The sequence below is a fragment of the Rickettsia peacockii str. Rustic genome, assembly GCF_000021525.1.
In the GTDB taxonomy this organism is placed as follows: domain Bacteria; phylum Pseudomonadota; class Alphaproteobacteria; order Rickettsiales; family Rickettsiaceae; genus Rickettsia; species Rickettsia rickettsii.
In genome coordinates this window covers 519,043-576,431 of the sequence record NC_012730.1, presented here as the reverse complement: position 1 = coordinate 576,431, position 57,389 = coordinate 519,043, and the positions used below count along the sequence as shown (strand labels likewise).

Genomic DNA, 57,389 nt, shown 5'->3' with positions numbered 1-57,389 from the left:
TAGCAATATCCGGTATACTTAGTCCGCTGTATTTGCTAAATTTTATTATAGCGAGTTCCCTCTTGGTTAAAATTACCTGAGAATATTTAAAAACATGAGCTTTTATCATAGTGATTACCTATAAATTGTTAGTTTTAAAAATATAAAATTGTTAAATAAAAAATCAATATTATAATATTAAGAAATCATATTTAGGGTAAAATAATGAGTTTAAAATCCGCTTGGCTAGATACGCCTCTTGGTTCTATGCTGGCAATTAGTGATACAGAGAGACTTTATTTGCTCGATTTTGTTGAAAGTAAAGGATTAGAGTATAAAATTAAAAGACTTAAGATTAACACAAAATCGGCTATTACTGAAGATCGCACTAGACCGATTATATCAATTGAAGAGGAGCTTAAATCTTACTTTAGCGGTACTTTGCAAAAATTTAATACTCCGATATATCTTTTAGGAAGCGAATTTCAAAAATTAGTATGGCAAGAGCTAATGAATGTACCTTATGGTGAAACAAGAAGTTACTTTACCCAAGCTAAATTAATAGGTATGGAAAGATCTTGTAGAGCCGTTGCAAATGCTAATGGAGCAAATAAATTTGTTATAATTATTCCGTGTCACCGCATCATCAATAATAACGGTAAGCTTGGCGGTTATGGTTCAGGGCTAGATCGCAAAAAATGGCTTATCGAGCATGAGAGACAGAAGTATTAAATAAAAAATCAATGCCTGAATTTCGGTTACAGGAGTTTTAAAAAGTTCATATAATATAATTATAAATTTATATTATAGGATAAATTAATATGTTTAATAAGCTTCAAAGACAAGAATATTATCAGGCATTAATTAATAAAGATGACAGATATGAAAATATCTTTTTTGTAGCGGTTAAAATAACAAGAGTATTTCTGACTTGTCCTGCACGGGAACCTAAACTTGAAAATTGTGAATTTTATAAAACTGCTAAGGAAGCTTGGCATGCTTCATATAGACCTGGTCAGCGTTGCAAGCTTCTTTCAATCCTTGGCTAAGCTTCAGGTTTAGTTTGTACTCTTGTTAATGCTATTGAGTTTAATCCTGCTAAAAGATGGAAAGATAGTGATTGTGATGAGCTATCAGTAGATGCTTCTACAGCACGTTGCCAATTTAAAAAACGTTTTGGTATGACGTTTGTAGAATATGCGAGAGCAAGGCGTATGGGTATTGCGATGAAGCAAATGCGCATGGGTGAATCGGTCATGAATACACAAATTGATATGGGTTATGAGTCAAGTAGCGGTTTGCGAGATGCTGTCTCTAAAATAATGGGAGGACCGCCGACAAAATTTAACCGGCATTTAAATATTTTAAAAGCGGCTTGGCTAGATACGCCTCTTGTTTCTATGCTGGCAATTAGTGATGAAAAATTGCTTTATTTGCTAGAGTTTGTTGATAGAAGAGGTTTGGAGTGTGAACTTGAGAGGCTAAGGATTAAGATAGAATCTGCTATTATTTCTGGAAGCACTGAACCGATTTGAATGATTGAAGAGGATCTTCAATTGTACTTATAACGGTACTTTACAAAAATTTAATACGCCTATATAGCTTTTAGGAAGCCCATTTCAAAAAATGGTTTGGCAAGAATTAATGAATATACCTTACGGTGAAACACGAAGCTATTTAAATCAGGCTAAAGTTTTGGGCAAACCTAATTCTTATAGAGCTGTTGCAAATGCTAATGGTATGAATCAGTTAGCAATCATTGTTCCTTGTCATCGTATTTATTAATAGCAATGGCAAACTTGGAGGCTATGGCAGGGGATTACATCGTAAAAAATGGCTTATTGAACATGAGAGAAAATTTACAACAAATTAGAAATATTTTACTTGAGAATGCTACTATTCCTGTAGAACGTAGAAATGCTATTCTTGAAAACTAGAGAAGGAGAGTATGGAGAGCATTACCGATTTATTGGTGTTACCGTGCCGACTTTACGTACAATAGCTAAAAGTTATTTATAATTTGGATATGGAGGATTTAAGCCGACTTATTACTTCAGAATTTAATGAAGAGAAATTTTTAGCATTAGCTATTTTGATTATGCAATATCAGACAGCACAAGATAAAGAGTTTTTGTATAATTTTTATTTAAACAATATAAAACACGTAAATAATTGGAATTTAGTGGATGCATCAGCTCATCATATAATCGGAGCTTATTTATGGGATAAAGAAAAGGATTATCTCTTTACACTAACAAAATCGGAAATTCTATGGGAAAGACGAATAGCTATAGTTGCTACTTGGTATTTTATCAAAAATAATACATTAGATACGACTTTTGAAATAGCAAAATTACTCTTAAACGATAAACATGATTTAATGTATAAAGCAGTAGGTTGGATGCTACGTGAAGCAGGAAAAAAAGATGAAAAACAATTAATAGATTTTTTGGATCGCTATACTTTACAAATGCCAAGAATCGCAGTTCGTTATGCTATAGAGAGATTACCACAAGAAGTGTACAAAAAATATCTTTTAAAAAACTAGATTTATATTTAATCTATGTTAATATTTCATATGTTAATATTTCATTTTAATTTATTAAGGGTATGATTATGCTAAAAACATTACTAATTAGTTTTATAACTTTAATTGGTGCAGTAAACTATGCTGATAACCAAACAGCTCAAAATCCTAATTCTACAAATTCTTCTTCTGATCAGCCCGATGATTTACCTGCAGAGGCAGCCGTTCACTTTGCACAGCCTTGGGCAAGACCTACAACAAATGTGCAAGGTAAAGTTAGCAATTCTGCTATGTATTTTACATTAATAAATAGTAGAAGTAAGAGTTATAATTTAGTGAATATATCTTCAGATAAGATAAGTGGAATAGAAATTCATCAAACAATTAATGATCAAGGGGTTAGTAAAATGGTAAAAGTGGATTATCCATTTTTAATTGCCGGTAATATTAATGTTGATTTTAAGCCCGGTGACATGCATATTATGCTTTATGACCCAAAAGTAGATTTAAATGTAGGAGATGAGTTTAAAATAACCTTTTTCTTTGATGACAATACACGAAAAATAGTGAATGTTAAAGTCGCAAATGACAATCCGTATAATAAAACGGGGAATTGAAGGTTATTGTTGCATGGTGCACTCTTCTATGTCATGCCCACAAAGGCAGGAATCCAGTACAACCTATAAAAAACTTGTTTTTTTAGGTTTAATGTGTAATTTTTATATCAATATTAAGGTTATTTTTTCTGGATTTCGGCTTTTAGCTAAGAATGACATAGGACCACTATACACATGACCCTAGAAATTACCGGAAGTGAGTTAATTAAATCTAAACTTATAGATGCTCCTGAACGTTCAGGGGTTTATCGAATGTTTGACGTTAACAAGCAAGTTCTCTATGTCGGTAAAGCTAAAAATTTAAAGAAACGCCTTACTAATTACATTAAAAGCAATTTAGATAATAAGACGCTTCGGATGATTGCAAATACTTGTTTTTTAGAGTATAGCATCACTAATTCCGAAGTTGAAGCACTACTTTTAGAAGCACAGTTAATCAAGAAATTTCAGCCGAAATTTAATATTCTTCTTAAGGACTGCAAGTCTTTTCCTTTCATTAAGTTACGTTTAGATCATGATTTCCCACAATTACTAAAATATCGAGGTAAAACTCTAAGTGACGGGAAGTTTTTTGGTCCTTTTGCCTCGAGTGCGGAAGTTAATACTACTTTGACCGAACTACAAAAAATTTTTAAATTACGTTCCTGCACGGATAATTACTTTAATTCACGTACTCGCCCTTGCTTACAATATGAAATAAAACGTTGTTATGCTCCTTGCGTCGGTAAAATAAACAAGGAAGACTATAGAGACTTAGTAACTCAGGTTAAAGATTTCTTACAAGGTCGCACTAAAGAACTCCAAGAGAACCTATCTAGAAAGATGGAAGAGCTAAGTAGTCAGATGCGTTTTGAAGAGGCGGCAGAAATTAGAGATCGCATTAAAGCACTTAGTTATGTGCAGCTTAAGGCAGGGGTTTCAGATGTCGTTAAAGACGCAGATATAATCGCTATTGTGGAAAAGAACGGGCATTATTGCGTGGAAGTGTTTTTATATAGGGCAGGGCAAGCATGCGGTAATATTCCTTATTTTCCTACTTCTACCGAAAATAGTACCAAAGAAGAAGTATTAGAATATTTTTTATTACAATTTTACCAAAAACAACACGTGCCTGCGGCAATTATAATTAATCATGAAATTAATGATAAAGAGAATGTGATAGAGGCGATTAAGAAAATCAACAATATACTTCAGCTTAATATTACAGTACCTAATAAAGGCGGTAAGGCTAAATTAGTTCAAAATGCTGAGACAAATGCTTTATTTTCTCTAGAGCAGTATTTGAAGAAATTTGCAAAAAATCAAGAGATTATGTTTGAAATTAAAGAGCTATTTGGTCTTTCTGAAATTCCTGAAAGAATTGAGATTTATGATAATAGCCATATTCAAGGTAAGTTTGCGGTTGGAGTGATGGTAGTTGCTGGTAAAGTCGGTTTTGATAAAAAAGAATATCGGGTCTTTAATGTCCATGCTCCCTCTCTAGTATGTCATTCCCGTGAAAGCGGGGATCCAAAAAGGTTAATGGATTCCTGCTTTCGCGGGAATGGCATCAAGAACTGCGGGGGTGACATAAAAGGTGACGATTATGAGATGCTCCGGCAAGTCCTAACAAGGCGGCTTACAAGGTTAAGGCAAGAGCCGCATAAATTGCCAAGCTTAATGATTATAGATGGCGGCAAAGGGCATTTAGGCGTCGTTAAAGAGGTGATGGATAAATTTGAAATGAATATTCCTTTTGTTTGTATGTCAAAAGGAGTAGATAGAAATACCGGTTTTGAACAGTTCCATGTGATAGGTAAGGAAGTATTTACTCTAGATAAGAATTTGCCGGTTATGAAATATTTACAAATCTTGCGAGATGAGGCACATAATTTTGCCATAAAGAATCATAGACTAGGTAGATCACGTGCTATAAAAATATCACGCCTTGACGATATAGAGGGCGTAGGTGAAACTCGAAAAAAAGCATTACTGCATTATTTCGGTTCGTATAAAGCAGTATGCGACGCAACCATATATGAGCTTGCTAAAGTAAATGGTATTAACAAGTTACTTGCTGAGATGATTTTTAATGTTTTGCACAGAAAAAACTAATATTATAACTCATGTCATTCCCGCGGAGGCGGGAATCCAGTCACTAAAAAGTCTAGACATACTAAATTTAAAAAATTAAAAGCTTGATTTTCCTACTTGTCACTGAATTCCCGCTTCCGCAGGAATGACATCGAGCAGGTTTCTGGATTCATGCAATAAGGCTAGCTTTTTATATCCTCAATAGGATCTTTAAGTTCTTGGTATGCTTTGCCTATTAATTTAGGTTCATCATTCTGAGATAAATCATTAATATTAAATTTAGTTAAGTCAGGATGTAGAAGTCAAGATTTGATCTTACAGACACTATAAATTTTGCACCTGATTGTCAGTTACATTTTGACTGTCAGAGACGTATTCAAGATACAAGATTTCATTATTCTTTTCAACAGCTAATTTTCTACTATCCTTAAAAGTTTGCATAGGAGTTTTTCCATAACAATATTTTCCTGAATGTGGTCGCTCATTATTGAAATGCTCTAACCAAATATCAAGATCTAATTGTAAATCATCAAGATCTGTATAAATCTTTTTCCGCATAGCTGTATCAAAGAATTCTTGTTTCATGGTTTTATTAAAACGCTCACACATACCATTTGTTTGGGGAGAATATGCCTTAGTTGTAGTATGCTCTATACCTTCGATACTTAGAAACAACTCAAAAGCATGATGCTCTATATTCCCCTTATATTCTGACCCACGATCTGTAAGAATACGAAGTATTGGTATCCCTTGGGTCTCGTACCATGGTAACACGCGGTCATTAAGCATATCAGCAGCAGTTAAAGCTGTTTTATCAGTATATAGTTTAGCATCAGCTACCCTAGTATAGCTATCAATAAATACCTGAGAATAAACCTTACCTATACCTTTGAAATTACCTACATAATACGTATCCTGACATCCTAGATAACCTGGATGCTGCGTCTCAGTTTCTCCATGAGCTTCTCTTTCATTACGACGCTCCTCTAGCACTTGTAATTGAGATTCAGTAAGAACAATACCATCCTGAGCCATCTTTGCTTCTAATGCTTTAAGCCTTTTACTGATATTGTTTAAATCATTACGTAACCAAATTGATCGCACTCCTCCAGGCGATACAAGTATACCGCTCTTCTTAAGCTCATTTGATACTCTTAGCTGACCATATGCTGGATATTCTATTGCCATATCCATTACTGCTTTCTCTATCGCTGGATCAACTCTATTCGCTATTATTGGCTTTCTTCGACTAATTTCATATAATGCCTCTTCGCCACCAGTTTCATACAGTGCTTTAAATCTGTAATAACTATCTCTACTATAGCCCATCGCTTTACATGCTGATGATATGCTACCAAGACTCTTAGCTAGTTCTAGTAACCCTATTTTTGGCTTTATTATTTTTTGATTTAAGTTCATTTTTCATCTCCATTTAATAATTAATTTATTTTACTAAATGTAAGATATAATCTCAACTATTACAAATCAATTGAGCTACCAAGATATCTTAATCGGGCTAACAACATCGCAGTCGTAGACTGCATGGCACTCCCCAAAAAATAATAAAAAAATTCTGTAAATCAAAATTTTTTCTCTTCCTTACTTCGTCAATTGCTATGCAATTTTCTTGCAATGACGGAGACAGAACATAAGGCAGAAAATTAAGATAGGTTTTTATCCTAACTTGTGAAGTATAAATAGAAACACTACAAAAATTTAACGGTGAGAATTGAGAAGCTTTTTTATTGCTTTTCTTTGTTTTGAGTCTTTATGCTATTTCTTTCTTTTATAATTTTCAGTTTAGTTTTAAATGGAGCAACAAATAAAGTAGTATAGTATTCTACGTCAGAAGCATGTAAAGTTCTATTAGCATCCACCGCTATCCAATCTAAAACTCTTTTCCCTTTGCAATCTTTAATTTTTGATCCGCTCCATATTCTAATAAAATACGAGTAGGTTCAACATTAAGATATGATGATGCATAATAAGGGAAGTCATTCCGGTTTTAGAATTTTGAACATTAGGATTAACACCTAACTTAAGCAAAAGTTTTATTAAATCAAGATTATTTCTTTCTGCGGCTAGCATCATTCCGGTAATACCGTCTTCATATCTTAAATTAGGACTCATTCCCTGATTAATTAAAAGTTCGGCAATTTCCGGCTTCATAAATCCTATATTTATATGGATTAAATTCATAGGTGCACCACACTTTAATAAAAAATCGGCAATTTTTATATTATTATTCGATATAGCATAATCTAAAGGAGTCCAGCCCAAGTATGGTTGATTTACTCCATATCCCTCATCTAATATTTTTTTACTTCATCAATATTATCTGCTTTAATAGCATGTGCTATCGGTGTAATTGGATTTTCGACTTTTTGATCATACTCAACACCATTCACATATATCTTTTTTAAACTCAAGTTTACATTCCATAACATGAATAGAAGCAATAATAAAAATAATTATAAACTTTAAAATTACTTGAATTGTAATAGTTGAGATTATATCTTACATTTAGTAAAATAAATTAATTATTAAATGGAGATGAAAAATGAACTTAAATCAAAAAATAATAAAGCCAAAAATAGGGTTACTAGAACTAGCTAAGAGTCTTGGTAGCATATCATCAGCATGTAAAGCGATGGGCTATAGTAGAGATAGTTATTACAGATTTAAAGCACTGTATGAAACTGGTGGCGAAGAGGCATTATATGAAATTAGTCGAAGAAAGCCAATAATAGCGAATAGAGTTGATCCAGCGATAGAGAAAGCAGTAATGGATATGGCAATAGAATATCCAGCATATGGTCAGCTAAGAGTATCAAATGAGCTTAAGAAGAGCGGTATACTTGTATCGCCTGGAGGAGTGCGATCAATTTGGTTACGTAATGATTTAAACAATATCAGTAAAAGGCTTAAAGCATTAGAAGCAAAGATGGCTCAGGATGGTATTGTTCTTACTGAATCTCAATTACAAGTGCTAGAGGAGCGTCGTAATGAAAGAGAAGCTCATGGAGAAACTGAGACGCAGCATCCAGGTTATCTAGGATGTCAGGATACGTATTATGTAGGTAATTTCAAAGGTATAGGTAAGGTTTATTCTCAGGTATTTATTGATAGCTATACTAGGGTAGCTGATGCTAAACTATATACTGATAAAACAGCTTTAACTGCTGCTGATATGCTTAATGACCGCGTGTTACCATGGTACGAGACCCAAGGGATACCAATACTTCGTATTCTTACAGATCGTGGGTCAGAATATAAGGGGAATATAGAGCATCATGCTTTTGAGTTGTTTCTAAGTATCGAAGGTATAGAGCATACTACAACTAAGGCATATTCTCCCCAAACAAATGGTATGTGTGAGCGTTTTAATAAAACCATGAAACAAGAATTCTTTGATACAGCTATGCGGAAAAAGATTTATACAGATCTTGATGATTTACAATTAGATCTTGATATTTGGTTAGAGCATTTCAATAATGAGCGACCACATTCAGGAAAATATTGTTATGGAAAAACTCCTATGCAAACTTTTAAGGATAGTAGAAAATTAGCTGTTGAAAAGAATAATGAAATCTTGTATCTTGAATACGTCTCTGACAGTCAAAATGTAACTGACAATCAGGTGCAAAATTTATAGTGTCTGTAAGATCAAATCTTGACTTCTACAATTTTATCTTTTAAACTTACGATAGCCAAGCTTATATCGTCGTTAAGCTGTTTTATTTCTTCTACAGAAGCTTCAATTTTCTTAATTGCAGCTTTAATATTCTTAATATCAGTTTTTATCCGGTCAATTTCTTCTGAAGATTTATTTTTTAGCTTAATTAAATCCCGTTTTTGCTCATAGCAAGAATTGTATTTTGCGGTTTTAAAAAGTGCATGAATTTTTTCAAAAAAACCCAAATTTAATAATTTTATTTCACAATCAATTTCAAGTATTTTAGAGCTTTTATAATCAAGCTCTAATTCTAACTCATTTTACTCTTCTTTTTTTCTGCATATATCACTCCTAAATCCTCTTCCTTAATTAACTCTCTTTTCTTTTTATTAAATTCAATAACTGATGCAATATTTTCATAAACTTCATGAATTTCACTGTATAAATTGTTAAAACCAGCACACGCTTCTTTCCATTCATTATTAATTTTCATCTATAGAATTACAATATTCAGGTTTAAAATGTGCAGGGGCTTTATCTTTACATTTATTATTAACTAGCAGATTAAGATATTGCAACATTGTATGTTTTTCATCATTCTTATCATCGTTTTCTTCTTCATCTTTATATTTCCAAAACTTATTTGAAAATCTCTTTTTATTTCCATGATTAACGAGCACCGCAACAAATATACCCCTATCTTTCTCTTTTTCCTCTTTCAATAAAAGTTATTTAAAATAACTTAAATCTTTATGATATAGCTTATCTATTTTACTATATAACGATATTTCTTTAGATATATTTTCAACGGCATTGTTATTAGATGATGCAACAACCATACAGTAAGTTTGTAATGCCGGTTTTAAAGAATTAACATGATAATCAAAATTTGGTGTATGTAAGGAAGATTTTTTATTTTGAAACCCCTCCTTAGGATCTTCTAAAGTTGTTAAATATGAAGCACGATCTACATAGATATTTGCTATAAGATCAAAAAGTATAGTGGTTTTCCTGTACCAGGTGGACCATTAACAGCAAAAAGCTTTCCTGAAAAGAGGGTAATACCAAATTAATCGCAACAGCTTGCAGTACCGCAAGAGAGTGACTCGGCGATGAACACCAACGCGTCGGTTGCATCATAAATGGAGATAACAGTTCTTGTAGACTTTCTTGATGCTTTAAAACATCTATGGAATCCGGCTTATCTTCTTTACCGAGATATTTGGCAATTGCTGATTCCGAGTCAAATTTTTCTATATTACTTCGTACAAAATCTAATGGTCTTAGAAAAAAACTATTAAACCTTTCTAAGGAAGGAGCGGTAAAATTATAAATTACCGGTTTATCTTTTTTCTTTTTATGCGAGGTAACTCTTCTTAAGCATATTTCAGAGCGGCTAAATAAATATTTTTTGTCAATTTCTAACTTCTGCACTACAAGATCAATCATAAGATTAATCAGTTTTAAATCTAGAGTTTTAACTCAAGAATCTTGCTTTTTATCCTTAAAATATATTCTCTCACTTTCTGAAAATACTTCCTCTATTAGGCTGTTATTATTATCTACAAAATTTGGTAAATCTTTTAATTCTTTTTCTTGGAACTCATCTCTCATGATTCTACCGAGAGCATAAGCAGCAGTAGAGATAACCATCAATCCTTCAATATATTTACCGTTTTCATCTATAGTTAAACCAGCAATAGGTATTTGTCGGTTGCTCTTGCTTATCTTGATGGTTATTATAATCATTTAAGAACTCTTGATCTAATTTAGTTATAGTTTGGATTTTCTTTAAAATATCAAGTGCAGCTTCCGACCATTTTAAATAACCGAGATAAATATGCCAATGAACTGCTACTTCGTTTTTCTCAAGATCAATACCGAGTTTTGTTTTATCCACAAACTAAGCATCTTTTAAGAACAAAGTGTTTCTTTCTTATCCAGTTTGCAACTAAAACTGCCTTTTTTATCGGTATGTTCTCTAATAATGTCAAAATATCTATTTAAATTTTCGTTTTTATTAGGAGTTAGTACTTCAATAATCTTCCATACACCGAGGATAGATTTGATTTGTTCATCAGATTGATTGTACATCAACAGAAGTGTACACTTAAAATAGAAATATCCTAAGTATGAAACTAGAAGAAGTAAACAACTTTTTAATGTTACTATTTATAGCATATAAAGATGTGTATAATTAACACAATTATCACCAAATTATTAATGATTTAATAAAATTTAGTATTTTATAAATTCATTTAATATATTTCCTTAACCCAAATAGGGTATTATAAAAAATAATAAGGAAATTATTAAATGTATAGTGTCTAGCATTTGGTCTTATTGGAATCCTATAAACTGGTCACCAAGCATACAATTAGCTACCTTAAGTTATATATTGTCTTGTTTAATTGATTGGAATGATGCATATCCATGAAGATGCACAAATAATAAATAATGACCAGGAATGGCTTAAAAGCAATCAAACTTATACCTTTTATAATACCCAATTTCTATCTTCTCCGTTATATGGAACTTGCAAAAGAGATACCTATATGCCTAAAAAGATTAAAAATATTTCATCAATTTGATGATGAGAATTATATACCCAAGCGTTAGCCTCTCATAAGCTCATAAATAACTTTTCTAATTTATTGAAGCATTTTAAACTAACTCCTCTTATAGATTCTACTGATTTTAATCCTAACTATTTTATGGTATGGAGTTAGGCAAAAAATTTAGGGAATATTCCTAAATATTTTGGTCACAAGCTAAAGCGTGTTTGTAATAATATAGAAGAAGCAGAAAATTATTGGGAGAGTTATGAACCGGAGGCATTCTCTCATTTTTCTACCTTTCATGAGTTTATAAATACAATAACACATTGTAATGATGCATTATTAGGTTGTAGAGATATTAGATCAAATATATATTACAATGAACTATAATTAATTCAGATGAATACAACTTTCTTCTTTAGCAAATAAAGCAATGAATGCCTATATAGTCAAATGCACATTTAAACCGCTTCAACGCACATAGCCATATACCCATACCGCCACCGATACATAAAGTAACTAAGCCTTTTTTAGCTTTAGCTCTGCGTAAGCCGTGTATCAGAGTAATAAGTACACGTCCGCCGCTTGCCCCCCGATCGGATGACCGATGGCTATTGCTCTACCGTTAACATTAACCTTCTCCATATCCCATTTCATTTCACGATTTACATAAATACTTTGAGCGGCAAACGCCTCATTAACCTCGATAACTTCCAAATCATTAACGCTCCAACCTGCTTTACTTAAAGCTTTTTTGGATGCAGGAACAGGGGCAGTACCCATAATACTTGGATCAACACCGGCTGAAGCATAAGAAACAATACGAGCTAGCGGCGTTAAATTATGCTTTTTCAAAGCTTCTTCGGAAACTACCATAAGACATGCCGCACCGTCATTAATAGAGGAAGCATTACCCGCTGTAACTACACCGTTTTTATCAAAAGCAGGACGTAATTTACTCAGAATTTCAAGGCTGATATCAGGTCTTACTGTTTCATCATGATCAAACAAACTAGTAGTTTTTTTAATCGTTACTTCGATAGGTAAGATTTCATCTTTAAAAACTCTTGCTAGCTGTGCTTTAGCTGCTTTCTTGTGAGAGCTTAAGGCAAACTCGTCCTGCTGTTGTCTGCTAATATTAAACTGTTTCGAGATATTTTCGGCTGTAATACCCATAAATACTCCTGAAAATACATCGGTTAATCTGTCATACTGCATTAGATCAACCATTTTAATATCGCCGAATTTAGCTCCTGCTATAGCTACCGTGCATACCGAGCGACATATTCTCCTGCCCACCTGCTATAACTATTTCATTATCACCCGTCATAATTGAATTTGCTGCAAGTACTACGCTTTTAAGACCTGAGCCGCATACTTTATTAATCGTATAGCCCGGCACTTCTTTCGGTATTCCCGCATAAATCAGAGTTTGCCTCGCCGGATTCTGCCCGCTACCGCCGGTTATTACCTGTCCAAGGATTACCTCACCTACTAAAGCTGGATCGATTTTGCTGTTTTGCAGTATATCCTTTATTAAATGAGCAGCAAGCATAGGTGCAGCCGTTGTACTAAGGCTACCTATAAACGAGCCGAAAGCAGTCCTTTTCGCATAAGTTATATAAACCGGTTTTGTCATAATGTGTACTCCTTAAACAATTTATCTAGTTTATCATTTATTAAATAACTAATATGTCCGCCTGCTACATCTATAAGCTTAGAGTTTTTTAATAATTTTTGCAAAGGTAAAATGAAAAATTTAGGTACTATTCATCTTCTGCTGCTACTATATATATACAGTACAATGAATTAAACTCGGATCAATAATAAAATTATTCGATTTTCCATTTAAGATTTATAAACATATTTTCATCTAATATATTTTGTATAATTTGATTATAAACCTCCTTAGATATACTATTACCTGACATAAGCCAATTCTCTATTCTCAATGCTAATTCTTGCTCCTTATCGGAAGTTATAGAGAAAAATTTTTTTAATTTAGCATTGAAATAATCAGGGAATAAAAGAAAAAATAAAATTTGAATATGAATTTTAGGAATTATCGGTAAATTGTCTATGCCACTATCTAGTTTTAAATATCGATGCAACATTCTTATATAGAAAAAATGAGAAAAATCCCACGGGCAGTTAAGTAAAGTCAGAGTTTTGATAAATTTAGGCATAAGTACGTTTGTAGCTATCGCAAGGTTACCGCCGATACAATGACCTATTAAATTAATGTCTTTAATTTTCAAATTATCTATTACTTCGATTATTTTATGCACATAGTCGTCTAGTAAATATTTAGGTTCCTTAATCTCTAGCCAATCTATTAAATAAACTTCACCGTAGCTTCTCAAATTTTCAATAAAACTTTTGTCACGAGCTAAAAAAAATATTTCCAGTGAGTTGAAGATAGAGAGGATGATTAGGAAAGTTTTGATGTCATCCTGACTTCTTTCTATGTCATTCCCGACTTCCCCTTTGTCATTCTCACGAAAGCGGGAATCCATTTTTAATTTATTTTTACTGAAACCTCTGGACAAACCACGGGATAACGCCGAGTAATACAACACCCTATAATGCTCTGTTTGCATTACTATTTTACCTGATTTTAAATATTAATTACCTAAATTATGTGTCTTTGTATAATTATTATAAAGGTCAAAATATTCCTGTAGTTTATTACTATCTAGCATTGAGAGTATCTAGTAATTCTTGACAAAAGGCTAAATATATTGTATAAGTTCAGCACCTTCAGAATGTAATAACAAGTATATAGGCTCTAAAGTTTTAGGGGAAATATCTTTTCATAAAATCTTGAAGTGCTTAAGTTTTTTTTTTGTCCTTAGGGATTTATAATGCTAAGTACCTCATCACGATCGTTTAAAAACAAATTCAGAGCGGCATTTTGGCCTGTGCATAATTACGAACTCGGAAAGTTTATTCCTATGAGTACCTTAATGTTTTGTATTTTATTTAATCAAAATGTTTTACGAATCTTAAAAGATAGTATTTTAATCTCCGAGATTAGTGCAGAAATAGCAGGTTTTGCTAAAGTTTATTGCGTTACGCCTGCCGCTGCTTTATTCGTGATTATTTATGCTAAAATGATTAATTATCTTACTTTTGAAAAGATCTTTTATTATTTAAGTGCATTTTTTATCAGCTTTTTTGTTTTATTCACTTTTGTAATCTATCCTAATATTCATATTTTTCATGTACATCCCGATAATCTAGCTGACTGGATGGAACGTTATCCTCATTTTAAGTGGTACATCTCATTAGTAGGTAATTGGGGTTATATAGTATATTATAGTCTTGCCGAGCTTTGGCCTAATATTTTTTACATATTATTATTTTGGCAGTTTGCTAATGAACTTACTACTACCGAAGAAGCAAAAAGATTTTATACTCTCTTTTCGCTATTTGGCAACTCTTCTTTAATATTAGTCGGCTTTTTAATGATGAATCTATCATCGGAAGATACTATTATTAAGAAGTTTATGAGTATTTCGGATAGTAAAATCACTTTAGTTCAAGTATCCACGACAATTGTGGCAATTGTTGCTATTATTTGTTGTTTGTTAGTTAGATTTATTAGCAAGAACGTTTTTACTAATCCGTTATTTTATGCTAAAGCAAAAAGCGGTCGCTCAACTTCAGAACGTATGGGGCTAATTAAAAGCTTTAAATATATTGCGAAATCAAAATATTTATGGCTACTTTTAATTTGTTCGGCAGCTTTCGGATTTGCTATTAACTTAGTCGAAGCCGTATGGAAAGCAAAAATTAAGGAATTATATCCGACTGTAAATACCTATGCTGAATTTAACAGTCTGTATATACTTTGGACAGGCGTGGCAATAATGGTTATGACCATCATCGGTAATAACATTATGCGTATGCACAACTGGTTTGTAGCAGCAGTTATTTCACCGGTTATAATAATGGTGACCGGCATTTTGTTCTTTGTACTTATCGTATTTGACCAACAAATTTTATCATTATTTGATGGAGCAATTTTAATGTCACCTCTTGCTCTTGCCGTTTCAATCGGTGGTATTCAAAATATTTTAGCTAAAGGTACTAAATATTCTATATGGGATACTTCAAGAGAAATGTTATATATCCCTCTTGATGAGGAGCTTAAAACTAAAGGCAAAGCTGCGGTTGACGTGATAAGTGCAAAAGTCGGCAAATCCTCTAGCGGTCTTGTGCAATCTATTATTTTTACTTTAGTTCCAACCGCTACTTTTACCTTAATCTCACCAATTCTAATGGTGGTATTTACTTTTGTATGCTTAGCGTGGATTTATGCAGTAAGAAAAATATATTTTGAATATCAAAAAATAGCATAAAATAAATTATTGTCATCCCGCGACTTGACCACGGGATCTAAGAATACAAGTCTGTGACCAAGATACCGTGGTCAAGCCACGGTATGACACCGAACGCGTTTTTTGATCCACGCGGGTAATGCCCTTTTTAGCTAGGAACCTTACAGCATAAAACTATCGATGTTACTATGAATCAATCTCTCCTAAAGCTTTAGTCTCTATATTATCTAAGAAAATCTCAAAATCCTTTAAGATATCGTCTTTACTTTGAGAAGAAGGCGGTTTAAATGAAGTTAGGGTAACTTTTTCACTCTTTATAAAATTATGAGGCTGAGGTTAATCCTTAAGTTTAATAGTAACAACTTCGCCTGCTAGAGAGTTCGGATATCTGTTCTTATTAATTGAATCTAGATGCGTAATTTCTAGGTTTTTTGGAGTATTATCTTCCTTGTTCTTACTACGGAATGAAAAAATTCTAGATGATGGCATTTGATTTACATTTTATTTAAAAACCGCTATTTATTGTAGGGCAATAATTTATATTTAACAAGCAGGATGGTTAATTGTCATAAACTTTTCTATCATTCTAGTAACGGAACATTCTAGCTCAATATCTAATTTTGAATAATCAGAAAAGTTAAACCATTTAAGTTCATTCGATTCGTTATTTTTTATAAAATTATCATTATTTACTGTTTTTAGTAAAAATCGTACATCATAGTGATAATGAGCAGGCTCCTTATGAGTTCGCGGAATATAATGGGTGTCTATATCAAAAATCTCCTTATTTATCGTTTTGATTTCATTAATTCCGGATTCTTCTATAGCTTCTTTAACCGCTACATTTAATATATTACTATCTCCATCACAATGACGCCTGGTTGAAGCCACTTATCAAGCTTTTTATGGTGCATCAATAAAAATTTAGTTTTATCATTATTAAGTAAAAAAGCCGAAGCAGTGAAATGTCCTATTTGTAAATCTCAGCTAAAAGGGTTTTCATATTCATTTAAAAATTCAAGCATTTTTGTTTTTGTAACAATTTCTTCAGGATATGTACTACTGTAATTTTGTAGTTTAATATGTAATTCATTCATAATGATAATTTTTTATGTATAGAGCTTTGATATTTAACTCAAATTTCTCTGCTAAGTCAAATGACAATAATTGCATAAAATTATATTGTCCATGTTTCATGGTAATTATCATTGACAATTAGTTAATGTTTAGTTATATATCGCATAACTAAAATTTAATATTAACTAATTAGGTTTATTTTTATGCTTAACAAAATAGTCGAATTATTTAGAAGTGATGATACCAACCCCTTGGTATAGTAAGCTTGCAGTAGTAAGAGCATGTGCTGTTGGAATTTATGTGATAGCAGGTGATTTACTTAAATCTCCGGCTTTTATTCTCAAATGTGGTGCCGATATAGTAGCAACAATGGGAGCAATGCTAGCATATGAGCATTATACAGACGCAACTTCGCAAGAAAGTCCGATGATAGGAAATGAAGCACAAGCTGCAATATAATAATAAAATATTTTTAACGAATTTAGAGGACACACCGACTCTAAATTCGTATTCATTGACCATTCAAACCGTTTTTTAGTCTAATTTTGACTTGTTTTAAAGAACGAGGAGTTGCGTCCGTAACTTCAATTTCAATATTTTCTGAAATATCTATTCTAGTACCGATAGCCGGAACACTACTGACTCTAGTCAATACTAATCCACCTATCGTATCAAACTCATCATAATCATTTTGTAGCTTTTCTCCTATTATTTCTTCCAGCACTTCTACTTCAACACGTGCATTTGAAATAATTGTTGAGTTATTAATAACCTTGAAATTATCGCTATCTAATTGCTGATCATGCTCATCATCTATTCGTCCTACTATTTCTTCTATAAGATCTTCAATAGTAACTAAACCGTCAGTACCGCCATACTCATCAACAACTATTGCAATATGTGTTCTCTCACGACGCATTTTTGCTAGCAAATCTAATAATTTCATAGAAGGAGCTGCAATTATATGCTTACGTATAAGCTTTTTTAAACGACCGTTTTGCTTTGTAGCCAATGCTTTAAATAAATCCTTGATATGAATGAACCCTACTACATTATCCAAAGTACCGTCATATATAAGAGTTCGTGTATGTGGGACTTCTAACTTAATAGACTCACTTAATTCTTCTAGATTCGTAGTTAATTTTATTGCCGCAATATCGGAACGCGGTACCATTATATCTTCAATAGTTTTATCTTCTAGCTCCAATAAATTAGCTAAAATATTACGCTCGTCTAAAGTCATTTTTTGGCTATTAATTTTAAGGCGTTTTATGACACCAAAAAAATTATCGGGCGTTTTTGTTTTTCTAAAAAAATTTTTTATCGGAGAGAATAATTTTCGTACAGTAAAAATTAACTTATTATTTTGATTTTTTTTACTAGAATCTTCTTTTTTTGAAGATTTTAACATAAATTTTTTTATTTAGTTAATAAGGGGGGAAAATACCGAAATATGATAATATTTCAATTTCTAGATTTTCCATAATATTTGCTTCTGTGTCATTTTGATGATCAAAACCAATTAAGTGTAAAATACTATGTATTAAAAGATGAATAAAATGATTCTCAAAAGTTTTGTGCTGCTCGCACGATTCATTATATATTACCTCATAACAAAATGCTATATCACCTAAATGCATATAATCAGAGTCACCTAAAAATTCAAGTTTAGAATATAAATCCTGCCAATTTAATTCGTTGCTTGGAAAAGAAAGAACGTTAGTAGCTTTTTCTATATTACGAAATTGTTTGTTTAAGGTCAATATTTCTGCAGCATTTGTTAGTAAAATTGATAATTCAAATTGTTTTATTTTACTAAAATTATCAAACCGCAATAAAATATTTTGAGTTATTTTTTTGATTAAACTCTTATTTATCTGCTTATGCTCACGCCATTTGTTGTAGTTTCTTACAATTTCTACGTTTATCATTGTACCAAATATTGAATAAATAGTCGTTATAGACTTAGCTGTAACTTAAGAGCATATTTTAAAAGCTGTATATCTTCATTAGAGATAACGTTAATTTTAGATTTTAATCTTAATTTGCTTACTGTCATTATTCGATCAGTCATGGCTTTACCTTTTGTGCTACCTATCATTACGTAGGCTTCACAAGGATAGCATTGATCGATGTTACTAGTTAAAGGTATTACTTGCACACGATTTAATGAAACATTTGAGTCATTATTGCCGGTCTTACCTTAGCGACTTCCCACCTAACAAAGGATTAAAGTCGACCACCATACCTCAGCTCTTTTCATAAAAATCGCGTTCTATTAACCCTTCTACCCACTCATTGGCCTTCTCCTCAGCTTTTGTATCTTGAGCCATGGCTTTGTAAGCGGCTCCAAGCTTCCCATTAATTACATAATATTTTACAAGTTGCTCAATAAATTTGCTAATTTTACGTTCACCTATTACAGAATAAAGCCTATAATAAACCGCTTCATCTATAGTAATTGTCAATTTCTTCTGCATAAAATACTCGTATACACGTGTGTTACACGTATGATATCATATATATAAATTAATCAACATAAGGATTATTTACTTTAGTAAACAAAGATAATAGCTATGAAAACTGACCACACAGGCAATAAGCATGATATTTTAAGACACCAGTTTTTGTTGGTAATTCTCTTTTAATTTTTGAAAATCCTCATCGGCATGGTATGAAGAACGGGTTAGCGGGTTTGCCGAAACCATCAAGAATCCTTTTGTTTTTGCTACTCGCTCTAGATATTTAAACTCTTCCGGCGTAACATATTTTGCGACCTCAGCATGATTTTTGGTAGGCTGCAGATACTGCCCGATAGTTAGGAAATCAACCTTTGCTTCTCTTAAATCATCTATAACCTGTACTACTTCATTTATTTCTTCCCCAAGTCCTACCATCATACCGGATTTTGTAAAAATTTCAGGAGATAATTTTTTAATATTATGAAGTAAGCTTAAAGAATTATAATATCTAGCCCCCGGTCTAATCGTTTTGTATAAAGACGGTACTGTTTCGACATTATGGTTAAAAACGTCAGGTTTTGCGTTTGCTATTATTTCAGCTGCTCCTTCTTTTCTTAAAAAATCGGGTGTTAGAATCTCAATAGTAGTATTTGGCGATGATTTTCGGATTTCGCTAATACACTCCGCAAAATGTGACGCTCCGCCATCCTCAAGATCATCACGATCGACGGAAGTAATTACTACATGCTTAAGATTTAGCTTTTGTACCGCCTCCGCTAACCTTTGCGGTTCATACGGATCAAGTAAATCCGGTCTACCCGTTTTAACGTTACAAAACCTACAAGCTCTAGTACAAACCGAACCTAAAATCATCACAGTTGTATGTTTTTTTGACCAGCACTCACCAATATTAGGACAAGCAGCTTCCTCGCACACAGTATTTAATCTCAGATTCTTTATTAAATCTTTTGTATTATAGTACTCTGTAGAATTAGGAGCTTTTACTTTTATCCAATCAGGTCGTTTATTTAAATTAGCCATAAAACGGAAATAATTCAATTAATTTTGTCACTTCATTTAATACTTTCTGCTCAAGAGCGCTATTATCTTCATTATTTTTTAAGCCGTCTAAAATATCTGCTACCATATGACCGACTAATACAAAATCCTTTTCTTTAAAGCCTCTAGTAGTACATGCGGGAGTACCAAGGCGAATACCTGAAGTGATAAAAGGCGAAGTTTCATCAAACGGGATAGCATTCTTATTACACGTAATCCCTGCTCTATCCAAAGAATTTGCGGCAAGCTTACCCGTGATTCCGTCTTTACGCAAATCCACTAAAACAATATGATTATCGGTACCACCTGTTAATATATCATATCCTCTTTCTTGCAAGCTACTTGCTAAAGCTTTAGCGTTACTTATTACCTGCTGAATATAACTTTTATATTCAGGCTGCAAATTTTCTAAAAAAGCTACGGCTTTTGCAGCTATTATATGCATTAACGGACCACCTTGTAGTCCTGGAAATAATGCAGAATTTATTTTGTGACCTATCTCTTCATCTTTAGATAAAATTAAACCGCCTCTTGGACCTCTAAGTGTTTTATGAGTAGTAGAGGTAACAGCGTGAGCATAAGGAATAGGGCTTTGATGCTCACCTGTGGCAACAAGTCCTGCAATATGAGCAATATCTGCCATAAAGTAAGCTCCTACTTTATCCACGATTTCTCTAAATTTTGCAAAATCAATATTACGAGGATAAGCAGAAAAACCGGCTATAAGTAATTTTGGTTTATGCAAATCCGCTAAGCGTTCAATCTCATCATAATCGATTAAATAAGTCTCTTTATTTACGCTATAAGAAACGGCGTTAAACCATTTACCAGACATATTAGGAGCTGCACCGTGCGTTAGATGCCCGCCGCTATCTAAGGACATACCAAGAACCGTATCACCCGGCTGTAATAAAGCAAGATATACAGCCTGATTTGCTTGTGATCCTGAATGAGGTTGGACATTTGCATATTTGCAGTTAAAGAGTTTTTTTACTCGTTCTATAGCTAAATTTTCAGCTTTATCTACTTCCTCGCAACCGTTATAGAATCGCTTACTTGGGTATCCTTCGGCATATTTGTTAGTCAGAAGCGCCCCTTGAGCTTCAAGCACAGCAGGACTTACGAAATTTTCTGATGCAATAAGCTCGATTACGTTACTTTGACGTAGCTTTTCATGCTTTATTATTTCATTAATCTCTTTATCCGTTTCGTGTAAATTATTATTAAAAATATTCATTCATCCTCATATTTTTTTGGTTTTGTTGTGTGGATATCTAATCATCATTGCGAGGAAAAATTGAAAATTTTGATGAAGCAATCTCATACCAAAATCCTGAGATTGCCACGCAGCCTACGGCTGCTCGCAATGACGGTTATTTATAAAATTAATCGCAATCTCAAGCCCCCGTCCATCTATTGAATGAGCAAGAGACGTTAATTTATGTCCGCTATGCTCTATATGCAGCTTAGATAAATAGTTTGAAGCATTATACATCTCGCTAACACCGACCACCTCATCTAATTCCCCATGAATCAAGCATATAGGAGTAAGCTTATTATTAACTTCCATAGGTGGAATTAATGCACCCGAAAAACCTATAGTACAGAAAAACGGCTCTTTTTGAACTAGCGTTAAATATAATCCTATCATCGTACCTTGAGAAAAGCCAATAATGATAGTATCTTTGTTGGTTAGATTTAACTCGTCCTGCTTTTGCTTTATTATATCTTCAACCTTAGAAATATTATTTGCAATTAGCTTTGCCATAATATGCGGGCTGCGGTCTTGCAAACTAAACCATTGTCTACCATAAGGCATCATATCATAAGCCTCGATACCATGCGGGGAAATAAAATGACAATTGGGTAAATAATTTTTGATATAAGGCACAAGTCCTATTAAATCATGTCCGTCCGAGCCGACACCGTGCAGTAATACTACTAGCTTCTTCGGCGGCTGCTCTTTACTTTCTACTTCGGGGTATTCTAAATATTTGCTCATGTTTTTATATGTTTATGTACTTAAAATATTAAGGTTGAGTAGTAGTGAAGGTCAATTTCAAAAAGAGCAAGGAGTCTGCAAGGCGAGGAGCAGAGCGTATACTGAATACGTGAACACCGCAGAACTTACTAGACGAATACGCCAATTTTTAAAATTCACCGAGTATACGCTTTCAACATCTTCTCAAGTTCTCCACTTTGATATAACTCTCTAGCAATATCACACCCGCCGACTAATTCTCCGTTAATGTATAATTGTGGGAATGTCGGCCAGTCGCTAAATTTTTTTAAATCTTCACGTAATTCAGCATCAAAAAGTACATTAATATCACGAAATTCTACACCTAATTTATTCAAAATAGCTACTACGGTTCCTGAAAATCCGCATGCAGGCGACTTTTTAATACCTTTCATGAACAATACTACTTTATTATTTTTTATCTCATTTTCTATAAATTTAAAATTTTTATTTTCTAGCATTTTAAGACTCAATAATCTATCTTCTAAAATACACTTTCTATAGCAATATATGCAAGCACAAATAGTTAATAAAATTTTTGAGATTTTTAGCAAGAATAATCCAAATCCGAAAACCGAATTAATATATAAGAATGATTTTACCTTATTAGTAGCGGTAATATTATCTGCTCAAGCCACCGATATATCAGTAAATTTAGCAACTAAATCTTTATTTAAAACTTATGATACACCAGAAAAAATTTTAGCACTCGGCGAAGAAGGACTTAAAAAATATATAAAATCTATAGGACTATTTAACAGCAAAGCAAAAAATATTATCGCATTATGTAAAATATTGATAAGCAATTATCAAGCTTCAGTACCGAATGATTTTAAGGCATTAATTAAACTACCGGGCGTTGGCAGAAAAACTGCTAATGTTGTACTAAATTGCTTATTCGGCATGCCTACAATGGCAGTTGATACGCATGTCTTTAGAGTAGCCAACAGAATCGGGCTTGCTAAAGGCGGTACTCCTGAAATAGTAGAAAAAGAGCTACTGCAGATTATCGATAAAAAATGGCTAACGCATGCCCATCACTGGCTAATTCTGCACGGCAGATATATATGCAAAGCTAGAAAACCCGATTGCGACATCTGCCCTATTAAAGAGTATTGCGATTATTATTTTAACCTTAAATAAGAGTTATAGTAAATCTTATAAATTACCAATTATTTCTGAATAATATTCATGTTCTATAGAATTAGGTTTAGGATCAAGTGTTGCTAATGTTTCTAAATGACAAGTAACGAACGGTGCACCTTTTACCTTGCCCCCTGCATAGATACGGATGTTTGCAAAACCACGCGAATTCTCCTTCCATTTGTGCACTAGTTAATTCATGTAATATATTACCGTTTTTATCATAAAGACTAAATAAAGTTTTGTCATTATCCTCAATAAGTTTTATAGGGGTTTGTTTATTATCTAAATTTTCTTGCTGATGTCCTATATATATTTTATCTAAAACTCCTTTTTTCTCATATTCTTTAAGAATTATTTGTGTCATTTCTTTTACCGGTACAGTAATCATATATTCTTTTTTATTAGAATAAATATCTTTGGCACAGGCGGCAATAAAACTATGAAGTTTAACTGCAAGATTTTTATGTTTTATAATAAAAGGTTTTTCTTGATATATTGGAAGTCTTGCTATACCAGAATGCGAAATAAAGCTTGCATTTTGAGAAGTCAGCATGGTTATAAACATCTCTATAGATGAAGTATCACGCGAGTCATATTTTATTGGAAACAAAGGCTACATAATACATCGGTTAAGCCTTGATCATGATAATCTAAGCTAGCGGAAAAGGCATACTTCCCCTTAAAAATTTTTATCACCAGATCATTACCTTGATAAGAACTTTGAAAGCTACTCTGCTTACCCAAAAAATTTTGCCAAGCAGACATATTCGCTCCGTTGACTTTTACCATATAAAAATGTAAATCATCTTCCTGTTTATAATGATGAATTTCTGAATTTACTTTTTGTATTTGTGTCTCTTGTAACTTTTTAAAAATACCCTGTAAATCAGAATATTTTATCTATTTTACTGAAATTATACTTAGGACCAAGCCGTAAAGCTCACCCATATTGCATTTCGATTCCATCCGGGGTTTTATCTTCTTTACATACAGCTTTTATAAATTGACTTAACTGTTCTTCATCTTTAGTAAAATTATTTTCTTTAAATCTCTTTAAGAATTTTTTTAATAAAGCCTCTTTTCTACGATCTGTCATATTAACATCAATATGATTAGTAATATTTATGCCTGTTTTTAATCTTAAATTCAAAATATCTTCCATATATCTATAGAAGGTATAAATTTCTATAGTTTGGGGCTTAAAAGATGAATTATCATTTAATTGCAAAATAAAATCATTTACTTCTTTCCAATGTTCATAAGTTGATATATCAAGAGCGATAATTTTATCCTTTACTATATAAGGATTTTGAAGAAAATTAAAAATCTCTTGTAAGCTTATTCCCTCTAAATTTGTACAATCTAAGACACCGTCTTTCATAAAAGATAGTGCTTCTTTCAATTGATCATTGATTTTTCTTTCATTTTATAAATCTTTTAAATATTAATTCTTAAAGAAATACTAAAAATTAATATTTTATCAACAAAATATCTTATGTGATTATAAAGATACGGCTAAGTGATGTGTACAAATACTTTAAATTTTAATATATTTTCAAGTTGACAATTTTTTGCTTACTTCATAATATCTAGGCTCAATTTGATAAAGGTAAAATTTATGCGTTCAGCACTTATAACTTCTATATTAGTAGCTGTAGCTTTCTTAACAAGTGCTTGTAATACAATGCAAGGTGCAGGTCAAGATATGCAGGCAGCCGGTAAAAAACTTAAAGATTCGGCAGAAAGCAATAAGCCTCAAAAAGGTTGCGGCTGTCCTCACAGCTCAGCTAACTAAATATACTGTTTTTTATAATGGGTCGTCTGCCGATTCTTCATTTACTCGGAGTATATATCGCAGACGACTTTTTATTTTTCTGCCTTATCGATTTCTGCTTTTAGCTTTTCTATTTCTTCTTTTGAAAGTTTAGTATATTTAATTATTGTTTCTAGAGGCTCTTGATCAATTAGCATTTCTTTTGCTATTTCAATATTTCTTCTAGCTTCGCCTTCAGCTCTTCCTTCCTCTTTCATCTTTTTAAAAGCACTAGTTTCAATTCTAAGCAACTCTAAACGATTTTCATATTCCTCTCTTTCTGCATCATTTAAATTTATTACCTCAAGCACGGTTAATGCTTTTTTCAATACATCATTATCCAATTCTTTCGGTAAATTATCTTTATTTAATAAATCATTACGTGTTAAAAATGCTAGCCATATATCTAAAGCATTTTTAACTTTCTTGACAACATCAGATAACCTCCTCCTTAGGATGCTTAGCAAATTTATTAATCTCTATAGTATGTAACTCTATATCTTTAAAATATACTAAACCACTTTTTATTTCCTTTAACTGAAAGGAATTATGATATTCATCTGTATCTGTAATACTGGTAAAGTTAAGTATGTGTATCCCTATTGTTTTATTTAATGCCACATAATCTGATCCCTCTTTCAGTTGCTCCGTATACATTTTCGCCCAGTAATACAAAGCTCTTTTATCGTAATCCACTTCATCGGTTACTTGGATTGCGATTTATACCTTTTACTGCTTTTACTTTTGGCTTTTATATCAAGTATAGATAGTTGATCGGCTTTAAAATTCTTTGGATTATACGGATTAAGTAATGTTACTTCTACAATCTGATCTTGCTCACTTACTATCGAATTAATAAGCGATATCAATAAATCTTTATTCTCTTCTACTCCGAAGATTTTTTTAAATGCTAAATCTACTCTCGGATTAACTTTTGACATATTATTATGTTACTGAATGTGATTTTCTCTTTATTTTAGCACATTCTGAGGTAAATATTCTACTATAAATTTATATTAAATCTTTTGCTTATTCACCAATCTATATATCTCTTTTTTACTATAAACATCTTTGAATTTGTCATAAACAAGTTCGGTAGTAGTTTTGCTACTTAAGTTTTTACTTAAGCAAAGTTCTATAAATTTTTCTAAATTTTTGTGTTGGTTTTGTTCCTGTATATTTCCTGAAATCAACAATACTATCTCACCTTTTAAAATATTATTTTGATAGAACTCTATTATTTCATCTATATCCCCTGTTTTTATTTCTTGATACAGTTTAGTTAACTCACGAGCTACACATATTTCTCGGTTTCCTAGTATTTCCTTAGCTACCGATAAAGTATTTATCAAACGAGGAGCCGTTTCAAAAAAAATCAAAGTAGCCTTAAGATTTACTAGTTCAGAAAAAATCTTTTTCTTACTTTCTATAGTTTTAGGTAAAAACCCGTGAAATAAAAATCGATCAGTAGGAAGAGCCGATAAAGTTAGAGCAGTAACCGGTGCAGATACTCCCGGTACTACGTCTATATGACAATTAAGATTGCATATACCTCTAACTAACTTATAGCCGGGATCGGAAATTAAAGGAGTCCCTGCATCAGAAATTAAGCTTATTATATTGCCCGATTTTATTAAACTTATGATATTTTCTCTATCTTTCTCGTCACTATGATCATTATAAATTTGTAATTTTGTATGAATATCATGTTTTGCTAGCAATTTTTGTGATATTCTAGTATCCTCGCATAAGATAATATCCGAATTTTTTAAAGTCGATATAGCACGAAGCGTTATATCTTCAAAATTACCAATCGGTGTTGAAACAATATATAATCCCGGTTTGGAAAGATATCTAATCATAGTTTTTTAATTTTAAGTAACATTATGGCTAGTATAAAACATAAACTACGAATCGTTCTATCATTTTTTTGCTTGATATATTTAACGTCCTGTCAAACTCCTAAAGAAGAACCTATAAGTTTTCCTAAAAAAGAACAAACAGAAATTGAGATTGCAATTTTAATGCCAAATCAGGGTCCTGATAGTATTGTCGGGAAACAATATAAAGATTTAATTAAAATGGGACTTAACGACGGAATCAAATCTTACATACATGTTACTTCTTACGATGGTTCAGACGAAAAAAACGTTTTAGCCGCTATGGATAAAATAGTAGCACGTAAAACTAAAATTATTTTAGGTCCTCTATATTCTAACTTTACCTCTCTAATAGCTGAAAAAGCAAAGGCAAATGATATTATTATAATAACTATGTCAAATAATCCGGCTCTTGCAGAAGATAAATTATTTGTATTCGGTCATGCACCTTTAAAACAACTGATACGTATCATTAATTATTACGCAAGTAACAACCATAAAGATTTTATGGCATTATTACCTAAAGGGAAGCATTCGCAAACTATTAGTCAAGTAATGCAAAATATATTGATTCAGAACAATGCATCATTATCACGCACTGAATTTTATGAGGATAATCCTGAATCTATAGCAAAAGCCGCAAGAAATATTTCAGACAATACCGATATTATAAATGAACGTAGCGACACGACAAAACCGGTTATTTATCTATCAGACGATCCAAAAAATTTAAACCTACTCGCTGATAGTATTCGTAAATATAATTTAGATAAAAAGGCTATTTTAATCGGTGATCATCGTATTGATATCGATTACCCTGAAAATATCGATATTAGCTTTACCGGCTCTTTAAATTTACTCAATAGCAACGTTCCGGATAGGGCAAAAGACTTAGGTATTAACCATATAGGCTTCATGCATCTTCTTTCTTATGATTTAGGACGTATGACTGCAAACTATATAGGCAATGAATTTGCATCTGAAAGGTTTTTAAATAGAATGAACAGTAGACAACCTTATATAGGTTTATCCGGTAATATTTATTTCATCGATGGAGTAGCTCAGAGACGATATGATATTATTAGGAAAAAGAATGGGATATATTCTACTGTTTCAGAAAATTAGGGTGTTGTTGTATCTTGGTCACTCAGTGACCTGACCATGTGTTGTACGAATGTTCAGGATGTCATTCCCGCGGAAGCGGGAATCCAGTACTTTAAAGATTTTTTGAAAAGCTCGATTTATCTCGCTTTACTCTGGATTCCCGCTTCCGCGGGAATGAACATTGAGTAGGTTTTTTAAGCCATACAACAAGGCTGTCAAGCCACAGGATGACAAAGGGACACTAAAGATTAATTATTTATTTTTATCATTATCATTATCACTACCGTCGTCTTTCATGCCGTCTTTAAAAGCTTTAAGACCTTTAGCAAGATCGGACATGACTTGCGGTAATTTGCCGGCACCGAATAATACAAAAATAATTAATAAAACTATTAATAAATGGCTAAAGCTCATTCCCATGATATTTTTTTTGCTGTATAAGTTAAAATTTAATTATATAAGATATTATAGCTCTAATCTAGGATAAAATAATTAAAGAAATGTTTACTAAAAAACAATTTTCAGAATTTTTTGCTACTTTTTTTTATATCGGGAAAATAAAATACTGCCCAGGCACTTTTGGATCGATTGCTGCTTTCCCTCTAACTTATTTCTTAATATATTTTATTGTTAATAACAAAATAATCATTCCTTTCTTAAGTCTTACTCTCGGTGAAGCTCAACTTGTCAGTATATTTATTATAAGCTTTAGCCTATGTTTGATACTCTTAATACTCGGCACTTATTTTACTAAAATATATTTAAATTATACAAATTCAGAAGACCCTAAAGAAGTGGTCATTGATGAAGTAGTAGGGCAAATACTAACTATTGTTTTAGTATTTTTTTCCGCTTTATTTGCTAATGAATCGTATTTAATTAAATATTTTAGTCCGCTAACAATAAATATTATATTACTTTTCATATTACCTTTTTGTCTATTCCGATTTTTTGATATAGTAAAGCCCTGGCCTATTAATTGGTTGGACAAAAATATTAAGGGCAGTATCGGCGTTATGCTTGATGATTTGCTAGCCGCAATATTTGCTGCGGTAACTCAATACGCAATTATATTTGTGTTAATAGATATTCGACAATAGACTTGCTATAAAAAAAGATCATTGACTAATTTCTAATATAATAATATTATACGATAAATATTTATAAATTTTTAAAGAGATAGTTTTCATGTTCGCAGTTATAAAAGCAGGTGGAAAACAATATAAAGTAGACAGAAATAGTATTATTAAAGTCGAAAAAATTGATGGAGAACTTGGCTCTAAAATTCAGTTTGATCAAGTTTTAATGATTGGCGAATACTCAAAGCCTTCTTTTATTGGGACTCCAATAGTTAAAGGGGCTGTCGTTACGGCTGAAATTACTAACCAACTTAAAGATAATAAAATTATAGTCTTTAAGAAAAAGCGTAGAAAAAATTATCGTCGTAAAGCCGGTCATCGTCAAGAATTGACGGAATTAAAAATATTAGATATTACCAAACAATAATAATAACTTAAAAGGAATTATAAAATGGCAACCAAAAAAGCCGGTGGTAGTTCTAGAAACGGAAGAGACTCGGCCGGTCGAAGGCTGGGAGTTAAAAAAGCCGATGGACAATATGTAATACCCGGTAATATTATAGTTAGACAACGCGGCACAAAAATTCATCCTGGAATGAATGTAGGGCTTGGCAAAGATCATACAATATTTGCTTTGATAGAAGGTAGAGTAGAATTTTTAACTAAGCGAAATCATAAAATCGTGAATGTTAATGAAATTGCAAGTACTTAAGTATTGCGGTTTGATCTACTAGTGTTACGTGGAACGAAAAATGCTTTTTATGGCATTGTTACGTTGATTGGTAAAATCCACTTGGTCACCCCGTGGTTTGACTAAAGGGTCATAAAAATAATTTAAAGTACTAATATCATTAGTATTTTAAGCTGGATCCCGCGATCAAGTCGCGAGATGACAATTGAAAACCGTTCCACACAATAATGTCTGTAAGTGCGCTAGATGACGACAGGCGGAAATTAATTATATAACATAATATTCTATTAGGCTTTCTTTACTTATGGCCTTAATAATTCAAAAGTTCGGTGGCACTTCCGTTGCAAATATTGATAGAATAAAAAAAATCGTTCCTATCATAAAAACCGAAATAGCTAAAAATAACCAAGTAATTGTAGTAGTTTCGGCTATGGCAGGTGTTACTAATCAACTTGTCACATTGTGTAATGAAGTATCAAGCCTTAATAACATTTCTCAATTTGCAGAATATGATGTAGCACTTTCTAGCGGTGAAATAGTCACTGCTTCATTACTAGCGCTCGCTCTTCAAGAAGAAGACATAAAGGCGCGATCATTTCTAGCTTGGCAATTACCGATGCTCACCGATAATAATCATAGTAAAGCTTTAGTAGAATCAATTACTACAGATTTACTAGAAAAATATTTACAGTTAAATACCATCCCTATAATAGCCGGTTTTCAAGGAATTAACAAATCCAATAGGTTAACTACTTTGGGCAGAGGAGGATCTGATACTACTGCCGCCTTAATCGCTGCAGCTATGAAAGCCGATAGATGTGATATTTATACCGATGTAGAGGGAATATTTACTGCTGATCCAAGAATTATTCCAAATGCCAAGAAGATAAAAGAAATAGATTTTTTAGAAATGTTAGAACTAGCATCAAGTGGAGCAAAAGTACTACACCCTAGAGCCGGAGAGTTAGTAATGCGGTATAAAATAGATATGCGTGTTCTGTCAACATTTTCACCGGATACAGAAGGTACGTTAATCACTTCAAAGGATAAAAATATGGAGAATGGGATTATTAACAGCATTACTTCTAATAAAAATTTATTAAAAATATCTGTAAAGAGCATGTCTTTAAGTTTTTTGCAAGTTGCACATATGATTACACAAAATAATAATCATATTGAGTTTATGCAAGAGATAAAAAATAATGAAGAATATAGTTTTATTACAAATTTAACCGATAAAAATAATTTACAAGCTTTACTGACTAATTTAAAAGATGATAAGCAGATACAAGATTTTACTTTTGATACCGAAATTGCTACAATCTCTCTTATTGGTTATGGGATTAAAAATGATTGTAAATTACTTGAAACGATATTATCAAAGTTAACGAACGATAATATAAATGTTCACATGATACAATTATCAGAAGTTAAAATTACCTTATTCATAAATGATCAAGATGCAGAAAAAACAATTTTTAATTTATATAATCTTTTTAAAATATCTTAGATTCTGCATCTGAAATTTAATTTATAGAAAAAGAAGTGGAACAGACATGGCTCATACTACAGAAAAATTTTATAATTTGTGACAAAAAAAGTTAAAATAGATTAATTTAAATTTCATATATAAGACCTAAATACTTAATTCAATAGCCTAAATTTATTATTTTCATTATAATTATCTTCTATTTACTATTTATTAGTTATATATTAATAAATAAGTCTAAGAGACTATCTATGAAGTTATTTTAACTCTCAATTTTTAGGAGTAAATTTTACAGGAAAAAATAATGAGCGAAGATATAAGGTCAAAAGAACGATTTAATCGGATTAACGACATATCAGAAACAAATAAAGATGATCCAGAAGAAATTAGAAATAATTTTAAAAAATTTGTACTGAATATATTAGAAACAGACAATATAACCCCGTATAAGTTAAGTGAAAAAACAGGTACTCATGAAACAGCGTGGAAAAATTTTCTAGATGGTCGTACAAAAATGCCTGATATGGGAGCAATTGTTGCTCTTGCAGATTATAAAAATGTTCCACTAGATGAAGTAATAGGCAGAGATATAAATAAAGAAAAAAAGATAACGGTAGAAATAAAACAAACTCCGGAAATATCGGCATCTATAGCTAAACTACCAAAAGATATACTGCAAGAAGCCATGTTGATAGGAGAAAAAACTAGAGGGGTTATTCATAAACCAACAAATAAAAAGACAAAATCTTTTGCTGAACAAATTAAAAGCTCTAATAAACCGAAAGGAAGGTCTATCTAAATAAAAATATGTTTTTCAATATTGAGCCTAATATAAAACTTAAAACCTTACTTGATATTCTAAAATAGAAAATAACTTCAAAACGACCAAAATGGCCGACAACACTGCCGTTTATTTCCACTGATATTCCACCACAAAAAATAACTAGCAGTAAAAATACACAGCTAAATCTCGATCGCTTCAGACAAGATGAATTTAAGGACGAGTCTGCACAGTGTACATTAGTACGTGACTACAGACGAGTTCCACGAAATTCATTAGTATCAAGCGATCGAGATGACGCTGTACGAGTAGACTACGTAGGACATGTAACCTTTTGAATTCAAATAGACGGTTTAAATATCTTAACCGATCCGGTATGGTCGGAGCGGGTTAGTCCTTTTACTTTTACAGGACCAACGAGAGTGGTAAAACCCGGTATTAATTTTACCGATTTACCTAAAATAGATGTTATATTAATAAGCCATAATCACTATGACCATTTAGACATCAGAACAATTAAAGATTTATGGGTACAAGATAAGCCTAAGATTATTACACCGCTAATGAATGACGTAATAATCAAAAAACATATTACCGATGCAGAAATTGTTACCTTAGGGTGGGGAGAGTCATATAAAGAACAAGAAATACAGCTAAATTCAAAAAGTTTCTAAGAAGATGAAATTAAAGGCGATGTAGAATTGTATTTAGAACCGACACATTGGTCGGCTAGAGGAATATTTGATAAAAATAAAGCATTATGGGGAACTTTGATCATTAAAACTAAGATAAGAGATATTTGTTTTATAGGTGATTCGGGTTATAACGATAATCTTTTTAAAGAGATCGGAAAAAAACATAATATTTTAATAAGCCTTATTCCGATAGGGGCTTATGAACCAAGATTGTTTATGAAACCGGTGCATATGCATCCTGAAGAAGCCGTATTTACTCATTTGGACTTAGGCGCTAAATATTTTCTATCATTAGCTGATGAAGCATTTAATGCCGCTCCTTTGGAACTCCGACAAGCTATGAAAAAACATAATATTGATGAAAATAAGTTGATTACCCCTGAAATAGGTGAATTTTTCCTATTTGATAAAAATGATTTATAGTTTATGCACTTAAATTAGATGTGTTTTGTCTACCCATACTATATGTTTTACTGGATCCCGTGAATAAATCACGGAATGACAGAGAGGAATAATAAGCCACACCAACCACCCCTGAACGACACAAAATTCAGTTTATAATGGAGATAAAAGCATATTTATTACTGAATAAAAATTGCCAATTTCTGATTTATCACGAGAAGAGAAAATAGAGCTACTAAATGGTTGTGCTTGGGGCGTTGCATTAGTCCATAATATTCTACCACTTTTTGCTTCTACTATTCCTATAGACATAAATATATTATCTGCATTACTTACTGAACAACCCAAAGCACTCATTAAAAAGTCACATGTACAAGCTCCATTAGTCTTTATCATTTGCACATAATGAAGTAATACAAATATATCAGCTCCTGTTTTTTCTCCTAACATTATAACAAGTTCACCTATATTTTGAGTCATTGAGAAAGCTTTTCCTTCAGGCCATAATAAAGGCGTATATAAAGCAGTATAAGTATTATTATAGGAGCTACGGAAACGAGATACTAAATCATCAAGCTTTTGTGTTCTAATATCTTTGTTGTACAATAGCTTAACTCTTAAACCATTCTTCTGCATTGCTAAAGAAATTTCTTGCTTCAACAATTTTTCCAAATGATCTTCATAGTTATATTTACGTTCTTTGCAATTACCAATATCTAACGTATATACTTCCGTTTGCATCGGTAAAACTAATATTTCCTTGTATACATAAGATAATAAAAATTATAGATTTATGAAAAATTTTATGCATAACATTTAAAGTTATCGTCAAGATTTATTTTTTACCTATTACGGTTAAATAATATGGTCATAGAATAAGCAAGTACGGCAAACATGCAAAGATATAAAATCGGGAATAGGTTAAAATCAAATGATTTTATTACCTTTGCACAAATATAATTAGCAGTACCGGACATTAACATTGAGCCGATATTATGTCCTAAACTTATAACACGATAGCGTTCTTTAACTACAAAAGACTTAATAACTATACTATGAGCAAGAGAATTAAAAGGTGCAACTGATGCAGCTAACATTAAACTAGCTGCAAATCCTAAATTAGTCATTTGATATTTTACTGCTATCACAAAAAATACACTTGCTGTAATAGTACATATAAATGCGATTTTTAATACTGAATTAACTCCTAAGCGATCGGCAATAAAACCGGCAATCGGCATGCAAACAGCAAAACATATTACTATTAAGACCGAAAAAGCACTCATAATAATACCGACTGAAGGTAATACGATCGGTAAATATTGCTTCATAAAGATGATCGCAATTTGATATGTTGCTCCAAAACCTCCGGCTAAAAATATTAACCGTGCAATATTTTTCCATTGCTTTTTAATTATAGAGCTAAGTTTTTCAATAGAATCTTGGCTATAGTGTGCTTTTTTAAACTCCGGTGTTTCATCAAATTTCCGGCGATAATAAAGAGTTATTAATGCAAGTGGTAAACTTAGTAAAAACGGAATACGCCAACTCCACTCCGGAAAAATATGAGAATTAAAGAAATTAGTTGCACCGATTCCGCATAATAAACCCATTACTCCTGTACATCTAGTTATTGCCGAGGCAGTAAATCGGTATTTTGCTCCTAAATGTTCAATAACATAAATCGCTGCACCGTCATATTCCCCTCCAATAAAAATACCTTGCATGAAGCGACATAAAACTAAAATTATTGTACTCCAAACTCCTATCGAGGAATAATCGGGCAATAAACCTATTATTAAGGTAGGGATTACAATACCGATAATCGTAAAACTTAAGGCTTTTTTTCGACCGTATATATCCCCTATACGTCCAAAAATATAAGCACCCATAGGCTTTGATAAATATGCTGCTGCATAAACGGCAAAAACATTTACAAGCTTTGTTAATAGATCAGTACTGGCTGAAAAGAATTTATCAGCGATAATTGCCGCTGAAAAACCATATAAACTATAGTCGTAATATTCAATAATAGTGCCTAAAAAAGCACCGAGAACTTTATTGCGTGATTTTGTTTGTTTCATTTTAAAGGTATACTGTGAGTAAACGAAAAGTAGGTAGACGACGAAGTTTAATTTGGAAAAGAGCAAGGCGTCTTGAAGCTGATAACCGCAGTGTACATACTAGTACATGAGGATTATCAGCAAAAGACAACGTAGCCAATTTTTCAAATTAAACGAGTATACATGACCGCTTTGGCCGTTACTTAAAATCCTTCAAAGACCTTTATGTAAAGGTGGACTTCATATATCTAAACTGAATTAGTATTAGACAGGGACGATGTCCTAAAAGTGAGTGGTAGTCCTAGGTTAATATTAAGCTCACGAACCAAGCAGCTAAGAGCTAATATATCACTTTCCCATTTTACGTGCAAGGTTTTCTAGGTAACCTGCTATAGTAGTTAAGGTTTCTGCGAATTTTTCTTCGTCTGGATGATTTTTTTGAAGACCATTTTTATTAAGTTTTTCTGTTAGACTAGCTATTTCAGCTTGTGCATTAAGTGATGCCATAACTAATAATAGCTCAAAAGAGGCTGTGGGACTACCAAGTTTAATTTCCGCTATTTTATCATTCAATTTATTCGCTAAAGATAGTAATTCTTCCTCATCTCCATTATTACAATATAATTGAAAACTCTTGTTATTTAATGTTACCGTAACAATTGACATAATTATTTTTGCTGTTTTTTTATTTCTTCAAGTTCATTAATATAAATGTTAATTTGATCTAGCATTATTATATAATTATCTTTTAATGCTTTATTTTCGTTTTGTAATTTTTGAACTTCATTTTGATTATTTACAAGCATACTCAACAAATCATCGAGTTTATGTTCTACTTCTTCCATTAATTTCTTTAGACTGCTTACATAACTTGCTTCTAAAGGTAATTTGTACGTCGATCCTGTACTCGCATCCTCACGTACGTCTGTGTACGCTGCGGTGCCGCGTTCCGTGTCTCCTTCAAATGCCTCTTTATTAGCTTCATTCTGTAAGCAGTCTAATATTTCATTATCCATTTTCGTTTAAGCGTTAATTATGAATGGATGACTTACAATAATAATTGATAACATTATTATAGATATAAGTACTAATTGTTTTTTACGTTTATAATTTATCACCGTAGCTCTTTTATTATTTAATAATTTTTCGGTTTCGTTCTGTTTAGTAGCTTCTATCTGCTCTGCATTTCTATCTTTTACATTAAGATAATCCAAGTATAATTTTAAGTAACCTCTTACGTATACTTCTCCCGGTAAAACATCAAAATCACCCTCTTCTAAAGCTACTAAATATTTTTTTCTAATTTTTAAATCACTAGATACCTGATTTAAAGTTTTACCTGAATCTAACCTAATTTGCTTAAGCATTGACGACATAATTTACTCAAGTTTTTGTAAGAATATTTCAAATTTCTTGTTTGCTAAAATAATTATATTTAAGTCTATAGTTTCTTGAGCTTTAATTTCTTTAATAAAATCAAGCAAATTTCTAACTAAGTTATTATTATCAATCCATAAATCTAAATCAATAGTTGTTTTAGATTTATTAATTATTTTTATTAATAATCTACGTTGTTTGTCATATAAATCATCTTTTAGCGATTGAATACCTAAGCGACGCCAAAATGAATCGTTCAATTGCCTATCACAAGCTTTACGTAACCAATCAAGACTAAACATATCACTTATAACAAAATAAGCTTTTGCTATCTCTTTATTATTCCCTGAAGTCTGTTTTGTTACATATATAATGTCAAATACTGAAATTAAATTGTCAAATGTAGCGATAGTAGCAGCCAATGATTCCTCTACCCCGCTAGTGGTATAATAATTTAATTTTTCTTCAAATCTTATTTTAGTTTCTCCGACTAATAAAGTATCTACCGTTTTTCTTAAGTTTTGTGCAGGAACTCTAAACTCTTCTATAGTTTCACTAATATTAATAGGATGTTTTAAATTTTTAATAAACCACGAAATACCTCGACGCATTAATTTCGTTATTTCGGTAAACATGTCGATTTTTACATTGTAATCAATATTAGTAGGTAGCTTACTTATCGTTTCCCATATATCATCAAGATCAAAAATTTCACAAATAATGGTATATGACCTTATTATATCACAAAGAGGAGCCCCAATCTCACGCTTTACAATACTAATAAGCGGTCCTCCAAGCTGATTCATTATTTTATTTATAGTAACAGTTTTAATAATCTCATGTTTAAGTGGATGAGATAAAATTTCATTACGAAACTTTTTTTGCATCATTTCAGGAAAATAATCTATAAGATATGCATCAAAATATTTATCATGGGAAAAAGTAGAATTAATTAACTCATGATAAGCAGATCTCTTACTATATGATAGCAATATGCAAAGCTCAGGACGAGTTAATACTTCACCGCTAATAGCTCTGCTATTCAATTCTTCTGCACTAGGCAAGAATTCATTTTCCCGCTCTAATACTTTTTCTTCTTCTAAAATATCTATAAATTGACTAAGTATATTAACAGTTAAAGTAGGAGATAGTTGCATAATTGTTATTGCTTCGGTTTGCTTATAATTATCAAGTAATACTAACTCTTCAACTTGCTTTGTCATATCGTTTAGAAGTTTATTACGTTCTTCTAAAGTAATTTTTCCTGAGGTTATCGCACTACTTAAAGCAATCTTGATATTTACCTCATGATCGGAGCAATCAACACCTGCTGAATTATCAATAAAGTCAGCATTTATGCGCCCGCCTTTTTTAGCATATTCAACTCTACCTCTCTGTGATACCCCAACATTACCGCCTTCTGCTATAACTTTTGCTCTAATTTCTTCACCGTTACATCTAAGGTTATCATTTGCTTTATCACCGATTTCTAAATTATTTTCCGTTTTAGCTTTGATATAAGTGCCTATTCCGCCATTCCACAATAAATCAACATCTGCTTTTAAAATAGCTTTAATTAATTCTTCCGGTGATAATTCATTATCATTTATATCAAGTAATTTTTTAATTTCCGGCGATAATTTTATTAATTTACTACTGCGTTCAAATACTTTGCCTCCTTTAGAAATAAGCTTAGAATCATAATCAGACCAATTAGACCCCTTTAAATTAAATAAACGCAAACGCTCATTAAAACTTGATAAAGGATCAGGAGTAGGATCAATAAATATATGTTTATGATTAAAGGCAGCAACTAACTTAATAGTCTCTGATCTGAGCATACCGTTACCGAACACATCTCCCGACATATCTCCTATACCTACGACGGTAATAGGGTCTTTTTGGACATCTAACCCTAAAGTTTTAAAGTGGTTAGTTACGGAAATCCAAGCTCCTTTGGAAGTAATAGCCATTTTTTTATGATCGTAACCTGCAGAACCACCGGAAGCAAAAGCATCATCAAGCCAGTAATTATATTCTCTTGCCACACTATTAGCATAATCCGAAAATGAGGCTGTACCTTTATCGGCAGCAACCACTAAATAAGGATCTTCTTTATCATAAATAATAACGTCTTTTGGATGTACTACTTTACCGTCAATGATATTATCAGTTATGTCTAATAAACCTCTAAGGAAATTCTTATAGCATTCTACCACTTTTTCCATATATTCATCACGAGTAAGCCCTTCATCAGTAAAATGAACATAAAATCCGCCTTTAGAACCGACAGGGACAATAACAGAATTCTTAGTCATTTGTGCTTTCATAAGCCCAAGGACCTCAAGCCTATAATCTTCTGCTCTATCCGACCATCTAAGCCCTCCGCGTGATACGGGACCGCCTCTTAAATGAACAGCTTCAAAATTTCTAGAATAAACAAATGCTTCGGCAAACGGAACAGGTTTAGGTAAATCCGGTACTTTTGAAGAATCAAACTTAAATGAAAAAATATGTTTATGTGGTTGATAGTAATTTGTTCTAGTAATAGCATTAACTATACCAAGCATATTACTTAGTACTTTATCTTCACTACTCATCTCAACGGTTACTAAGTAATTATTTAGTTTATCTTTAATTACGTCACAATTATTATCCGAATGTTTAGGATTAAATTTTATATCAAATAGATTTACCAACATTTTTGTATATTCGGGATGTTTAAGTAACGTTAACTGTACATAGCCTTTACCGTAACTAAATCCCGTTTGATGTAAATATCTTGTTAAAGCTTTGACGAGTTTAACTTGCTTCCAATTAAAACCGGCAAGCACTATTAATTTACTTAAAGAATCATTAGCAAGCATCCCCAGTGCCATTTTGTCTAAAGCTTCTTCAACATTTATTTTTAATTCGGTAATATTATCCTTTACAGGTACAATAGAAGTTAAGATAAAATTATATATCCAGCTTTCTTTGATTTCAAGAGCCTCCTTAATTGCAAAAGTTTGTTCATCAATTGCTTTAAAACCTAAATTTTCTATTGGCGGCAATATGTTAGAAAGTGCAAGTTTTACTTTTGGACTATATATTTTTAAGTAAAATTCCGTTTCATTTACAGAAACTAGATTAAACATACATTTTTGTGACTTACTTGCTTCCGTTAGATATTCAATATCTACTAAAGCTATTTCCGGAGAAAATTTTTGCCGATAATCTGCCGAAAAAACATTATCAAAAAGCTTTAAATTAATACCTGCTTGATACTCGCCGAATTTTTTAGAAAACTTAAAATAAAAATCTTCACTCCAACATGTAGAGATACGATCTAAATCTTGCTGTATTATTTCTGCTTCAAAATTTATTTTATGTTCCCCTTGTGCTTCAAGCGTTACAAAAAGATAAGAAAAATTACCGGCTACTTTGGTGATATAGTTGGATAAAATTTTACTACCGAATTTTTCTGCTAAATAACAATCTATCATATTATGGATTTCAGCCGTTAAACGTTCTCGTGGCAGAAAAATTATGATATTAAGAAAAGAACTAGACCAATCATATTGAATAAATAATTTAAGCTTCTTACTCATCATACTTGAGAGCATATGTAAACACATACAATATAAATCGCCTTGATCAATTTGTATTAAAGCTTCTCTCGGTAACGACTCCATTAAAATTCTTAACTTATCAGCATTATAACCAGATAATGCAAAACCGGCTTTCTCAATTACAAAATTAAATTTTTGTCGTAGGATTGGAATATTACTTATTGAATGGTAATACATATTTGAATTATATATACCGAAAATTATACTTCCCGAAATATATTCACCCGAAGAGTCAAAATTTTTCACTAAGATATAGTCGATTAAATTATCTGAATGGATAAACGACGCACTATTTATTTTACCGAGTATTATTAATTGATTTTGATATAAAGGATTAGCAGAACATTTTATAATATCATCAATCTCGTCTTTTACTTCTTGCCATATTTTTGCTGCTCCTATTTCATTGCTTAATTTTAAAGATTTTACTTCAAAATCAAGAGTCCCTAATAAAACCAAATTATCGTTTTGTAACCAATTTAAGAATTCTTTAGCCTCTTTAAAATTTAATTTATAATTATCAATTATATTTTTAGATAAATCTTGTAATTTTGTGCGTAATTGCGGTAAATGGCTATAGCTTTGCTCTAACTTTTCTAATCTTTCATTTATAGCCTCGGTTAAAAATGTAGTAGTTTTATCGTCAAAATTTCCTAAAATGGTTAAATGTAGTATTGATTCTGATTTTTCATCCGACACAGAATTTTCTAATATTTTTTCTAATTCTCCTTTACTATTTCGGACACAGTTTATTACCGGATGGAGTAAAAACTTAGTTTGCAAATTCATGTTTTTAAGCAGACATATGATAAAATCAACAATATGTGGCTTATTATCAAGTAATATCAAGACATTTATTGCCGGATCATTTTCGATAACTGCCTTTGTTATTGCTATTTTTCTTGCTCTTGCTATCCTTTGCTTAAAAAACTTAAAGGCTTCATCTGCAAAATTTTGGAATAATTTTGCTCTATTCTCAAAATCATAATCTATCGGAATATAATTTAAAAACTTTTGAACAAAATCTATATATATGGAACTTGACTCACGTTCCTTGCTAAGTTCTAGAATTTTAGTTTTATAATTCGGGATTTGACAATTTAAACGGCTAAAGTTTAAAGAGGTTGTTTTTGGGGTCATGATTTTCTTAATTAATAATAATATGATTATTTCTGTTGTTATTATATTATATAAAATAACTTAAGCAAGAGGCATAGAAAATAAGTGGAAACGATATTTGCACAAAGCTCTGCATTCGGTAAAGCAGGCGTAGCAGTGTTTAGGATTTCTGGTCCTAAAAGTTTAGAAGTTTTACAGCTACTTACCGGTAGAAAGGACTTTAAATCGAGATTAATGTATTATCAACAAATTACAGTCCCTGAAACTAAGGAGCTAATCGATAATGTTATGGTTGTTTATTTTAAGTCACCTGGTAGCTTTACCGGGGAAGACGTAGTCGAAATTCACACGCATGGCAGTAAAGCTATATCTATAATGCTGACAAATGCATTATTAAATATAGCTGGTATTCGTTTGGCAGAAGCAGGAGAGTTTACCAAAAGAGCTTTTTTAAATAACAAATTTGATTTAACAGCAGCAGAGGGGATAGCCGATTTAATTAATGCCGAAACTATAATGCAGCATAAGCAAGCAATTAGACAAGCAAGCGGCAAACTTGAAGCATTATATAATAATTGGCGTAGTCAGCTTTTAAAAATTATCTCTCTGCTTGAAGCTTATATAGATTTCCCGGATGAAGATATACCTGATACCGTCCTTAATGAAGTTACTAATACTCATACAATTCTTGTAAATACAATATCGGAATATCTTAATGATAACAGAAAAGGAGAATTACTACGAAGTGGTCTTAAGCTTGCAATTATCGGTCCGCCAAACGTTGGTAAGTCTAGCTTACTAAACTTCTTAATGCAGAGAGATATAGCGATTGTCTCAAATATTGCAGGAACTACTAGAGATATAATTGAGGGACATTTAGACATTGGCGGCTATCCTATTATTTTACAGGATACAGCAGGTATAAGAGAAGAAAGTAGTGACATTATCGAGCAGGAAGGTATAAAACGAGCTATAAATTCAGCTAAAACAGCAGATATTAAAATTATAATGTTTGATGCCGAAAAATTAGACTCCTCTATAAATGAAGATATTATTAATTTAATTGATGAAAATACTATCATAATAATTAATAAAATCGATTTAATCGAAGCTAGTAAAATCTTTTCTATTGAAAATAAATATAAATGCTTAAGAGTTTCAGTAAAAAATAATATTGCTCTTTCAAGTATATTAAAAAATATTGAAAATATTGCCGAAAATATGGCAGGATTTACCGAAATTCCTTATATAACAAATCAGCGTCATCGTAACTATTTACAACAAGCTCTCTCACATTTAACGGCTTTTAGCTTAGATAATGATTTAGTTCTAGCAACTGAAGATATTAGAATGACGGTACGCTGCATCGGTGCAATTACGGGTGTTATCAACGTAGAAGAAATACTAGGCGAGATCTTTAAAAATTTCTGCATAGGTAAGTAATATTGTATAGCTCGTTCTATGTCATCCCCGCAAGGTATTATTGCATGGACACCAAATCATCATTGCGAGCGACTGTAAGGAGCGTGGCAACCTCATGAAACAGTAGATTTCTTGCATAACCTCCTTCTAAAGATAATTTGTACTTCAATCCGGTACTCACATCCGTTTCCTGTAAATTCCTCTTTATAAGATAGGTTATGCAAGAAGTCTAGTACAAAATGATTGCCACGTCGAGGCTTTGTCTCTCCTCGCAATGACGAAAAAACGAAACATTACAGCATAACAATCATCTTTCTCAAATCTTTCCATATATTAATTTATTTTAACTTTATCTTGACAAAAACATTAACATACTTTAGAAACCACGTTTTATTAATTAAAGGAGTAACATTATGGCATCTATATTAAATATAAATTTTAAATGCGTTATGCCTATATTTAGCAATGAAATAGTAAGCCGTTTACCAGGTAATGTAAACCACATCATTCATAAATTAAGCAGTACTATATTTTCATCAGTATATAGTACTATTGAAGGAGCTTTTAAAAAAGGTTATATAGTGGATAATACACAGTGTAATTGGAAAAACATTGAACAATCTTTCAATGAGTCCCCAAATGATTTTTCAATACTACACCAAGAGTGCAACAATGGTTTAAATATTCCAATACATAATATTTTTATCGATGCTGAAAATAATCCTCATATACTTTTACAACAAGCCGTAACACCTCATCAAAACGGTACGGCTAGTATTCTTAGTCAACTTTATAAAGTAATGAATGATTATATATTCTCTCAAGGCAATATTACCGAAACTAGCGGAGCTGATTTCTTAGGTTTAAATGAATGCACTAAAGAAGAAGCTATGAGTGCTTTACAAAACTATAACGCTTATAAAGAAACTTTAATCCCTCGTGAATCGTTTATAAATACTCTTGAAAATACTCTAAATCACTTAGGTCTCTCTTTAGATAATGTCTCTCCTACAGAAATAGGTAAAAATATTTTAGATCAACTCGGTAAAGCTTACACTGACCCTACTACTACAGAAAGACCTAACGATGATACAAATGACGGTGGATATAGCAGCGGTGCTTATATAGCTGGAATAGCATTAGGAACATTAGCTGTAGGTACGATCTTAGGGTATTGCATTAAATATGGATGGGATTGGTATAAGGGAAGAAATATAAAAAATGAAAATTTAGATTTAGTAATGAAGAATAAAGAATTAGCATTTGTAGAACTACTATATGAAAATTTTAAGAAGAATGCAGTTATATTCGATGAAGTTATAAAAATAAATAATTTACATGATATTATAAAACTAGCAAAATCTATTAAGGAATATGAATTCTCAATACTACTACTAACTAATTTAAATAATGAAATTGTAAAATTAAATTCCCCATCCTCTATAGCAATAAACTTAGATTCTTCAAGCGGAATATTGCATGAAATATGTAAGAGTCTTGGCGGTGATGATAGTTTTCAGACTATCAGCAACTTTGCACACTTAATAACAATTATACGAACAGCAAATCCCAAGTCTGAAGAATATAAAGAAAGCAGTATAGAAATATTTGAGATATTTAATCCTTGTTACACAGATATTAACTATCAAAATTGCGAAATGCCGTTATTAGCCGATGTATCATCACCATATAACTCCTTAGGTATAGAAGCATAGAACGTTGTTAGTACCATAACAAACTATTATTGACTTTTTGAAAGTTATATATAAAATGATGCTTAGAGTAGCAAAGTGCTATTTCGGGGTGTCGAAACCTCTGCCAAAAGTGAGAACATTTCGTACAAAACTGATGCAATCCTCGACTTCACGGTCGGGGTTATAATAGTTATGTCCAAGGTTTAAAGCTTAAGCTTAGAACCTAAAGGCTATTATGGCTATCGTTGATGGTTTTCTTACTCCCCCGACCACCAAGAGTTTATTTCTCTTCGGTGGTTGAAACTTAAGCAGTTTAAGTTTAATTAATCGGGAACAAATATGTCTGACCACAATACTAAAACCATCTCAAGACTCATCATAGAATTTATTTTAAATGAAAATAAAAAAATCTAAGAGCCGAGATAGCAGATTGACTAGAAAAACCTATAACAAAAAGCGATATCGAAAGAATAGAACAACGCTTAACAGAATGAGAAAAAATATTTAGTAATGATTTATAGCCTTGAAAATATCATCATCTCATTTTATTAACTACCTACTATAAAAATAAGCACTAAGATCATTATTAACCATTATGGTAAATAGTGCAAAAATAGCAAAAGACGGTAAGGTTTCTATACCAGTTTCATCATATTAATGTAGAGAGGTAGATGCTTTAAAAGGAGGAAGAACATACATAATCACACCCGCCAATATTAGCATGATTATTCCTAGAATAATACCTACTATATTAAATGCATTTATAAAAGTAATATTAACCTCCTTAATTAATTCGTGAGCAAATGAAGGTGGTAGTTGTTGAGCAATAATTATTCCTTCACCAATTGAGTCATGAGCTATTTCTGCAATTGATACAGAAACACCGTGAGGCATTACTAGATTGTTACTATAAAAGACGTAATACTCACAATAACAGCTATACTTAATACATTACCTAATTCATATGCTGTTTCTTGTAATGCTGCTGCACCTCCAGATCTCTCTGCCGGTACTGCATTCATCATAACTGTTACGGTGTAGAGAGGCATAGACTACTTCCTATACCAAGCAATCCAAGATATATAATATAGTATTCGATAATAAATCTCTATAGTCTAATATACTAGGTAAAATCAATGATATAGTAGTAAAGATAAGCCCACTAAACATTATGACACGTGCGATAAATCGTGTGAGTAAATATGGCATAACTAAAGATGCAATTAAAGCAAAAACTGCTGCAGGCAACATATAAAGACCTGCATACAAAGGACTTAACCCTTTGATAAACTGTAACCATAAGGACATAAGATACATTATGGATCCTAAGACACACGTAATCAGCAAATAAACTATTACTCCTATACTAAAATTGCTAATTAAGAATAAACGCATATCCACTAACGGATCATCACTTTTAAGTTGGCATAACGTAAGGTAAATATTATTAGTAACACAATGCCAATTAATAGCATTCAGCCGGATGCTAGATTCATAATACCGTATTTAGCCAACATCTTAATGCCTTGAACTAAAGCTGCCATCCCAAAAAACGATTGAAATACTCCTATCCAATCCCATGGGTTCATTACTAGGATTAGATGATTTAGGAATCCAAACTATACCAAAAGCAATAATTACTAATGCAATAGGTGCATTTATTAAAAAATGCAAATTGCCAACTTAAAAGCTCAACCAATACTCCTCCTAGTACTGGTCCTATAGCTGCTCCTACGGTTGCCATTATTCCCCACACGGATATTGCGATCATACGTTCATGTGTATTATAAAGTGGAAGGCATCATCACTGATCCTCCTAACCCAAGTAAAGCACGACATAATACTAATCCCCATGAGCTATCAAATACATAAACTAACATTGAAGCGATGGAAAAAACTAAAAGCCCCCAAAGTAATAATCTTGTACGACCAAATCTATCTCCTAATGCACCTGCGGTAATGAGAAGACCTGATAATACTAATGCATATGCATTGATTATCCATAATTGTTATAAATTAGATGGTTTTAAATCAAGGATTATAGTAGGCATAACAGCATACAAGACTGTAGCATCCATCGATACCAAAAGTAAGCAAATGCTTAAAATAATTAAAATATGCCATCTAAATTTATAAGATATAGATGATGAATTATCTTTAGCGATATATTCAGTTTGCGGAAATTGTGGTACCATATGTGATAAGTTATTTAATAAGGGTTTTACTAAATCTATCTTTTTCGAGAACTATGGGACTGTTAACAAGTAATTTAATTAGCTTTAAAATTTCTTTTGTTAATAGTCCTAGGTTAATTCAGTTGGTAACATAGTAAACAAGTCCAAATCAATTAACCATAACACAAGTAAATTTAACATCTAAGCATCACCTAGTATGGAAGTCAAGATTTAATCTTACAAGCACAATAACATAAATAAAATTTGATTTTTCTTTCTCAAGCTTATATTTTAATTGGTAAGTTTGTAATATGGAAATTTATGTCAAATACAGATAAGGAAAGAGCCATTGCCGCAGCACTCGCACAAATTGAAAAAAGCTACGGTAAAGGTTCGGTAATGAAACTAGGGCAGCGTCCGCATGTTGATATAGAGGCCGTATCGACCGGCTCACTTGGGCTAGATATAGCTCTTGGAATCGGCGGTGTTCCCAAAGGTAGAATCATCGAAATTTTTGGTCCTGAAAGCTCAGGTAAAACCACTCTAACATTGCATTTAATTGCAGAAGCTCAAAAAAAGGGTGGTACATGTGCTTTTATTGATGCCGAGCATGCATTAGACCCTGCTTATGCTAAAAAATTAGGCGTAAATATTGCTGAGCTTATTATTTCACAGCCCGATACAGGTGAACAAGCCCTAGAAATTGCCGATACGTTAATTCGCTCCAGCGGTATTGATATGATAATAATAGATAGTGTTGCGGCTTTAGTACCGAAATCAGAGATTGAGGGCGAAATGGGTGATGCTCAAATGGCTTCTCAAGCAAGGTTAATGAGCCAGGCTTTGCGTAAACTTACTGCATCAATTAATCGCACCAATTGTATTACTGTTTTCATCAATCAAATCAGAATGAAAATAGGTGTGATGTTCGGTAGTCCTGAAACTACGACAGGCGGTAATGCCTTAAAATTCTATGCTTCTGTTAGGATCGATATAAGAAGAATCGGCTCCATTAAAGACAAAGAAGAAGTAATAGGCAGCCAAACCAAAGTAAAAGTAGTCAAAAACAAAGTATCTCCTCCATTTAAAACTGCAGATTTTGATATAATGTACGGTTCAGGTATTTCAAAAGAAGGCGAGATAATCGACCTTGGAGTTAAGCTTGATATTGTTGAGAAATCCGGCTCTTGGTTTTCCTACAAGAACGTACGCATAGGTCAAGGGCGTGAAAACGTCAAACAATATTTAAAAGAACATCCACAAATTTCCAACGAAATTGAGAAAATAATACGTGAAAAATCGTCAAAAATTACTAATATAAATCTTGATCAAACGGAGGAAGAAAATGATTGATTTAACAGGTAAAACTTCCTTAATTACTGGAGCTTCAGGAGGCATAGGCGGAGCTATAGCGAGGTTACTGCACAAACTCGGAAGCCATGTAATTATTAGCGGTAGTAATGAGGAAAAATTAAAATCCCTTGGAAAGGTTGTAAAAGATAATTATACGATAGAAGTATGTAATCTTGCCGATAAGGAAGAATGTAGCAATTTAATATCTAAAGCATCAAAGTTAGATATTTTAGTATGTAATGCCGGTATTACTAGCGATACGCTAGCAATTAGAATGAAAGATGAAGATTTTGACAAAGTTATTGATATTAATTTAAAAGCAAATTTTATTTTAAATCGTGAAGCAATAAAAAAAATGATACAAAACAGGTATGGACGTATTATTAACATATCTTCAATAGTAGGAATTTCAGGTAACCCCGGGCAGGCTAATTATTGTGCTTCTAAAGCAGGTTTAATAGGTATGACCAAATCGCTCTCTTACGAAGTTGCAACCAGAGGCATTACGGTTAACACAGTAGCTCCAGGATTTATTAAATCAGATATGACCGATAAACTAAATGAAAAACAAAGAGAAGCTATAATACAAAAAATTCCGCTAGGCACTTACGGTATGCCGGAAGACGTGGCAAACGCAGTTGCATTTTTAGCAAGCGATCAGGCATCATATATTACCGGTCAAACTATACATGTAAACGGCGGTATGTTAATGGTATAAAAATTAATAAGATTATTTTGTGCTAGCATAAAATAATTTTTTGTGCTAGAAGTTCTTTTAAAGATAAAATGCGATGAATATTTTAAATAAATATTCATACAGTTAAAATAAAGTATAATAGCTGAATAACTGCTATTATACGGCATATAAAATTAAATGATTTATGGAGTTCAAAATTATGAGTACAACGGATAAGATCGAACAGAAAGTTATTGAAATGGTTGCTGAAAAGCTAAATAAAGATAAATCGATAATAACTACGGATTCAAGATTTATAGAAGATTTGAAAGCTGATAGCCTTGATACCGTAGAGTTAATGATGGCAATAGAAGTTGAATACGGTATTGATATCCCTGATGATGAAGCCACTAAAATTAAAACCGTATCCGATGTTATACAATATATCAAAGAACGCCACTCTTAATCTGCATAAAAAATCCCTACTAATAGATAATTAAAAATGTCAAATCAAAGAGTAAATAAAAGAGTAGTTATTACCGGACTTGGACTTGTTACTCCTGTTGGGCTTAATGTTAACTCATCTTGGAAAAATATTGTAGATGGAGTAAGCGGTATAAAAACTATTACAGAATTTGACACTTCTAAACTTGCGTGTAAAATTGCCGGACTTATAGATAACTCTGAGAAAGATGGATTTAAACTTGAAAATTTCACACAAGCAGATGACATTAATAGACTAAGTAAAATGGATAAATTTATCCATTACGGAGTAGCAGCCGCAACCGAAGCAGTTGAAGATAGCGGCTGGTTACCCGACGATGAAAAATCTCGTGATAGAACCGGCTTGATATTAGGTTCAGGAATCGGCGGGCTTAAAATGATTGAAGATACCTCTATCAAACTTTATCAAGAAAATAACGGCAAAGTTAGTCCTTTCTTTATCCCCGCTTCATTAATTAATCTTTTATCCGGTCTTGTTTCTATAAAATACGGTTTTAGCGGTCCAAACCAAACGGCAGTAACAGCTTGCTCTACAGGGGCACATGCTATAGGCGATGCTATGCGTATGATAAAGCACGGCTATGCCGATGTTATGATCGCAGGCGGTGCGGAAGCTCCAGTTACACCTGTCGGAGTTGCAGGTTTCGTTGCTGCTAGAGCATTATGTACTAAATATAACGATAATCCTAAAAAAGCCTCAAGACCTTGGGATAAAGACCGCAGCGGCTTTGTTATGGGTGAAGGAGCAGGCGTTGTAGTCTTAGAAGAATATGAGCATGCCTTAAATCGAGGGGCTAAAGTTTACGGTGAAGTTATAGGATATGGCTCTACAGGTGACGCCTATCATATGACAGCTCCACATCCTGAAGGTAGAGGAGCTTATAGAGCGATGAGAGACGCAATGCTAGATGCAACTATCACGCCCGATATGATTGATTATATTAATGCACACGGTACTTCTACTACACTTGGTGATGGAATAGAATTAGCAGCCGTACAAAAATTATTTTTAGAAGCGAATCCCAAAGTTTTAATGTCTTCTACTAAATCATCAATAGGACATTTGCTTGGTGCGGCAGGAAGTGTTGAGTTTATCTTTTCAGCTCTTGCAATTAGAGACCAGATTGCACCGCCAACCTTAAACTTAGATACCCCTATGGATGAGGTGAATATAGATTTAGTTGCACTGAAAGCTAAGAAAACTAAGATAGATTACGTGCTTTCCAACTCGTTCGGATTCGGTGGTACTAATGCTAGTTTAGTGATTAAGAGTATACTCGTTTAATTTAAAAAATTGGCACAAAGTCCTATAAGCACTGTACTCACGTATTAAGTATATGTTCCGCTCCTCGTCTTATGGACTCCTTGTGCTTTTCCAAATTAAACTTCGTTTACCAACCTTTAACTTAATGTCATTCCTGCGAAAGCAGGAATCCTGTAAAACATATAAAAACTTATTTTTATATGTTTATTCTATCAAATATGTAATTTTGTACCAATATTAAGGTTATTTTTCTAGATTCCTGCTTTCGCAGGAATGACATAAAAACTAGCCAATAATCAACTATGACCCCAATTTATTACATTAAAGACGGTAACTTAAGTTTTGCGGATAAAGTAATTTTATCTGATTTAGAACTTTATTTGTACACAGGCGATAAGATTTGTCTTATAGGACGTAACGGCTGCGGGAAATCAAGCTTAATGAAAGTCATATCAGGTGATTATGAGTTAGATAACGGTGCATTATTTCAAGATCCTTTAGTTACAACCGGTTATTTAAGACAAGATATTTCTATAAAAACTCATCTAACTGTTTATGATTTTGTCTTACAACAAACAGATAGTACAAAAGAAATAGATAAATACCAAATCGATATAATTCTAGAAAAATTACAAATCAACGGAACAGATAATTTATCCACCTATTCAGGCGGTCAACTGAGAAGAGCAAGCCTTGCTAAAACTTTAATATTAGAGCCGGAAATGTTACTACTTGATGAACCGACTAACCATCTAGATATTGCAACAATCGAATGGTTAGAAGAATTTGTTAAATCTTATAACGGTGCTATTATTTGCGTTAGTCATGATAGAACATTCCTCTCAAATGTTACTAATAAAATTTGGTGGCTTGATAGAGGAATTTTACGTAAATCCGATAAAGGATTTAAATTTTTTGATGAATGGCAAACAATTATCATAGACCAAGAAGAAGCCGCTCTTCGGAAATTAAATAAAAAATTATCTCAAGAAAATGAATGGTTAAATGCCGGTGTTACTGCTAGACGTAAACGAAATCAAAAGAGACTTGCGGATTTGAAAGCTTTAAGAGCAATAACACAAGAACAGACTGCAAAACTAGCTAGTTCAACACAAAGAGTTAGGGCAGAGCTTGCCGAAAATATAGCTAAAAGTAAATTCATTATTGAAGCAGATAATATTACTTTTAGTTATAAAAATACTAAAATTATTGATAATTTTAGCTTTCGTGTAAAAAACGGCGAGAAAATTGGTATAATCGGTGCAAATGGCTCAGGCAAATCTACCTTTATCAAACTACTAACAAAACAGCTTACCCCTGAAAGCGGCAAAATTATATATGGCGGTAATTTAGATATTTCATATTTTGATCAACATAGAGAAAAACTAGAGCCTAATCATACATTACAACAAACTTTATGTCCTACAGGCGGTGATCAAGTATTTTTGCCACACGGTAAAACCATGCATGTTGCCGGTTATTTAAAACAATTCATGTTTAATCCTAAACTACTTAATGCAAAAACCGCTATTTTATCAGGCGGTGAAGCTAATAGATTATTACTTGCAAAAATTCTAATTAACCCTGGCAATCTGTTAATTTTAGATGAACCGACTAATGACCTCGATATGGATAGTCTGGAAATTTTACTAGATATACTTACAGATTATTCAGGTACTTTAATAGTCGTGAGCCATGATCGTGACTTTTTAGATAGGTTAGTTACTAGAACTTTAGTTTTCGCTCAAGGTAAAATTCATGATTCAACAGGAGGTTATGAAGATTATAAGCAGTATTTTACTACCTCTCCTATAGCCAAAAAAGCTTCAAAACCACTACCACTAACTGCTCAAAAAGAACCTCTAAATAAAAAGCTATCTTATAAATATCAGCGTTTGCTTGAAACATTGCCCAACTATATTGAAAAGCTAGAAATATCCATCAAACACTTAGAAAAAGAACTTGAAGACGTTAATCTATATTTAGATAATCCTCAAAAATATAACCGCATTACTAGCCAATTAATTAATGATAAAAAGAAACTAGACGAGTTATTAAATCAATGGCTAGAAATACAAGATTAATTTTTATTAAAATTTTCTTGACTTAATTATTAACTTTTGTTAACGTTTCTTGGCGTTAATATTAAAGATGATGAGCATGTCTGATATAACAGCTACATTAAAATATAAATTCGATAATTTAAAAGAGCATCTTAACAATTCTTATTCTCGCTCTCAAATAGAAATAATTCTAGGAGAATTGAGTAGTTTACAAAGCGAAGCAGCTTCATATGGCTTGAATTTTGACATATCCAATCTAAAAGAAACTGCTGAAACTAAGCTCAAGAACTATGAAGTAGAACAATCTATTGAGAAAGCTAGGGTTCAAGAAGAATTTCTAAAATCACAAAGAGTAATAAAACTTGCCGAAGAAGAAAAAGAAATCGCACAAAGAATTGCTGCACTTAATAATTTGTATAATGAATTTATAAAAAATATTACTAAAGATACTAAAAGAATTGAAGAAAGTAATAAGCGTTTAGATAAGATAATAAATAAACTAGAAAAGGAAAACATTATTGATCATGAAGAGTTAAATCGTGAAATATTAACTCATGAAGAAATATTTAAACTAAATCAAGCGTATAAAGTATTACATAAAAACCATAAAAAAATAACTGAAGAACACAAACAAGCACATACAGAATTAAATGAATTAAATAAAACAATAACGAATTTATCACAACAATTACAAGAAAAAGGCTTAGCACCAAAAAAAGTTAAAGCATTAAAAGGAGAATTAGAATTTCACCAAGAAATGTTAAAAATACGTAAGGCACATGTAGAGAAGATTGAAAATAGTAAAAAAATATTAGATCAAGAAATTATTAAACATGAAAAAGAACACAACATAAATAAAGATAAAATAAAGAAATTAGGAAGTGATATTAAAGAGCGTTATAAAAAAGAACCAGAAAAATATTTAGATGCATATGAAAAATATTTAGTTCTAAAACATCAGCATAAAGCAATTAAGACAGACGGCGTTGTAAAAGATATAGAGCATCATAATAAAGTACTAAATAAAATTAACGTGGATAAAACTAAATCTTTAGCTAATAAAATCAGAGCACAAACACAAGTAAAAGATACTAATACTGGGAGTTTATCTCCTGCTCGTACTCCTAATATTAAAGTTACAAATAATAAAACGAGAGGAATTTAACTAAATTAGTAATTATTATGTCTAAATTTAAAAATTTAACTCCTGAACAAAGAAAAGCAGCTTTAGAAGCTGCAAAAGTACAATTTGAAGAACAACAGCAAAAACATAACGCAATATTTAAAGAAGCTATGCAAGCGAGTAGTCAAGTCCACCAATATAATCAAGATTTAGGTAATTGTGTGGATAATGCTTCCAAAGATATCAAACTTGCCGGTAAAGCTTCTAAAGGCGTATGTGAAATAATATAACATTCTAAAAGCTGTAACTATATAGTTGCAGCTTTTGTATCATTTTGAATTAAGCTCGAAAGACCTATTGCCTGTATTTTTTCTGACAATTTAAAGCTAATCTCACCTGGAAATATTACATTAATTTGATCAAGTTTTAAATCTTCTAAAGATATTTGCATTGATTTTGTAATGCTCGGTGTATTTGTATATTTAATTTCAAACCCCAAACGTTTTCCATTTTTAAAAATTAAAAGATCTATTTCCGCTCCATTATGAGATGACCAAAAATAACATTCTTCGGGTTCGGCTTTATAATATCTAACAATTTGTTCTAAGGCAAATCCTTCCCATGATGCACCTATTTTAGGATGAGTGCTTAAAGCTTCATAATTATTTAAGCCTAATAAAGCGTGATATATTCCACTATCTCTAAAAAAGATTTTTGGAGTCTTAACTTGTCTTTTTTTAAGGTTTTCATACCAAGGCTGCAAAATACGGATCATAAAAGTTCCCTCTAAAATATCTAAATAATGCTTTGCGGTATGATATGAGATAGATAAAGAATTTCCAAGTTCTGAAGCATTCAATATATTAGCGTGATAATGGCAAAGCATTAACCAAAACCTACGTAACTGCATAGACGGAATTGTAAAACCTAAATTTGGTATATCTCTTTCTAAAAATGTTTTAATGTAATTCTGACGCCATAAAGCACTTAACTCTTCATCATCTGCAAGATATGATAAAGGAAATCCGCCGCGTATCCATAATTGCTGAGTACCTGACACTTCAGATAAGGTAAACGGTGTCATTTCAATATAACCTATTCTACCTGCTAGTGTTTCAGAACCTTGTTTAATTAAGTCTCTTGATGCACTGCCTAGTACTAAAAACTTAATATCAGTTGTATCAACAAGAACTCTTAAAATAGGGAATAGATTCGGTTTATACTGAATTTCATCAATAATAACAAATCCTTTTAGATCAGACAAAGCAAGCATCGGTTCATTTAATCTTGCTAAATCTAAAGGATTTTCAAGATCAAAAATATTGATTTTAGGAATATTATAAGCCTCTACGAATTGTTTAGAAAGTGTAGTTTTTCCGCACTGTCTTGGTCCTAACAAGGCACAAACTTTATGAGTTTTAAAATGTTTTATTATTGATGAAAGGAATTGTTTTCTAAGCATTTAAATTAGTACTATGAAAATTAGAAACATAACGTCTAATTCTCAGTATAGAAAGAAAAAACGACAAAGTCAAAACGCTTTGTCTCGTGCTGCAACTATAATCGCATGTATTTTTTTAAGCGTCCGGTCAAAGTCATCGTTAGTAACTACATAATCATACTCATTAGCATGTGATATTTCGTTTTGTGCCGACTGCATACGTAATTTTATTGCTTCTTCATTATCGGTCGCTCTATTTCTTAAGCGTTGTTCCAATACTTCAATATTAGGAGGCAATACAAATATAGCAACAACATTAGTAGCATTTTTCTTAATACTCCGTGCTCCTTGCCAATCAATATCAAACAAAACATCCAAGCCTTGATTTAATAACATTTCGACATATTCTTTAGGCGTACCGTAATAATTATCGTATATTTTAGCATATTCAAGGAATTTATTCTGCTTAACTAATTCTTCAAACTCTAGACCAGTCTTAAAGTAATAGTTTATGCCCTCTACTTCTCCTAAACGTGGTTTTCTTGTAGTTGCCGAAATAGATAAACGCAAATTATTATCTATTTTCAATAATGCTTTAGCTAAACTCGACTTACCTGTACCTGAAGGGGAAGATAAAATTATAATCAGTCCTTTAGAGTTCCTCGAAAGTTCTACTTCTAGAGGTAATTTAGACGTCGCTGCGGTGCTACGTTCCATGTCTCCTTTAAATTCCTCTCTATAAGCGCATTTCTGAAGAACTCTTTTATTTTTTGTTGTCATATTTTATGTTTTATTTCGTAGGTACAGCATATTTCAGAAAGATTTAGACAAGATGAATTTAAATGCAAGCCTGCGAAAGCAGTAGGTAAACTACGTGAGTGAGTACAGGCGAGTCATGCAAAATTCACTTGTATCAAGCTTTATGAATTATTCCGTACTTTTCTTTTTATTACCTCATCCATAGTACAATTAAAATATTTTGCTATTTTTAAAATAGTATCTATTTCAGGGTTGAATTCACGATTAGCTTCCGCTCTCATAATTCTGCTAACAGTAGTATAAGGGATATTAGTGACTTCGGCAAGATATTTACGATCTATCTTTTCTTGTTTTAATTTTTCTTCTAAAAATTCTTTTACTTTAGTAGCAAGTGCCATATTAATAACCTCTGAATAAATAAAGGATAGATATATACAAAGTGTGTCGAGTATTACCAGCCTTGTTACATGGATCGAAAAGCCTACTCAATGTCATTCCCGCGTAGGCAAAAATCTAGTAAAACCATATAAAAACAAGTTTTTATATGGTTATTTTATCAAATATATAACTTCTGTAGCAATGTTGAAGTTATTTTGCTGAATCCCCACCTACACGGGAAAGCTTTGTTGCTAGTATTTTTTATTGTTGTTTGGCCCCCCGTGGTCAAGCCACGGGGTGACACACAGGGGATTGTACCGATCCATACAACAATGCCTACGCGGTAATGACATAGAGTACAAAAAAACAGAAATTACTCCTTAGGCAATAATACTTGTACAAATTCCGTTTTAGATAGATCAGCTGCTACGTTTACCATAACATCATGTTCTGTCACTTTAGACACATAGCCTACTAAAATACCTGCAGGATAAATATTACCGTGTCCAGAGGTTACTATCTCCTCATCTTTCTGTACTAAATGATTGTTAGGCAAGTATAAAATTTTACTATTATTATTATTACCTGCTAAAATACCTTGTTCTCTTGAAGAATTAGCTTTAATAGGTATTCTAGAATTAACATCGCTAATTAACATTACTTTCGCATAATTATTACTCACTTCTATTACTTTTCCTACTAATTTTCCTGTATTAACAACGATTTGATCAGGTTCAATGCCTTGCTTTTTACCTGCAGAAATCAAAGCAGTTCTAGAAAAGGGATTAAAGGAAACACTCAGTAATTTAGTAGTAATATATTCAAATTCTTCTTCCTCAGCAATCGTTAACAAATCTTTTAATGCAATGTTTTCGGCTCTTACCAATTCTACTTCAC

At 32.1% G+C, this 57,389-nt stretch carries 65 protein-coding genes, 1 other RNA gene and 8 pseudogenes (2 of these 74 only partly in view); 30 read left to right on the top strand and 44 right to left on the bottom strand.

The genetic code is table 11. The annotated features are described in order from the left end of the window. On the bottom strand, positions 1-109 hold the 5' portion of the coding sequence (locus tag RPR_RS08545; protein ID WP_014273624.1) for a hypothetical protein. Its footprint begins 35 nt before the window's first position; only the first 109 of its 144 coding nucleotides appear in the window; its start codon is at positions 107-109; the stop codon falls past the left edge of the window. A gap of 95 nt (positions 110-204) precedes the next feature. Between RPR_RS08545 and RPR_RS03470 the strand changes: the two genes are divergently transcribed. From RPR_RS03470 to uvrC, 8 genes and pseudogenes are all read left to right on the top strand, one after another. Beyond that, a complete protein-coding gene (locus RPR_RS03470; protein WP_085065663.1) occupies positions 205-711 on the top strand; it encodes a methylated-DNA--[protein]-cysteine S-methyltransferase in 507 nt (168 codons plus the stop codon). Between the two features lie 89 nt (positions 712-800). Further along, positions 801-1,028 carry an Ada metal-binding domain-containing protein gene (locus tag RPR_RS03465; RefSeq protein ID WP_085065662.1) on the top strand — a complete coding sequence of 76 codons (228 nt, stop codon included), beginning with the start codon at positions 801-803 and terminating at the stop codon, positions 1,026-1,028. Between the two features lie 132 nt (positions 1,029-1,160). After that, positions 1,161-1,271 (top strand): annotated as a pseudogene (locus RPR_RS09495) (methylated-DNA-protein-cysteine methyltransferase); the annotation flags it as partial. 30 nt (positions 1,272-1,301) lie between these two features. Then, positions 1,302-1,852: pseudogene (locus tag RPR_RS03460) on the top strand (methylated-DNA--[protein]-cysteine S-methyltransferase). Further along, a pseudogene (locus RPR_RS09730) lies at positions 1,827-1,998 on the top strand (DNA alkylation repair protein). The pseudogenes RPR_RS03460 and RPR_RS09730 overlap by 26 nt, the downstream one beginning before the upstream one ends. Before the next feature lie 7 nt (positions 1,999-2,005). Next, the gene (locus RPR_RS03450; RefSeq protein WP_085065661.1) at positions 2,006-2,527 is read left to right on the top strand and encodes a DNA alkylation repair protein; all 522 of its coding nucleotides are present in this window, start codon (positions 2,006-2,008) and stop codon (positions 2,525-2,527) included. A gap of 68 nt (positions 2,528-2,595) precedes the next feature. After that, complete coding sequence (locus RPR_RS03445; RefSeq protein WP_012736681.1) at positions 2,596-3,123, top strand: copper chaperone PCu(A)C; 528 nt, start codon at positions 2,596-2,598, stop codon at positions 3,121-3,123. Positions 3,124-3,297: 174 nt separating this feature from the next. After that, the gene (gene uvrC, locus RPR_RS03440; protein WP_012736680.1) at positions 3,298-5,217 is read left to right on the top strand and encodes an excinuclease ABC subunit UvrC; all 1,920 of its coding nucleotides are present in this window, start codon (positions 3,298-3,300) and stop codon (positions 5,215-5,217) included. Positions 5,218-5,520: 303 nt separating this feature from the next. On the opposite strand, the gene RPR_RS03435 is transcribed toward uvrC, so the two are convergent. Further along, a complete protein-coding gene (locus RPR_RS03435) occupies positions 5,521-6,615 on the bottom strand; it encodes an IS481-like element ISRpe1 family transposase (protein ID WP_012736482.1) in 1,095 nt (364 codons plus the stop codon). 519 nt (positions 6,616-7,134) lie between these two features. After that, positions 7,135-7,476, bottom strand: coding sequence for an ankyrin repeat domain-containing protein (locus RPR_RS03430; protein WP_012736679.1), 342 nt, complete (start codon positions 7,474-7,476; stop codon positions 7,135-7,137). 280 nt (positions 7,477-7,756) lie between these two features. Here RPR_RS03430 and RPR_RS03425 point away from each other — a divergent pair, with 280 nt between their 5' ends. Then, a complete protein-coding gene (locus RPR_RS03425; RefSeq protein ID WP_012736482.1) occupies positions 7,757-8,851 on the top strand; it encodes an IS481-like element ISRpe1 family transposase in 1,095 nt (364 codons plus the stop codon). 11 nt (positions 8,852-8,862) lie between these two features. On the opposite strand, the gene RPR_RS03420 is transcribed toward RPR_RS03425, so the two are convergent. The 8 genes and pseudogenes from RPR_RS03420 to RPR_RS03380 form a co-directional block, all read right to left on the bottom strand. Further along, positions 8,863-9,117: a hypothetical protein gene (locus tag RPR_RS03420; RefSeq protein WP_085065660.1), complete on the bottom strand. Its 255-nt coding sequence runs from the start codon at positions 9,115-9,117 to the stop codon at positions 8,863-8,865. Between the two features lie 65 nt (positions 9,118-9,182). Beyond that, positions 9,183-9,365, bottom strand: a complete 183-nt coding sequence (locus RPR_RS09005) for a hypothetical protein (protein ID WP_228368893.1) — start codon at positions 9,363-9,365, stop codon at positions 9,183-9,185. Further along, a complete protein-coding gene (locus tag RPR_RS09000) occupies positions 9,355-9,594 on the bottom strand; it encodes a hypothetical protein (protein ID WP_228368892.1) in 240 nt (79 codons plus the stop codon). The genes RPR_RS09005 and RPR_RS09000 overlap by 11 nt, the downstream gene beginning before the upstream one ends. 268 nt (positions 9,595-9,862) lie before the next feature. Beyond that, positions 9,863-10,321, bottom strand: a complete 459-nt coding sequence (locus tag RPR_RS03410) for a hypothetical protein (protein WP_228368891.1) — start codon at positions 10,319-10,321, stop codon at positions 9,863-9,865. A gap of 33 nt (positions 10,322-10,354) precedes the next feature. After that, the gene (locus RPR_RS08075) at positions 10,355-10,621 is read right to left on the bottom strand and encodes a hypothetical protein (protein WP_146603331.1); all 267 of its coding nucleotides are present in this window, start codon (positions 10,619-10,621) and stop codon (positions 10,355-10,357) included. Continuing rightward, on the bottom strand, positions 10,551-10,772 hold the full coding sequence (locus RPR_RS03405; RefSeq protein WP_085065658.1) for a hypothetical protein: 222 nt from the start codon (positions 10,770-10,772) through the stop codon (positions 10,551-10,553). Before RPR_RS03405 ends, RPR_RS08075 begins: the two co-directional genes overlap by 71 nt. Positions 10,773-11,891: 1,119 nt before the next feature. Further along, positions 11,892-13,069 (bottom strand): annotated as a pseudogene (locus RPR_RS03390) (acetyl-CoA C-acetyltransferase). 193 nt (positions 13,070-13,262) lie between these two features. Continuing rightward, the gene (locus tag RPR_RS03380; protein WP_012736678.1) at positions 13,263-13,946 is read right to left on the bottom strand and encodes an alpha/beta hydrolase; all 684 of its coding nucleotides are present in this window, start codon (positions 13,944-13,946) and stop codon (positions 13,263-13,265) included. 348 nt (positions 13,947-14,294) lie between these two features. On the opposite strand from RPR_RS03380, the gene tlc5 reads away from it, so the two are divergent. Next, positions 14,295-15,794 (top strand): GTP/GDP exchange transporter Tlc5, encoded by a 1,500-nt coding sequence (gene tlc5 / locus RPR_RS03375; RefSeq protein ID WP_085065657.1) that lies wholly within the window; start codon positions 14,295-14,297, stop codon positions 15,792-15,794. Between the two features lie 522 nt (positions 15,795-16,316). Here the strand turns inward: tlc5 and RPR_RS03365 are convergent. After that, a pseudogene (locus RPR_RS03365) lies at positions 16,317-16,687 on the bottom strand (NUDIX hydrolase). 69 nt (positions 16,688-16,756) lie between these two features. Continuing rightward, positions 16,757-16,870 (bottom strand): hypothetical protein, encoded by a 114-nt coding sequence (locus tag RPR_RS03360; protein WP_014014742.1) that lies wholly within the window; start codon positions 16,868-16,870, stop codon positions 16,757-16,759. A gap of 217 nt (positions 16,871-17,087) precedes the next feature. On the opposite strand from RPR_RS03360, the gene RPR_RS03355 reads away from it, so the two are divergent. Then, positions 17,088-17,309 (top strand): hypothetical protein, encoded by a 222-nt coding sequence (locus RPR_RS03355; RefSeq protein WP_085065656.1) that lies wholly within the window; start codon positions 17,088-17,090, stop codon positions 17,307-17,309. 52 nt (positions 17,310-17,361) lie between these two features. Here the strand turns inward: RPR_RS03355 and tlyC are convergent, their stop codons facing one another. From tlyC to grxD, 8 genes and pseudogenes are all read right to left on the bottom strand, one after another. Continuing rightward, positions 17,362-18,261 (bottom strand): hemolysin C, encoded by a 900-nt coding sequence (gene tlyC, locus RPR_RS03350; protein WP_012736676.1) that lies wholly within the window; start codon positions 18,259-18,261, stop codon positions 17,362-17,364. Between the two features lie 16 nt (positions 18,262-18,277). Then, positions 18,278-18,781 (bottom strand): rRNA maturation RNase YbeY, encoded by a 504-nt coding sequence (gene ybeY / locus RPR_RS03345; protein WP_010977713.1) that lies wholly within the window; start codon positions 18,779-18,781, stop codon positions 18,278-18,280. A gap of 26 nt (positions 18,782-18,807) precedes the next feature. Next, positions 18,808-19,026 (bottom strand): annotated as a pseudogene (locus RPR_RS03340) (type II toxin-antitoxin system PemK/MazF family toxin); the annotation flags it as partial. Between the two features lie 73 nt (positions 19,027-19,099). Further along, positions 19,100-19,330 (bottom strand): hypothetical protein, encoded by a 231-nt coding sequence (locus tag RPR_RS03335; protein WP_085065654.1) that lies wholly within the window; start codon positions 19,328-19,330, stop codon positions 19,100-19,102. Between the two features lie 132 nt (positions 19,331-19,462). Continuing rightward, on the bottom strand, positions 19,463-20,353 hold the full coding sequence (gene lipA, locus RPR_RS03330) for a lipoyl synthase (RefSeq protein ID WP_012736675.1): 891 nt from the start codon (positions 20,351-20,353) through the stop codon (positions 19,463-19,465). Next, on the bottom strand, positions 20,346-21,608 hold the full coding sequence (glyA, locus tag RPR_RS03325; protein WP_012736674.1) for a serine hydroxymethyltransferase: 1,263 nt from the start codon (positions 21,606-21,608) through the stop codon (positions 20,346-20,348). The genes lipA and glyA overlap by 8 nt, the downstream gene beginning before the upstream one ends. Before the next feature lie 114 nt (positions 21,609-21,722). Next, a complete protein-coding gene (locus RPR_RS03320; RefSeq protein WP_012736673.1) occupies positions 21,723-22,373 on the bottom strand; it encodes a hydrolase in 651 nt (216 codons plus the stop codon). Positions 22,374-22,528: 155 nt separating this feature from the next. Next, positions 22,529-22,852: a Grx4 family monothiol glutaredoxin gene (grxD, locus tag RPR_RS03315; RefSeq protein WP_012151266.1), complete on the bottom strand. Its 324-nt coding sequence runs from the start codon at positions 22,850-22,852 to the stop codon at positions 22,529-22,531. A 49-nt stretch (positions 22,853-22,901) separates the two neighbouring features. On the opposite strand from grxD, the gene nth reads away from it, so the two are divergent. Further along, complete coding sequence (gene nth / locus RPR_RS03310; RefSeq protein ID WP_012262578.1) at positions 22,902-23,534, top strand: endonuclease III; 633 nt, start codon at positions 22,902-22,904, stop codon at positions 23,532-23,534. 73 nt (positions 23,535-23,607) lie between these two features. Here the strand turns inward: nth and RPR_RS03305 are convergent, their stop codons facing one another. After that, positions 23,608-24,090 carry a hypothetical protein gene (locus RPR_RS03305; RefSeq protein WP_012736672.1) on the bottom strand — a complete coding sequence of 161 codons (483 nt, stop codon included), beginning with the start codon at positions 24,088-24,090 and terminating at the stop codon, positions 23,608-23,610. 387 nt (positions 24,091-24,477) lie between these two features. After that, complete coding sequence (locus RPR_RS03295) at positions 24,478-24,939, bottom strand: hypothetical protein (RefSeq protein ID WP_228368889.1); 462 nt, start codon at positions 24,937-24,939, stop codon at positions 24,478-24,480. A 216-nt stretch (positions 24,940-25,155) separates the two neighbouring features. Here RPR_RS03295 and RPR_RS03290 point away from each other — a divergent pair, with 216 nt between their 5' ends. After that, positions 25,156-25,332 (top strand): entericidin A/B family lipoprotein, encoded by a 177-nt coding sequence (locus RPR_RS03290; RefSeq protein ID WP_012151273.1) that lies wholly within the window; start codon positions 25,156-25,158, stop codon positions 25,330-25,332. 71 nt (positions 25,333-25,403) lie between these two features. Here the strand turns inward: RPR_RS03290 and RPR_RS08065 are convergent, their stop codons facing one another. The 4 genes from RPR_RS08065 to rsmI all read right to left on the bottom strand — a co-directional run bounded on the left by RPR_RS08065 (position 25,404) and on the right by rsmI (position 27,212). Further along, positions 25,404-25,817 carry a hypothetical protein gene (locus RPR_RS08065; protein WP_228368888.1) on the bottom strand — a complete coding sequence of 138 codons (414 nt, stop codon included), beginning with the start codon at positions 25,815-25,817 and terminating at the stop codon, positions 25,404-25,406. Next, a complete protein-coding gene (locus tag RPR_RS09490) occupies positions 25,786-26,046 on the bottom strand; it encodes an Rpn family recombination-promoting nuclease/putative transposase (RefSeq protein WP_343230980.1) in 261 nt (86 codons plus the stop codon). The genes RPR_RS08065 and RPR_RS09490 overlap by 32 nt, the downstream gene beginning before the upstream one ends. Positions 26,047-26,054: 8 nt before the next feature. Continuing rightward, positions 26,055-26,291 (bottom strand): PD-(D/E)XK nuclease family transposase, encoded by a 237-nt coding sequence (locus RPR_RS09485; protein ID WP_085065652.1) that lies wholly within the window; start codon positions 26,289-26,291, stop codon positions 26,055-26,057. Positions 26,292-26,366: 75 nt separating this feature from the next. Then, a complete protein-coding gene (gene rsmI, locus RPR_RS03275; protein WP_012736669.1) occupies positions 26,367-27,212 on the bottom strand; it encodes a 16S rRNA (cytidine(1402)-2'-O)-methyltransferase in 846 nt (281 codons plus the stop codon). 24 nt (positions 27,213-27,236) lie between these two features. On the opposite strand from rsmI, the gene RPR_RS03270 reads away from it, so the two are divergent. Beyond that, positions 27,237-28,355, top strand: a complete 1,119-nt coding sequence (locus RPR_RS03270) for a penicillin-binding protein activator (protein WP_012736668.1) — start codon at positions 27,237-27,239, stop codon at positions 28,353-28,355. A gap of 231 nt (positions 28,356-28,586) precedes the next feature. Here the strand turns inward: RPR_RS03270 and RPR_RS03265 are convergent, their stop codons facing one another. Continuing rightward, complete coding sequence (locus tag RPR_RS03265; protein ID WP_012736667.1) at positions 28,587-28,754, bottom strand: Sec-independent protein translocase subunit TatA; 168 nt, start codon at positions 28,752-28,754, stop codon at positions 28,587-28,589. Between the two features lie 80 nt (positions 28,755-28,834). On the opposite strand from RPR_RS03265, the gene RPR_RS03260 reads away from it, so the two are divergent. The 7 genes and pseudogenes from RPR_RS03260 (at position 28,835) to RPR_RS08985 (ending at position 33,492) form a co-directional block, all read left to right on the top strand. Beyond that, positions 28,835-29,434, top strand: coding sequence for a phosphatidylglycerophosphatase A (locus RPR_RS03260; protein WP_012736666.1), 600 nt, complete (start codon positions 28,835-28,837; stop codon positions 29,432-29,434). Positions 29,435-29,522: 88 nt separating this feature from the next. Then, positions 29,523-29,840, top strand: a complete 318-nt coding sequence (gene rplU / locus RPR_RS03255) for a 50S ribosomal protein L21 (protein ID WP_012736665.1) — start codon at positions 29,523-29,525, stop codon at positions 29,838-29,840. Between the two features lie 24 nt (positions 29,841-29,864). Beyond that, positions 29,865-30,125 (top strand): 50S ribosomal protein L27, encoded by a 261-nt coding sequence (gene rpmA / locus RPR_RS03250; protein WP_012736664.1) that lies wholly within the window; start codon positions 29,865-29,867, stop codon positions 30,123-30,125. A 283-nt stretch (positions 30,126-30,408) separates the two neighbouring features. Further along, the gene (locus tag RPR_RS03245) at positions 30,409-31,614 is read left to right on the top strand and encodes an aspartate kinase (protein ID WP_012736663.1); all 1,206 of its coding nucleotides are present in this window, start codon (positions 30,409-30,411) and stop codon (positions 31,612-31,614) included. Positions 31,615-31,897: 283 nt separating this feature from the next. After that, positions 31,898-32,392, top strand: a complete 495-nt coding sequence (locus RPR_RS03240) for a hypothetical protein (RefSeq protein ID WP_012736662.1) — start codon at positions 31,898-31,900, stop codon at positions 32,390-32,392. Between the two features lie 8 nt (positions 32,393-32,400). Further along, a pseudogene (locus tag RPR_RS09725) lies at positions 32,401-32,712 on the top strand (palindromic element RPE3 domain-containing protein). Next, a pseudogene (locus RPR_RS08985) lies at positions 32,713-33,492 on the top strand (MBL fold metallo-hydrolase). Between the two features lie 132 nt (positions 33,493-33,624). On the opposite strand, the gene RPR_RS03220 reads toward RPR_RS08985, so the two are convergent. From RPR_RS03220 to RPR_RS03190, 7 genes are all read right to left on the bottom strand, one after another. Continuing rightward, on the bottom strand, positions 33,625-34,212 hold the full coding sequence (locus RPR_RS03220; protein WP_012736661.1) for a hypothetical protein: 588 nt from the start codon (positions 34,210-34,212) through the stop codon (positions 33,625-33,627). Positions 34,213-34,313: 101 nt separating this feature from the next. Further along, positions 34,314-35,555 carry an MFS transporter gene (locus tag RPR_RS03215; protein ID WP_012736660.1) on the bottom strand — a complete coding sequence of 414 codons (1,242 nt, stop codon included), beginning with the start codon at positions 35,553-35,555 and terminating at the stop codon, positions 34,314-34,316. A gap of 159 nt (positions 35,556-35,714) precedes the next feature. Continuing rightward, positions 35,715-35,873: non-coding RNA, 6S RNA (ssrS, locus tag RPR_RS03210), on the bottom strand. Positions 35,874-35,882: 9 nt separating this feature from the next. Next, positions 35,883-36,200, bottom strand: a complete 318-nt coding sequence (locus RPR_RS03205) for a cell division protein ZapA (protein ID WP_004997454.1) — start codon at positions 36,198-36,200, stop codon at positions 35,883-35,885. Between the two features lie 2 nt (positions 36,201-36,202). Beyond that, on the bottom strand, positions 36,203-36,550 hold the full coding sequence (locus RPR_RS03200; RefSeq protein ID WP_012736659.1) for a palindromic element RPE1 domain-containing protein: 348 nt from the start codon (positions 36,548-36,550) through the stop codon (positions 36,203-36,205). A gap of 6 nt (positions 36,551-36,556) precedes the next feature. Continuing rightward, on the bottom strand, positions 36,557-36,910 hold the full coding sequence (locus tag RPR_RS03195) for a helix-turn-helix domain-containing protein (protein ID WP_012720012.1): 354 nt from the start codon (positions 36,908-36,910) through the stop codon (positions 36,557-36,559). A 3-nt stretch (positions 36,911-36,913) separates the two neighbouring features. Continuing rightward, positions 36,914-41,662 (bottom strand): NAD-glutamate dehydrogenase, encoded by a 4,749-nt coding sequence (locus RPR_RS03190; protein WP_012736657.1) that lies wholly within the window; start codon positions 41,660-41,662, stop codon positions 36,914-36,916. 84 nt (positions 41,663-41,746) lie between these two features. Here RPR_RS03190 and mnmE point away from each other — a divergent pair, with 84 nt between their 5' ends. Together mnmE and RPR_RS03180 are read left to right on the top strand one after the other, a co-directional pair. After that, entirely contained in the window at positions 41,747-43,084 is a 1,338-nt protein-coding gene (gene mnmE, locus RPR_RS03185) for a tRNA uridine-5-carboxymethylaminomethyl(34) synthesis GTPase MnmE (protein ID WP_012736656.1), read from the top strand. Between the two features lie 392 nt (positions 43,085-43,476). Then, positions 43,477-44,778 carry a DUF5460 family protein gene (locus RPR_RS03180; RefSeq protein ID WP_012736655.1) on the top strand — a complete coding sequence of 434 codons (1,302 nt, stop codon included), beginning with the start codon at positions 43,477-43,479 and terminating at the stop codon, positions 44,776-44,778. A 633-nt stretch (positions 44,779-45,411) separates the two neighbouring features. On the opposite strand, the gene RPR_RS03175 is transcribed toward RPR_RS03180, so the two are convergent. The 5 genes from RPR_RS03175 to RPR_RS08975 all read right to left on the bottom strand — a co-directional run bounded on the left by RPR_RS03175 (position 45,412) and on the right by RPR_RS08975 (position 46,952). Further along, entirely contained in the window at positions 45,412-45,651 is a 240-nt protein-coding gene (locus tag RPR_RS03175) for a hypothetical protein (protein ID WP_085065650.1), read from the bottom strand. 2 nt (positions 45,652-45,653) lie between these two features. Continuing rightward, complete coding sequence (locus tag RPR_RS08055; protein WP_146603329.1) at positions 45,654-45,806, bottom strand: MFS transporter; 153 nt, start codon at positions 45,804-45,806, stop codon at positions 45,654-45,656. A 557-nt stretch (positions 45,807-46,363) separates the two neighbouring features. Beyond that, positions 46,364-46,501: a hypothetical protein gene (locus RPR_RS09480; protein ID WP_016926570.1), complete on the bottom strand. Its 138-nt coding sequence runs from the start codon at positions 46,499-46,501 to the stop codon at positions 46,364-46,366. A gap of 40 nt (positions 46,502-46,541) precedes the next feature. After that, a complete protein-coding gene (locus RPR_RS09475; protein WP_266105331.1) occupies positions 46,542-46,718 on the bottom strand; it encodes an MFS transporter in 177 nt (58 codons plus the stop codon). 48 nt (positions 46,719-46,766) lie between these two features. Continuing rightward, positions 46,767-46,952 (bottom strand): hypothetical protein, encoded by a 186-nt coding sequence (locus tag RPR_RS08975; RefSeq protein WP_228368887.1) that lies wholly within the window; start codon positions 46,950-46,952, stop codon positions 46,767-46,769. A 300-nt stretch (positions 46,953-47,252) separates the two neighbouring features. Between RPR_RS08975 and recA the strand changes: the two genes are divergently transcribed. The 7 genes from recA (at position 47,253) to RPR_RS03120 (ending at position 54,204) form a co-directional block, all read left to right on the top strand. Beyond that, complete coding sequence (gene recA, locus RPR_RS03155) at positions 47,253-48,284, top strand: recombinase RecA (protein ID WP_012736654.1); 1,032 nt, start codon at positions 47,253-47,255, stop codon at positions 48,282-48,284. After that, positions 48,277-49,002, top strand: coding sequence for a 3-oxoacyl-ACP reductase FabG (gene fabG / locus RPR_RS03150; protein ID WP_012736653.1), 726 nt, complete (start codon positions 48,277-48,279; stop codon positions 49,000-49,002). Before recA ends, fabG begins: the two co-directional genes overlap by 8 nt. 163 nt (positions 49,003-49,165) lie before the next feature. Further along, the gene (acpP, locus tag RPR_RS03140) at positions 49,166-49,426 is read left to right on the top strand and encodes an acyl carrier protein (RefSeq protein ID WP_187145806.1); all 261 of its coding nucleotides are present in this window, start codon (positions 49,166-49,168) and stop codon (positions 49,424-49,426) included. A 36-nt stretch (positions 49,427-49,462) separates the two neighbouring features. Beyond that, positions 49,463-50,749, top strand: coding sequence for a beta-ketoacyl-ACP synthase II (gene fabF / locus RPR_RS03135; RefSeq protein WP_012151303.1), 1,287 nt, complete (start codon positions 49,463-49,465; stop codon positions 50,747-50,749). Between the two features lie 281 nt (positions 50,750-51,030). After that, the gene (locus RPR_RS03130; protein ID WP_012736651.1) at positions 51,031-52,812 is read left to right on the top strand and encodes an ABC-F family ATP-binding cassette domain-containing protein; all 1,782 of its coding nucleotides are present in this window, start codon (positions 51,031-51,033) and stop codon (positions 52,810-52,812) included. Between the two features lie 76 nt (positions 52,813-52,888). Further along, positions 52,889-53,956 carry a hypothetical protein gene (locus RPR_RS03125; protein WP_012736650.1) on the top strand — a complete coding sequence of 356 codons (1,068 nt, stop codon included), beginning with the start codon at positions 52,889-52,891 and terminating at the stop codon, positions 53,954-53,956. A gap of 17 nt (positions 53,957-53,973) precedes the next feature. Beyond that, complete coding sequence (locus tag RPR_RS03120; RefSeq protein ID WP_085065647.1) at positions 53,974-54,204, top strand: hypothetical protein; 231 nt, start codon at positions 53,974-53,976, stop codon at positions 54,202-54,204. A gap of 17 nt (positions 54,205-54,221) precedes the next feature. Here the strand turns inward: RPR_RS03120 and RPR_RS03115 are convergent, their stop codons facing one another. From RPR_RS03115 to mreC, 4 genes are all read right to left on the bottom strand, one after another. Beyond that, entirely contained in the window at positions 54,222-55,376 is a 1,155-nt protein-coding gene (locus RPR_RS03115) for an ATP-binding protein (protein ID WP_012736649.1), read from the bottom strand. Positions 55,377-55,445: 69 nt separating this feature from the next. After that, the gene (gene gmk / locus RPR_RS03110) at positions 55,446-56,135 is read right to left on the bottom strand and encodes a guanylate kinase (protein WP_012736648.1); all 690 of its coding nucleotides are present in this window, start codon (positions 56,133-56,135) and stop codon (positions 55,446-55,448) included. Between the two features lie 140 nt (positions 56,136-56,275). Beyond that, on the bottom strand, positions 56,276-56,512 hold the full coding sequence (locus RPR_RS03105; RefSeq protein WP_012736647.1) for a helix-turn-helix domain-containing protein: 237 nt from the start codon (positions 56,510-56,512) through the stop codon (positions 56,276-56,278). 353 nt (positions 56,513-56,865) lie between these two features. Continuing rightward, positions 56,866-57,389 carry the 3' portion of a rod shape-determining protein MreC gene (gene mreC / locus RPR_RS03100; protein WP_012736646.1) on the bottom strand. It continues 316 nt past the right edge of the window, so 524 of the gene's 840 nt are visible here — the last part of the coding sequence; its start codon lies beyond the right edge, outside the window; it ends in the stop codon at positions 56,866-56,868.

Coding starts and splice junctions, on each gene's coding strand:
- RPR_RS03335 (WP_085065654.1), bottom strand. CDS start 19,330: ATGCAGAAGAAATTGACAATTACTATAGATGAAGCGGTTTATTATAGG.
- RPR_RS03190 (WP_012736657.1), bottom strand. CDS start 41,662: ATGACCCCAAAAACAACCTCTTTAAACTTTAGCCGTTTAAATTGTCAA.
- RPR_RS03175 (WP_085065650.1), bottom strand. CDS start 45,651: ATGCCTCACGGTGTTTCTGTATCAATTGCAGAAATAGCTCATGACTCA.
- gmk (WP_012736648.1), bottom strand. CDS start 56,135: ATGACAACAAAAAATAAAAGAGTTCTTCAGAAATGCGCTTATAGAGAG.
- RPR_RS03245 (WP_012736663.1), top strand. CDS start 30,409: ATGGCCTTAATAATTCAAAAGTTCGGTGGCACTTCCGTTGCAAATATT.
- RPR_RS03260 (WP_012736666.1), top strand. CDS start 28,835: ATGTTTACTAAAAAACAATTTTCAGAATTTTTTGCTACTTTTTTTTAT.
- RPR_RS08055 (WP_146603329.1), bottom strand. CDS start 45,806: ATGCCTCTCTACACCGTAACAGTTATGATGAATGCAGTACCGGCAGAG.
- ybeY (WP_010977713.1), bottom strand. CDS start 18,781: ATGATAAACGTAGAAATTGTAAGAAACTACAACAAATGGCGTGAGCAT.
- RPR_RS03200 (WP_012736659.1), bottom strand. CDS start 36,550: ATGGATAATGAAATATTAGACTGCTTACAGAATGAAGCTAATAAAGAG.
- RPR_RS03470 (WP_085065663.1), top strand. CDS start 205: ATGAGTTTAAAATCCGCTTGGCTAGATACGCCTCTTGGTTCTATGCTG.
- RPR_RS03240 (WP_012736662.1), top strand. CDS start 31,898: ATGAGCGAAGATATAAGGTCAAAAGAACGATTTAATCGGATTAACGAC.
- RPR_RS08075 (WP_146603331.1), bottom strand. CDS start 10,621: ATGATTATAATAACCATCAAGATAAGCAAGAGCAACCGACAAATACCT.
- RPR_RS03105 (WP_012736647.1), bottom strand. CDS start 56,512: ATGGCACTTGCTACTAAAGTAAAAGAATTTTTAGAAGAAAAATTAAAA.
- RPR_RS03425 (WP_012736482.1), top strand. CDS start 7,757: ATGAACTTAAATCAAAAAATAATAAAGCCAAAAATAGGGTTACTAGAA.
- recA (WP_012736654.1), top strand. CDS start 47,253: ATGTCAAATACAGATAAGGAAAGAGCCATTGCCGCAGCACTCGCACAA.
- fabG (WP_012736653.1), top strand. CDS start 48,277: ATGATTGATTTAACAGGTAAAACTTCCTTAATTACTGGAGCTTCAGGA.
- glyA (WP_012736674.1), bottom strand. CDS start 21,608: ATGAATATTTTTAATAATAATTTACACGAAACGGATAAAGAGATTAAT.
- rplU (WP_012736665.1), top strand. CDS start 29,523: ATGTTCGCAGTTATAAAAGCAGGTGGAAAACAATATAAAGTAGACAGA.
- RPR_RS03270 (WP_012736668.1), top strand. CDS start 27,237: ATGGCTAGTATAAAACATAAACTACGAATCGTTCTATCATTTTTTTGC.
- RPR_RS03410 (WP_228368891.1), bottom strand. CDS start 10,321: ATGATTGATCTTGTAGTGCAGAAGTTAGAAATTGACAAAAAATATTTA.
- RPR_RS03435 (WP_012736482.1), bottom strand. CDS start 6,615: ATGAACTTAAATCAAAAAATAATAAAGCCAAAAATAGGGTTACTAGAA.
- RPR_RS03360 (WP_014014742.1), bottom strand. CDS start 16,870: ATGAATGAATTACATATTAAACTACAAAATTACAGTAGTACATATCCT.
- RPR_RS03195 (WP_012720012.1), bottom strand. CDS start 36,910: ATGTCGTCAATGCTTAAGCAAATTAGGTTAGATTCAGGTAAAACTTTA.
- RPR_RS03305 (WP_012736672.1), bottom strand. CDS start 24,090: ATGCTGACTTCTCAAAATGCAAGCTTTATTTCGCATTCTGGTATAGCA.
- RPR_RS03465 (WP_085065662.1), top strand. CDS start 801: ATGTTTAATAAGCTTCAAAGACAAGAATATTATCAGGCATTAATTAAT.
- RPR_RS03290 (WP_012151273.1), top strand. CDS start 25,156: ATGCGTTCAGCACTTATAACTTCTATATTAGTAGCTGTAGCTTTCTTA.
- RPR_RS03320 (WP_012736673.1), bottom strand. CDS start 22,373: ATGAGCAAATATTTAGAATACCCCGAAGTAGAAAGTAAAGAGCAGCCG.
- lipA (WP_012736675.1), bottom strand. CDS start 20,353: ATGGCTAATTTAAATAAACGACCTGATTGGATAAAAGTAAAAGCTCCT.
- tlc5 (WP_085065657.1), top strand. CDS start 14,295: ATGCTAAGTACCTCATCACGATCGTTTAAAAACAAATTCAGAGCGGCA.
- RPR_RS03120 (WP_085065647.1), top strand. CDS start 53,974: ATGTCTAAATTTAAAAATTTAACTCCTGAACAAAGAAAAGCAGCTTTA.
- RPR_RS03220 (WP_012736661.1), bottom strand. CDS start 34,212: ATGCAAACGGAAGTATATACGTTAGATATTGGTAATTGCAAAGAACGT.
- RPR_RS09005 (WP_228368893.1), bottom strand. CDS start 9,365: ATGAAAATTAATAATGAATGGAAAGAAGCGTGTGCTGGTTTTAACAAT.
- RPR_RS03265 (WP_012736667.1), bottom strand. CDS start 28,754: ATGGGAATGAGCTTTAGCCATTTATTAATAGTTTTATTAATTATTTTT.
- uvrC (WP_012736680.1), top strand. CDS start 3,298: ATGACCCTAGAAATTACCGGAAGTGAGTTAATTAAATCTAAACTTATA.
- fabF (WP_012151303.1), top strand. CDS start 49,463: ATGTCAAATCAAAGAGTAAATAAAAGAGTAGTTATTACCGGACTTGGA.
- RPR_RS09485 (WP_085065652.1), bottom strand. CDS start 26,291: ATGTCAAAAGTTAATCCGAGAGTAGATTTAGCATTTAAAAAAATCTTC.
- acpP (WP_187145806.1), top strand. CDS start 49,166: ATGGAGTTCAAAATTATGAGTACAACGGATAAGATCGAACAGAAAGTT.
- RPR_RS03205 (WP_004997454.1), bottom strand. CDS start 36,200: ATGTCAATTGTTACGGTAACATTAAATAACAAGAGTTTTCAATTATAT.
- rsmI (WP_012736669.1), bottom strand. CDS start 27,212: ATGATTAGATATCTTTCCAAACCGGGATTATATATTGTTTCAACACCG.
- RPR_RS03380 (WP_012736678.1), bottom strand. CDS start 13,946: ATGGATTCCCGCTTTCGTGAGAATGACAAAGGGGAAGTCGGGAATGAC.
- RPR_RS09480 (WP_016926570.1), bottom strand. CDS start 46,501: ATGGCAACCGTAGGAGCAGCTATAGGACCAGTACTAGGAGGAGTATTG.
- tlyC (WP_012736676.1), bottom strand. CDS start 18,261: ATGTTAAAATCTTCAAAAAAAGAAGATTCTAGTAAAAAAAATCAAAAT.
- grxD (WP_012151266.1), bottom strand. CDS start 22,852: ATGCTAGAAAATAAAAATTTTAAATTTATAGAAAATGAGATAAAAAAT.
- RPR_RS03115 (WP_012736649.1), bottom strand. CDS start 55,376: ATGCTTAGAAAACAATTCCTTTCATCAATAATAAAACATTTTAAAACT.
- RPR_RS03355 (WP_085065656.1), top strand. CDS start 17,088: ATGATACCAACCCCTTGGTATAGTAAGCTTGCAGTAGTAAGAGCATGT.
- RPR_RS03445 (WP_012736681.1), top strand. CDS start 2,596: ATGCTAAAAACATTACTAATTAGTTTTATAACTTTAATTGGTGCAGTA.
- RPR_RS03125 (WP_012736650.1), top strand. CDS start 52,889: ATGTCTGATATAACAGCTACATTAAAATATAAATTCGATAATTTAAAA.
- RPR_RS03450 (WP_085065661.1), top strand. CDS start 2,006: ATGGAGGATTTAAGCCGACTTATTACTTCAGAATTTAATGAAGAGAAA.
- RPR_RS08975 (WP_228368887.1), bottom strand. CDS start 46,952: ATGGTACCACAATTTCCGCAAACTGAATATATCGCTAAAGATAATTCA.
- rpmA (WP_012736664.1), top strand. CDS start 29,865: ATGGCAACCAAAAAAGCCGGTGGTAGTTCTAGAAACGGAAGAGACTCG.
- nth (WP_012262578.1), top strand. CDS start 22,902: ATGCAAGCACAAATAGTTAATAAAATTTTTGAGATTTTTAGCAAGAAT.
- RPR_RS03130 (WP_012736651.1), top strand. CDS start 51,031: ATGACCCCAATTTATTACATTAAAGACGGTAACTTAAGTTTTGCGGAT.
- RPR_RS03215 (WP_012736660.1), bottom strand. CDS start 35,555: ATGAAACAAACAAAATCACGCAATAAAGTTCTCGGTGCTTTTTTAGGC.
- RPR_RS03180 (WP_012736655.1), top strand. CDS start 43,477: ATGGCATCTATATTAAATATAAATTTTAAATGCGTTATGCCTATATTT.